At 72.2% G+C, this 40,411-nt stretch carries 40 protein-coding genes and 1 pseudogene; 22 read left to right on the plus strand and 19 right to left on the minus strand.

What is annotated here, in order from left to right; all coding sequences use genetic code 11:
- On the plus strand, positions 1 to 894 hold an 894-nt coding region (locus ACLBWX_RS20080; RefSeq protein ID WP_447678180.1), incomplete at its 5' end, for a methyl-accepting chemotaxis protein.
- Positions 895 to 997: 103 nt separating this feature from the next.
- Here ACLBWX_RS20080 and ureG read toward each other — a convergent pair.
- The 5 genes from ureG to ACLBWX_RS20105 form a co-directional block, all read right to left on the minus strand.
- Positions 998 to 1,645, minus strand: coding sequence for an urease accessory protein UreG (gene ureG, locus ACLBWX_RS20085; RefSeq protein WP_447678755.1), 648 nt, complete (start codon positions 1,643 to 1,645; stop codon positions 998 to 1,000).
- A gap of 23 nt (positions 1,646 to 1,668) precedes the next feature.
- Positions 1,669 to 2,343, minus strand: coding sequence for an urease accessory protein UreF (locus ACLBWX_RS20090; RefSeq protein WP_447678787.1), 675 nt, complete (start codon positions 2,341 to 2,343; stop codon positions 1,669 to 1,671).
- Entirely contained in the window at positions 2,336 to 2,845 is a 510-nt protein-coding gene (locus tag ACLBWX_RS20095) for an urease accessory protein UreE (protein ID WP_447678788.1), read from the minus strand. Before ACLBWX_RS20095 ends, ACLBWX_RS20090 begins: the two co-directional genes overlap by 8 nt.
- Positions 2,846 to 3,007: 162 nt before the next feature.
- Positions 3,008 to 4,735 (minus strand): urease subunit alpha, encoded by a 1,728-nt coding sequence (gene ureC / locus ACLBWX_RS20100; RefSeq protein WP_447678756.1) that lies wholly within the window; start codon positions 4,733 to 4,735, stop codon positions 3,008 to 3,010.
- 4 nt (positions 4,736 to 4,739) lie between these two features.
- Positions 4,740 to 5,360 (minus strand): urease subunit gamma, encoded by a 621-nt coding sequence (locus tag ACLBWX_RS20105; RefSeq protein ID WP_447678757.1) that lies wholly within the window; start codon positions 5,358 to 5,360, stop codon positions 4,740 to 4,742.
- A gap of 224 nt (positions 5,361 to 5,584) precedes the next feature.
- Between ACLBWX_RS20105 and puuE the strand changes: the two are divergent.
- The 7 genes and pseudogenes from puuE to ACLBWX_RS20140 form a co-directional block, all read left to right on the plus strand.
- Positions 5,585 to 6,475: pseudogene (gene puuE / locus ACLBWX_RS20110) on the plus strand (allantoinase PuuE); the annotation flags it as partial.
- Positions 6,476 to 6,493: 18 nt separating this feature from the next.
- Positions 6,494 to 7,144, plus strand: a complete 651-nt coding sequence (gene rutR, locus ACLBWX_RS20115) for an HTH-type transcriptional regulator RutR (RefSeq protein ID WP_447678758.1) — start codon at positions 6,494 to 6,496, stop codon at positions 7,142 to 7,144.
- Between the two features lie 252 nt (positions 7,145 to 7,396).
- Positions 7,397 to 8,509: a pyrimidine utilization protein A gene (gene rutA / locus ACLBWX_RS20120; RefSeq protein ID WP_447678759.1), complete on the plus strand. Its 1,113-nt coding sequence runs from the start codon at positions 7,397 to 7,399 to the stop codon at positions 8,507 to 8,509.
- Positions 8,509 to 9,261, plus strand: a complete 753-nt coding sequence (gene rutB, locus ACLBWX_RS20125) for a pyrimidine utilization protein B (protein WP_447678789.1) — start codon at positions 8,509 to 8,511, stop codon at positions 9,259 to 9,261. Before rutA ends, rutB begins: the two co-directional genes overlap by 1 nt.
- A gap of 232 nt (positions 9,262 to 9,493) precedes the next feature.
- A complete protein-coding gene (rutC, locus tag ACLBWX_RS20130) occupies positions 9,494 to 9,883 on the plus strand; it encodes a pyrimidine utilization protein C (RefSeq protein WP_447678760.1) in 390 nt (129 codons plus the stop codon).
- Between the two features lie 9 nt (positions 9,884 to 9,892).
- Entirely contained in the window at positions 9,893 to 10,672 is a 780-nt protein-coding gene (gene rutD / locus ACLBWX_RS20135) for a pyrimidine utilization protein D (RefSeq protein ID WP_447678761.1), read from the plus strand.
- 92 nt (positions 10,673 to 10,764) lie between these two features.
- Entirely contained in the window at positions 10,765 to 11,244 is a 480-nt protein-coding gene (locus ACLBWX_RS20140) for a flavin reductase (RefSeq protein ID WP_447678790.1), read from the plus strand.
- A gap of 44 nt (positions 11,245 to 11,288) precedes the next feature.
- On the opposite strand, the gene ACLBWX_RS20145 is transcribed toward ACLBWX_RS20140, so the two are convergent.
- From ACLBWX_RS20145 to ACLBWX_RS20155, 3 genes are all read right to left on the minus strand, one after another.
- Positions 11,289 to 11,540: a hypothetical protein gene (locus ACLBWX_RS20145; protein ID WP_447678762.1), complete on the minus strand. Its 252-nt coding sequence runs from the start codon at positions 11,538 to 11,540 to the stop codon at positions 11,289 to 11,291.
- Between the two features lie 364 nt (positions 11,541 to 11,904).
- On the minus strand, positions 11,905 to 12,747 hold the full coding sequence (pucL, locus tag ACLBWX_RS20150; protein ID WP_447678763.1) for a factor-independent urate hydroxylase: 843 nt from the start codon (positions 12,745 to 12,747) through the stop codon (positions 11,905 to 11,907).
- A gap of 34 nt (positions 12,748 to 12,781) precedes the next feature.
- Entirely contained in the window at positions 12,782 to 14,086 is a 1,305-nt protein-coding gene (locus ACLBWX_RS20155; protein WP_447678791.1) for a nucleobase:cation symporter-2 family protein, read from the minus strand.
- Positions 14,087 to 14,375: 289 nt separating this feature from the next.
- On the opposite strand from ACLBWX_RS20155, the gene ACLBWX_RS20160 reads away from it, so the two are divergent.
- Complete coding sequence (locus ACLBWX_RS20160; protein ID WP_447678764.1) at positions 14,376 to 16,340, plus strand: alpha/beta hydrolase domain-containing protein; 1,965 nt, start codon at positions 14,376 to 14,378, stop codon at positions 16,338 to 16,340.
- Here ACLBWX_RS20160 and ACLBWX_RS20165 read toward each other — a convergent pair.
- A complete protein-coding gene (locus tag ACLBWX_RS20165; protein ID WP_447678765.1) occupies positions 16,331 to 16,747 on the minus strand; it encodes a hypothetical protein in 417 nt (138 codons plus the stop codon). The two genes, ACLBWX_RS20160 and ACLBWX_RS20165, sit on opposite strands and share 10 nt — an antisense overlap.
- A 167-nt stretch (positions 16,748 to 16,914) precedes the next feature.
- On the opposite strand from ACLBWX_RS20165, the gene uraD reads away from it, so the two are divergent.
- The 3 genes from uraD (at position 16,915) to ACLBWX_RS20180 (ending at position 18,438) form a co-directional block, all read left to right on the plus strand.
- Positions 16,915 to 17,796, plus strand: a complete 882-nt coding sequence (uraD, locus tag ACLBWX_RS20170; RefSeq protein WP_447678766.1) for a 2-oxo-4-hydroxy-4-carboxy-5-ureidoimidazoline decarboxylase — start codon at positions 16,915 to 16,917, stop codon at positions 17,794 to 17,796.
- A 131-nt stretch (positions 17,797 to 17,927) separates the two neighbouring features.
- Entirely contained in the window at positions 17,928 to 18,146 is a 219-nt protein-coding gene (locus ACLBWX_RS20175) for a hypothetical protein (protein ID WP_447678767.1), read from the plus strand.
- 40 nt (positions 18,147 to 18,186) lie between these two features.
- The gene (locus tag ACLBWX_RS20180; protein ID WP_447678768.1) at positions 18,187 to 18,438 is read left to right on the plus strand and encodes a hypothetical protein; all 252 of its coding nucleotides are present in this window, start codon (positions 18,187 to 18,189) and stop codon (positions 18,436 to 18,438) included.
- A gap of 3 nt (positions 18,439 to 18,441) precedes the next feature.
- Here the strand turns inward: ACLBWX_RS20180 and xdhC are convergent, their stop codons facing one another.
- The 9 genes from xdhC to ACLBWX_RS20225 form a co-directional block, all read right to left on the minus strand.
- Entirely contained in the window at positions 18,442 to 19,236 is a 795-nt protein-coding gene (gene xdhC, locus ACLBWX_RS20185; RefSeq protein WP_447678769.1) for a xanthine dehydrogenase accessory protein XdhC, read from the minus strand.
- 20 nt (positions 19,237 to 19,256) lie between these two features.
- Positions 19,257 to 21,617 (minus strand): xanthine dehydrogenase molybdopterin binding subunit, encoded by a 2,361-nt coding sequence (gene xdhB, locus ACLBWX_RS20190; RefSeq protein ID WP_447678770.1) that lies wholly within the window; start codon positions 21,615 to 21,617, stop codon positions 19,257 to 19,259.
- Positions 21,610 to 23,106 carry a xanthine dehydrogenase small subunit gene (xdhA, locus tag ACLBWX_RS20195; protein ID WP_447678771.1) on the minus strand — a complete coding sequence of 499 codons (1,497 nt, stop codon included), beginning with the start codon at positions 23,104 to 23,106 and terminating at the stop codon, positions 21,610 to 21,612. The genes xdhB and xdhA overlap by 8 nt, the downstream gene beginning before the upstream one ends.
- Positions 23,107 to 23,241: 135 nt before the next feature.
- Positions 23,242 to 24,318, minus strand: a complete 1,077-nt coding sequence (locus tag ACLBWX_RS20200) for a BMP family ABC transporter substrate-binding protein (RefSeq protein WP_447678772.1) — start codon at positions 24,316 to 24,318, stop codon at positions 23,242 to 23,244.
- Between the two features lie 32 nt (positions 24,319 to 24,350).
- On the minus strand, positions 24,351 to 25,292 hold the full coding sequence (locus ACLBWX_RS20205) for an ABC transporter permease (protein ID WP_447678773.1): 942 nt from the start codon (positions 25,290 to 25,292) through the stop codon (positions 24,351 to 24,353).
- Positions 25,289 to 26,365, minus strand: a complete 1,077-nt coding sequence (locus ACLBWX_RS20210) for an ABC transporter permease (RefSeq protein ID WP_447678774.1) — start codon at positions 26,363 to 26,365, stop codon at positions 25,289 to 25,291. The genes ACLBWX_RS20205 and ACLBWX_RS20210 overlap by 4 nt, the downstream gene beginning before the upstream one ends.
- Positions 26,355 to 27,956 (minus strand): ABC transporter ATP-binding protein, encoded by a 1,602-nt coding sequence (locus ACLBWX_RS20215; RefSeq protein WP_447678775.1) that lies wholly within the window; start codon positions 27,954 to 27,956, stop codon positions 26,355 to 26,357. The genes ACLBWX_RS20210 and ACLBWX_RS20215 overlap by 11 nt, the downstream gene beginning before the upstream one ends.
- 1 nt (position 27,957) lies before the next feature.
- Positions 27,958 to 29,319 carry an 8-oxoguanine deaminase gene (locus ACLBWX_RS20220; protein WP_447678776.1) on the minus strand — a complete coding sequence of 454 codons (1,362 nt, stop codon included), beginning with the start codon at positions 29,317 to 29,319 and terminating at the stop codon, positions 27,958 to 27,960.
- An 89-nt stretch (positions 29,320 to 29,408) separates the two neighbouring features.
- Complete coding sequence (locus ACLBWX_RS20225; protein ID WP_447678777.1) at positions 29,409 to 30,410, minus strand: hypothetical protein; 1,002 nt, start codon at positions 30,408 to 30,410, stop codon at positions 29,409 to 29,411.
- A 355-nt stretch (positions 30,411 to 30,765) separates the two neighbouring features.
- Here ACLBWX_RS20225 and ACLBWX_RS20230 point away from each other — a divergent pair, with 355 nt between their 5' ends.
- The 6 genes from ACLBWX_RS20230 to hpxZ all read left to right on the plus strand — a co-directional run bounded on the left by ACLBWX_RS20230 (position 30,766) and on the right by hpxZ (position 36,111).
- The gene (locus ACLBWX_RS20230; protein WP_447678778.1) at positions 30,766 to 31,506 is read left to right on the plus strand and encodes a GntR family transcriptional regulator; all 741 of its coding nucleotides are present in this window, start codon (positions 30,766 to 30,768) and stop codon (positions 31,504 to 31,506) included.
- Between the two features lie 164 nt (positions 31,507 to 31,670).
- Positions 31,671 to 32,345, plus strand: coding sequence for a cysteine hydrolase family protein (locus ACLBWX_RS20235; protein ID WP_447678779.1), 675 nt, complete (start codon positions 31,671 to 31,673; stop codon positions 32,343 to 32,345).
- A gap of 74 nt (positions 32,346 to 32,419) precedes the next feature.
- The gene (locus ACLBWX_RS20240; RefSeq protein WP_447678780.1) at positions 32,420 to 34,036 is read left to right on the plus strand and encodes a regulator; all 1,617 of its coding nucleotides are present in this window, start codon (positions 32,420 to 32,422) and stop codon (positions 34,034 to 34,036) included.
- Between the two features lie 61 nt (positions 34,037 to 34,097).
- Positions 34,098 to 34,298, plus strand: coding sequence for an AtzG-like protein (locus tag ACLBWX_RS20245; protein WP_447678781.1), 201 nt, complete (start codon positions 34,098 to 34,100; stop codon positions 34,296 to 34,298).
- A complete protein-coding gene (locus ACLBWX_RS20250) occupies positions 34,295 to 35,719 on the plus strand; it encodes an AtzE family amidohydrolase (RefSeq protein WP_447678782.1) in 1,425 nt (474 codons plus the stop codon). Before ACLBWX_RS20245 ends, ACLBWX_RS20250 begins: the two co-directional genes overlap by 4 nt.
- An 11-nt stretch (positions 35,720 to 35,730) precedes the next feature.
- Positions 35,731 to 36,111 carry an oxalurate catabolism protein HpxZ gene (gene hpxZ, locus ACLBWX_RS20255; protein WP_447678783.1) on the plus strand — a complete coding sequence of 127 codons (381 nt, stop codon included), beginning with the start codon at positions 35,731 to 35,733 and terminating at the stop codon, positions 36,109 to 36,111.
- A gap of 18 nt (positions 36,112 to 36,129) precedes the next feature.
- On the opposite strand, the gene ACLBWX_RS20260 is transcribed toward hpxZ, so the two are convergent.
- Complete coding sequence (locus tag ACLBWX_RS20260) at positions 36,130 to 36,699, minus strand: hypothetical protein (protein WP_447678784.1); 570 nt, start codon at positions 36,697 to 36,699, stop codon at positions 36,130 to 36,132.
- A 239-nt stretch (positions 36,700 to 36,938) separates the two neighbouring features.
- Between ACLBWX_RS20260 and rfbC the strand changes: the two genes are divergently transcribed.
- From rfbC to rfbA, 4 genes are all read left to right on the plus strand, one after another.
- Positions 36,939 to 37,493, plus strand: coding sequence for a dTDP-4-dehydrorhamnose 3,5-epimerase (gene rfbC, locus ACLBWX_RS20265; protein ID WP_447678785.1), 555 nt, complete (start codon positions 36,939 to 36,941; stop codon positions 37,491 to 37,493).
- Positions 37,494 to 37,623: 130 nt separating this feature from the next.
- Positions 37,624 to 38,688 carry a dTDP-glucose 4,6-dehydratase gene (gene rfbB, locus ACLBWX_RS20270; RefSeq protein WP_447678178.1) on the plus strand — a complete coding sequence of 355 codons (1,065 nt, stop codon included), beginning with the start codon at positions 37,624 to 37,626 and terminating at the stop codon, positions 38,686 to 38,688.
- 5 nt (positions 38,689 to 38,693) lie between these two features.
- Complete coding sequence (rfbD, locus tag ACLBWX_RS20275; protein ID WP_447678177.1) at positions 38,694 to 39,629, plus strand: dTDP-4-dehydrorhamnose reductase; 936 nt, start codon at positions 38,694 to 38,696, stop codon at positions 39,627 to 39,629.
- Positions 39,626 to 40,411 (plus strand): glucose-1-phosphate thymidylyltransferase RfbA (gene rfbA, locus ACLBWX_RS20280; RefSeq protein WP_447678786.1); only part of this gene is annotated, 786 nt, incomplete at its 3' end. The genes rfbD and rfbA, both read left to right, overlap by 4 nt.

Here is a 40,411-nt window from a genome sequence, read left to right on the forward strand (position 1 = left end):
CTCGAGGAGGAGACGGTTCTGGCGCGGTCCGGGGCGGAGGCGCAGCGCAAGGCGGCGATGCGGGCGATGGCCGAGAGCTTCGAGGGGGCGGTGGGCGGCATCATCAGCATGGTGACGAGCTCGGCCACCGAGCTGCAGGCCACCGCCCAGAGCATGGCCGGCACCGCCACCCAGACGGCCAACCAGTCCACCAGCGTGGCCGCGGCCGCCGACGAGGCGGCCTGCAACGTCAACACCGTGGCGGCGGCGGCCGAGGAGCTCGGCTCCTCGGTGCAGGAGATCGGCCGCCAGGTCAGCAACTCGGCCGCCATGGCCCAGACCGCCGTGGCCGAGGCCGCCCAGACCGCCACCTTCGTGCAGACCCTCAACACGGCGGTGGCGCGCATCGGCGACGTGGTGACGATGATCACCTCGATCGCGGGCCAGACCAACCTGCTGGCGCTGAACGCCACCATCGAGGCGGCGCGGGCCGGCGAGGCGGGGCGGGGCTTCGCGGTGGTGGCGGCCGAGGTCAAGGAGCTGGCCAACCAGACGGCGCGGGCCACCGAGGAGATCGGCGGGCAGATCGCCCAGATCCAGGGCTCGACGGGCCAGGCGGTGGAGGCGATCGGCGGGATCGCGGCGCGCATCCGCGAGATCAGCGGCGTGGCCACCTCGATCTCGGCGGCGGTGGAGGAGCAGGGGGCGGCGACCCAGGAGATCGTGCGCAACGTGGCCCAGGCGGCGCAGGGCACGGGGGCGGTGACGACCAACATCGCGGGCGTGGCCGGCGCGGCCGAGGAGACGGGCGCGGCCGCCGCCCAGGTGCTGGGCGCCGCCTCCGAGCTGTCGCGCCAGTCCGAGCATCTCAGCGCCGAGGTCCAGCGCTTCCTCGCCACCGTACGCGCCGCCTGAGAGCGGCCCCCGGCCACCGTACGCGCCGCCTGAAAAGCGCCGCCCGGGGCCACACGCCGCTCGGCACAGGAAGGACCCGGAGCGATCCGGGCCCTTCGGCGTCTCAGGCCCGGCGAACGGGCTGGTCCAGGCCGCCGGCCTCGACCACGAAGCGCGCGATGGCATCCGCCCCGTGGCCGTCGCGAAGCGACGAGAACACGTAGGGCCGGGCGCCGCGCATGCGCTTCGTGTCCGCCTCCATGACGCCGAGATCCGCGCCCACGAAGGGGGCGAGGTCGGTCTTGTTGACGATGAGCAGATCCGAGCGGGTGATGCCGGGGCCGCCCTTCCGGGGGATCTTCTCGCCCCCCGCCACGTCGATGACGTAGAGGGTGATGTCGGCGAGCTCCGGCGAGAAGGTCGCCGCGAGGTTGTCGCCGCCGGACTCGATCAGGATCAGGTCGAGCTTCGGGAAGCGCCGGCGCATCTCGGCCACCGCCGCGAGATTGATCGAGGCGTCCTCGCGGATCGCCGTGTGCGGGCAGCCGCCGGTCTCGACGCCCATGATCCGTTCCTCCGGCAGGGCGCCGGCCACGGTGAGCAGGCGGGCATCCTCCTTGGTGTAGATGTCGTTGGTGATCGCGCAGATCTCGTAGGTGTCGCGGAAGCGCTTGCAGAGCTGCTCCATCAGCGCGGTCTTGCCGGAGCCGACCGGGCCGCCGATGCCGACGCGGAGCGGGCCGTTGGGAGAGGTGCCGTTGGCGGAGATCATGGCAGGGTCCTCAAGAGGGGGCCTCAGGAGCGGAAGATCCGGGAATACTGGGTCTCGTGCCGGAACGAGCCGAGGTCGAGATTCAGGGTGGCGCTGCCGAGATCGTCGAGGGTCAGGCCCGGAATCGTGCCGGCGAGCGCCGTCACCCGCGGCGTCAGGGCGGCGATGACCCGGGTGCCCGCGCTCTGGCCGATGGGCGCGCAGCGCAGGGCCGCCGAAACGAGGTTCTGCAGGAAGGCGAGGCCGAAGCCGGCGAGCACCGGGGCCGGCGCCATGCGGTGGGCGCCCGCCGCGAGGCCGACGGCGACGGGATAGGCCACCGCGCCGTCGAGGCTGGCCGCGAGGGAGTCGAGGCCGGGCGTGCTCCAGGCCGCCGCGGTGGCGTCGAGGAAGCTGCGGCCCTGCTGGCTCGTCTCCAGGTGGAGTTCGCGCGACGGGGCCAGCGCCAGGGCGAGCTCGTTGACCTCGGCCAGCGCCCGCGCATCCCCGGCGAGCGACACCGCGTGGGCCTGGGCCAGGAGGATCAGGTCGTTGCGGCCCGAGCCGTGTTCGAGCACGTCGGCCAGCCAGTCCGTCAGGGAGGCCTCGTCGCCGACCTCGCCGCTCTCCACCGCGCCCTCGAGCCCGTGCGAATAGGCGTAGGCGCCCACCGGATAGCCCGGCGACAGCCACGCCATCAGGCGCAGGGCCTCAATCATGGTCGTGGTGATGCCCGTCGTGGGGGTGGTGGCCGTGGGGGTGGTGGCCGTGGTGGTGATGGCCGGCGGCCTCGCCCGCATAGGCGCCGCCCTCCGGCCGGAACGGGCGCTCCACCGCCTCGGCGCTGCCCCCTAAGCCCCGCACCATCTCGGCGAGCACGTGGTCGAAGCCGATATAGACGGCGTCGGCCCCGATCTCGGCCGGGATGTGCCGGTTGCCGATGTGCCAGATCAGGCGCTTGAGGGCGTGGTCGTCGGGCGCGCGGATCTCCAGCAGCGGCTCCGGCGCGGCCTCGACCCAGACGAGGCGCCCGTCCTGCAGCACCAGGGCGTCGCCGTCGTCGAGCACGGTGGGCTCCGGCAGATCGAGCAGGAACGCCAGCCCGCCGGCGGTGCGCATCGCCAGGCGCCGGCGGTGCCGGTCGCCGTGGTCGAGCACGATGCGGTCGACGATCTCGCCGGACAGGGCATCGCGGCGCAGGACCCTCGTGGCGCGGATCAGGGCCGGGGCATGGGCGTTCGGCGGCGTCTCGCGCGGTGCGGCGGCGGCCTGAGAGGTCGGGTTCGAGGGGGCCAGGGTCGCAATCCTCGTCCAAGATGGGCGCCCCGGGACAGGGGCCGGTTTCTACGAACGTGCGCTCCCCCGCGGCGGAGCCGCACCGGCTCAGAACAGGAAGTACCGCTGCGCCATCGGCAGCACCTCGGCGGGCTCGCAGACCAGGAGTTCCCCGTCGGCGCGGACATCGTAGGTCTCGGGGTCGACCTCGATGGTCGGGGTGGCGTCGTTGAGGATCATGCTCTTCTTCGAGATGCCGCCGCGCACGTTCTCCACGGCGACGAGGCGCTTCTGGAGCCCGAGGCGCTCGCCGAGGCCGTCCTCGATCGCCGCCTTCGACACGAAGGTCAGGGCGGTGGCGAAGGGCACGCGGCCGAAGGACCCGAACATCGGGCGGTAATGCACCGGCTGCGGCGTCGGGATCGAGGCGTTGGGATCGCCCATCGGGGCCGTCGCGATGGCGCCGCCCTTGATCACGAGGTCGGGCTTCACCCCGAAGAAGGCCGGCGTCCAGAGCACGAGGTCGGCGAGCTTGCCCGGCTCCACCGAGCCGACATGCGCCGAGACGCCGTGCGCGATGGCCGGGTTGATGGTGTATTTCGCCACGTAGCGGCGGGCGCGCAGGTTGTCGTTCCCGCTCGTGTCTCCCGGCAGCGCGCCCCGCTGGCGCTTCATCTTGTCCGCCGTCTGCCAGGTGCGGATGACGACTTCGCCGACCCGGCCCATGGCCTGGCTGTCCGAGGACATCATCGAGAGGGCGCCGATGTCGTGCAGGATGTCCTCGGCCGCGATGGTCTCGCGGCGGATGCGGCTCTCGGCGAAGGCGAGGTCCTCGGGGATGGCCGGGTCGAGGTGGTGGCACACCATCAGCATGTCGAGATGCTCGTCGATGGTGTTCTTCGTATAGGGCCGCGTCGGGTTGGTGGACGAGGGCAGCACGTTGGCGAGCCCCGCGACCTTCATGATGTCGGGGGCGTGGCCGCCGCCCGCCCCCTCCGTGTGGAAGGCGTGGATGGTCCGTCCCGCAAACGCCCGGATCGTATCCTCGACGAAGCCCGACTCGTTGAGGGTGTCGGAGTGGATCATCACCTGCACGTCGTGGAGGTCGGCGACCGTGAGGCAGGTGTCGATGGCGGCGGGCGTTGTGCCCCAATCCTCGTGCAGCTTGAGGGCGCAGGCGCCAGCGCGGATCATCTCGACGAGGCTCTCGGGCCGCGCGGCGTTGCCCTTGCCCGCGAAGGCGAGGTTCATCGGAAACGCCTCCGCCGCCTCGATCATCCGGGCGAGATGCCAGGGGCCAGGGGTGCAGGTGGTGGCGAAGGTGCCGTGCGCCGGGCCGGTGCCGCCGCCGAGCATCGTGGTGATCCCTGAGCACAGGGCCTCGTCGATCTGCTGCGGGCAGATGTAGTGGATGTGGCTGTCGAAGCCGCCGGCCGTGAGGATCTTGCCTTCGCCGGCGATCACCTCGGTGCCGGGGCCGACCACGATGTCGACGCCCGGCTGGATGTCCGGATTCCCGGCCTTGCCGAGCCTGGCGATCCGGCCCTTCACGAGGCCGACGTCGCACTTCACCACCCCCCAATGGTCGAGGACCACCGCGTTGGTGATGACGGTGTCGACCGCGCCGTCCTGGTTGGTGACCTGGGACTGGCCCATGCCGTCGCGGATGACCTTGCCGCCGCCGAACTTCACCTCCTCGCCGTAGGTGGTGTGGTCGCGCTCGATCTCGATCTCCAGCGACGTGTCGGCGAGCCGGATGCGGTCGCCGGTGGTGGGTCCGAACATGTCGGCATAGGCGGCGCGGGGCAGGGCGGCGCGGGGGGGCAGGGTGGCCATGGTGTCAGAGCGCTCCCATCACGTCGCCGCGGAACCCGTACACGGTCCGGTTCCCGCCGAGCGGCACCAGCACGACCTCGCGGGTCACGCCGGGCTCGAAGCGCACCGCCGTGCCGGGGGCGATGTCGAGGCGCTGGCCCCGGGCCTTCTCGCGCTCGAAGGTCAGGCCCGGATTGACCTCGTAGAAGTGGTAGTGCGAGCCGACCTGGATCGGCCGGTCGCCGACGTTGGACACGCTCAACAGGGTGCGGGGGGCACCCTCGTTGAAGACGATCTCGCCGGGCAGCGTGGTCACGGTGCCCGGCACCTCGGCCGAGGCCGCGCCCCGGATCGGGTGGTGCACGGTGACGAGCTTGGTGCCGTCCGGAAAGGTCGCCTCGACCTGGATGTCGTGGATCATCTCGGGAATGCCGTCCATGCACTGCGCGGCGGTGAGCACGTGCCCGCCGGCCTGCATCAGGTCCGAGACCGAGCGCCCGTCGCGGGCGCCCTCGACCACGAAGTCGCTGATCAGCGCCACCGCCTCGGGATAGTTCAGCTTCACGCCGCGGCCGAGCCGGTTGCGGGCCACCTGCGCGGCCATGGCGAGGAGGAGCTTGTCCTTTTCGCGTGGGGTCAGGAGCACGGGGGAACCTCGGGGCTTGGGCGCGGACGTCTCTGACGCGGACGTCTCGGGCCCGAGAAGGCAAGGACCGTGCGCGGCGGGGCCGCGCCTCGGCGACGCGGCGCGCATGGATGCATCCCTGGCGAGCGAGCGCAAGCGCCCGGCGGCCCGCCCGCCGGTTGACAGGACGCGGCTCCCCGGCCGAACAGCGGGACCGTCCCTCACCCGCAGCCAAGGGCCGGCCGTTGACCTATCCCCGCGACCTCGTCGGCTACGGCCGCACCCCACCGCATCCGCGCTGGCCGGATGGCGCGCGCATCGCGGTGCAGATCGTGCTGAACTACGAGGAGGGCGGGGAGAACTGCATCCTGCACGGGGATGCGGCCTCCGAGGCCTTCCTGTCGGAGCTCGTCGGGGCGCAGCCCTGGCCGGGCCAGCGCCACATGAGCCTGGAATCCCTGTTCGAGTACGGCGCGCGCGCCGGGTTCTGGCGGCTCTGGCGGCTGTTTCGCGCGCGCAACATCCCGGTGACCGCCTTCGCGGTCGCCACGGCGCTCGCCCGCCACCCGGACGTCGCCGCGGCGATGCGCGAGGCCGATTGGGAGATCGCCTGCCACGGCCTCAAGTGGATCGACTACCGCGACTTCACCCGCGCCGAGGAGAAGGCGCACATGGACGAGGCGATCCGCATCCACACCGCGCTCACGGGCGAACGGCCGCGCGGCTGGTACACCGGGCGTTCCTCGCCCCACACCCTCGACCTCGGGATCGAGGCCGGGATGACGTATCTCGCCGATTCCTACGCCGACGACCTGCCGTACTGGATCGACGAGCCCAGCGGCCGGGGCCTCGTGGTGCCCTACACGCTGGACGCCAACGACATGAAATGCGCCGCGATCCAGGGCTTCAACACCGGCGAGCATGTCTTCACCTACCTGCGCGACACCTTCGACGCGCTCTACGCAGAGGGCGCGGAGGCGCCCAAGATGATGTCGGTGGGCCTGCATTGCCGTCTCATCGGCCGGCCGGGGCGGATCGGCGCCCTGGTCCGCTTCCTCGATCACATCGCAGCCCACGACCACGTCTGGGTCGCCCGCCGCATCGATATCGCCGAGCACTGGATCCGGCACCACCCGCCGGCCTGAGGCTCCGCCATGAGAGAGATCCGCACGGACGCCGTCCCACCTCCCGCCCGCCGCCGCCGCAAGGACGGCGAGGCGCGGCGGGAAGCCATCCTCGATGCCGGGCTCGCCGTCTTCTCGAGCCTCGGGCTGCACGGGGCCAGCGTCGAGGGCATCGCCGAGCGCGCCGGCCTCTCGAAGACCAACCTGCTCTACTACTTCCCCTCGAAGGAGGCGCTCTACGTGGCGGTGCTGCGCCGGGTGCTCGCGGTCTGGCTCGATCCGCTCCAGTCCCTCGATGCCGGCAGCGAGCCGGCCGCGGCCTTCCGGGGCTACATCCGCGCCAAGCTCACCCTGTCGCGGGACGCGCCCCAGGCCTCGCGGTTGTTCTGCCTGGAGATCGTCCAGGGCGCGCCCCTGCTGCGGCCCGAACTCGAGGGCCCCCTGCGCGACCTCGTCGCGGCCAAGGCCGCGATCATCCGGGGCTGGAGCGCGGCCGGCCGGATCGGCCCGCACGACCCCCATCACCTGATCTTCTCGATCTGGGCGATCACCCAGCACTATGCCGATTTCGCCGTGCAGGTGGATGCCGTGACCGGGCGCGGCCTCGACGACCCGGACTTCTTCGAAGGCGTGGTCGCCAGCACCCAGGCCCTGATCCTGGCCGGCCTCGGCCTGCGCTGACCCCGAAACTCCGCCCCCGGCCTGGGCAGGGAGCGCCCAAACGGCCGGCAGACCGCAGAGATTTTCGGCAAGCGGCCGAAAACCGCCCGGGAGAGTTTGACCGTTCGGTCCGAATAGGCTTGGATCGAAGCGGCCGGGGGCGATTCACAGTCTCCGCACCGTGTTCGACCCTCCCTGGACTTGAACGGTCCGGGTCACGCTTTCTCAAAGTCTTGTCTTTATCCGGGTCAGGCCCGTGCGAGCGAGGTTGCCATGAATGTCGGCGTCTTCATCCCGATCGGAAACAACGGCTGGCTCCTGTCGGAGAACGCACCGCAGTACAAGCCGAGCTTCGAGCTGAACAAGCAGGTGGTCCTGAAGGCCGAGGGCTACGGCCTCGACTTCGCCCTGTCGATGATCAAGCTGCGGGGCTTCGGCGGCAAGACCGAGTTCTGGGATCACAACCTCGAATCCTTCACGCTGATGGCGGGCCTGGCGGCCGTCACCAGCCGGATCAAGCTGTTCGCCACGGCCGCCACCCTGTGCATGCCCCCCGCCATCACGGCGCGGATGGCCGCCACCATCGATTCGATCTCGAACGGGCGCTTCGGCCTTAACCTCGTCACCGGCTGGCAGCGGCCGGAATATTCGCAGATGGGCCTCTGGCCGGGGGACGAGTACTTCTCCCGCCGGTACGAATATCTCGGCGAGTACGCCCAGGTGCTGCGCGACCTCTGGGAAACGGGGACTTGCGACCGCAAGGGCGAGTTCTTCCAGATGGACGATTGCCGCCTGAGCCCGCGCCCGCAAGCCGAGATGAAGATCATCTGCGCCGGGCAATCGACCGCCGGCATGGCGTTCACGGCCCAGTACGCCGACTATAATTTCTGCTTCGGCAAGGGGGTCAACACCCCGACCGCCTTCGCGCCGACGGTGGAGCGCCTGGAGGCCGCCAAGGCGGTCACGGGGCGCGACGTCTCCTCCTACGTGCTGTTCATGATCATCGCCGACGAGACCGACGAGGCGGCGCGGGCCACCTGGGAGCACTACAAGGCCGGCGCCGACCAGGAGGCGATCGCCTGGCTCGGGGTCCAGGGCGCCGCCGACACCAAGTCTGGCTCCGACACCAACGTGCGCCAGATGGTCGACCCGACCTCGGCGGTGAACATCAACATGGGAACGCTGGTGGGCTCCTACGCCGAGGTGGCGCGGATGCTCGACGAGGTCGCGACCGTGCCGGGCACGGAGGGCGTGCTCCTGGTGTTCGACGACTTCCTGGAGGGCCTCGACGCCTACGGCACCCGCATCCAGCCTCTGATGACGAGCCGCGCGCACATCCAAGCCGGGGCCGAAGCGGGGGCCGAGCCGATGGCGAAGGTGGCATGATGGACGGCCCCACCCAGCCCGCCGGCTATACCGATCCGCAGGGGCGCCAGGGCGGCATCACCCTGGCGGCCCGGCCCGAGCCCATCGCCTTCGACGCGGGCGCCACCGCGCTGATCGTCGTCGACATGCAGAACGCCTACACCACGAAAGGGGGCTACCTCGATCTCGCCGGCTTCGACGTCTCCGGCACGGAGCCGGTGGTGGCGCAGATCGCCCGGGCGGTCGGCGCGGCGCGGGCGGCCGGCATCCGGATCGTCTGGTTCCAGAACGGCTGGGATCCGGACTACGTCGAGGCCGGCGGGCCGGGCTCGCCGAACTGGCACAAGTCCAACGCCCTCAAGACCATGCGCGCCCGGCCCGGCATGAACGAGCGCCTGCTCGCCAGGGGCACCTGGGACTACGCCCTGGTGGACGCCCTCGCGCCCGAGCCCGGCGACATCGTGCTGGGCAAGCCGCGCTACAGCGGCTTCTACAACACCCAGCTCGACAGCCTGCTGCGCGCGGCCGGCATCCGCACCCTGGTCTTCACCGGCATCGCCACCAACGTCTGCGTGGAATCGACCCTGCGCGACGGCTTCTTCCTCGAATATTTCGGCATCGTGCTGGCCGACGCCACGCATCAGGCCGGCCCGCCGGCCCTGCAGACGGGGGCGCTCGCCAACATCGAGACCTTCTTCGGCTGGGTCTCGGACGTCGCCGCCTTCGAGGCGGCGCTGGGGCCGGACCTTCGACGAACGGAGGCCGCGGAATAAGGGGCCGCCCCTTGCCAGGATGTCCGAGTCGCACAGCGCGGCCGCATCGCGCATGTCCTCCCCCTCTGCGGGGCAGGAACCCGCCCGTGGACGAGGCTCGCCCGGACGGCCGAGACAGACGTGTGCGGCAGCGAGCCATCAGCGGCATGGGTGCCCGGTCGCGCATCCCGCCACCCCTCAGCCCGGCCCATGTCCAGGCCGATCGAGTCGCCCCCCAGGAGCACCGAAAAGAATGCCCAAATCCGTGATCGTCCCGCCCGGCACCGGCAAGCCGCTGGCGCCCTACGTGCCCGGCACCCTCGCGGACGGCGTGCTCTACGTCTCGGGCACGCTGCCCCTCGATGCGGACGCGAACGTCGTCCATGTGGGCGACGCCGCCGCGCAGACCCGGCACGTGCTGGAGACGATCAAGGGCGTGGTCACCGCCGCGGGCGGCACCATGGACGACGTCACCTTCAACCACGTCTTCCTCAAGGACTGGGCCGACTACGCCGCCATCAACGAGGTCTATGCCACGTATTTCCCCGGCGAGAAGCCGGCGCGCTACTGCATCCAGTGCGGGCTGGTGAAGCCCGACGCCCTGGTGGAGATCGCCTCCGTGGCGCATGTGGGCAGGGCCTGAGGCTTCCCGATGGGCAGCGCGATCCACCATGCCGTGCACGGCACCGGCGACCGCACGGTGCTGCTGTCGCCGGGTCTCGGCGGCTCGGCCGCCTACTTCGCGCCGCAGATGACGGCGCTGACCGAGCGGTTCCGCGTCGTCACCTACGACCATCGCGGCACCGGCCGCTCCGGCGGCCCCCTCGAACCCGGCCACGACATCGCCGCCATGGCCCGCGACGCCCTCGCGGTGATGGAGGCCTGCGGCGTCGCCCGCTGCGACGTCGTCGGGCACGCCCTCGGCGGGCTGATCGGCCTCGAACTCGCCCGCACCCATCCGGAGCGCGTCGGCCGCCTCGCGGTGGTCAATGGCTGGGCCAAGGCGGATACCGCGACGAAGCGCTGCTTTGCCGCCCGCAAGGTGCTGCTGGCGGCGAGCCCCGAGGCCTATGTCCGCGCCCAGGCGATCTTCCTCTATCCGGCGCCGTGGCTCTCGCGGAACGCGGCCCGCGTGGCCGAGGACGAGGCGCAGGCCCTGGCGCATTTCCCCGGCCGCGAGACCGTGCTGGCCCGGATCGCCGCCCTCGAGGCCTTCGACCTGACGGCGGATCTCGAGGGGATCGGGCACGAGACCCTGGTGATGGCAGCGGAAGACGACGTCCTGGTGCCCTATCTGTGCTCGGAGGACCTTGCGCGCGGCCTGCCGAACGCGCACCTCGACCGGGTCCCCAGCGGCGGCCACGCGCACAGCGTCACCCGCGCCGATGCCTTCAACCGGACGCTCGTGGCGTTCCTCGACCGACAGGAGTGATCACCGTGAGCCAGACGAGGCCGAGCGAGGCGGCGCCCCCATCCGTCGAGGCCGACGCCTTTGCCGTCGAGGCGAGCGCCTTCCGCGGCGCCATGGCGCGCGTGGCCAGTGCGGTCCATCTCGTTACCACGGACGGCGCGGGCGGGCGGGCGGGGTTCACTGCCTCGGCGGTGTGCAGCGTGAGCGACGGGCCGCCGACGCTGCTGGTCTGCATCAACCGGTCGTCCTCCGCCTACGCGGCGATCAGTGCCAACGAAGGCCTCTGCGTCAACACCCTGGCGCACGACCAGTCGGGCGTCGCCGCCGCCTTCGGCGGCCGCACGCCGATGGCGGCGCGCTTCGAAGCCGGCAGCTGGACCACCCTCGTCACCGGCGCGCCGGCCCTTCTCGGGGCGTTGACGGCCTTCGATTGCCGCATCGTCGGCCGTCACCCGGTGGGCACCCACGACGTGCTCTACTGCGAGGTCGTGGGCCTCGCCGAGCCGGGCGACGGGCCCGGGCTCGTCTACGCCGACCGGGGCTACCACACGGTGCCGCTCGGCGCGGCGGCCCCGCGCGAGGCCGCCGCCTGAGGGCGGGTTCGCCGCAGCGGTCCGACTGCGCCGAGGCGCGAGGCCTACCAGCGGTCGCCGCGGCGAGCGCGGACCGAACCGGTGCCGGTCTCGTCCCGGTAGCCCTGGGAAACGGCGGCCCGAGCGCGGCCGTCGCGCAATTCGTCGACATTGCGGGCGGCCGCCTGGCCTGCGAGGCCCCCCGGCGCCACGGCGGCGGGGATGCCGGCGGGGGCATTGTAGCTCTGGGCGAGGGCGCCCGAGGCGGACAGGCCGACGGCGACGGCGAGGGCGGCGGTGAGATGGCGATGGATCATGGCGGTCATCCTGGATCGAACGGGTGCCGTGGAGACGCGAAGCACACCCGTCGAGTTCCTAGAATTTGTGCATGTCTGCCGAATGAAACAACAGCAAATGCTTTCCGACTGTGCAATTGAAGTGCGGTTGCGGCGGCAATAGTCCGGCCGACAGCGACACGCAGAGCAAGCGCGATACAATTTCGCTCGTCCGATCAGTGGCTTGTGCAAATGCCTCTTATTCCCGCAGCCCGCGCGGCGCACTGGCACGATCCTGGGGCGGCAGGTGCGGCACGGCACAGGCGCCGCCCTCCGGGCGGTCCGCCGGGCGCGCGCAGGGACACCGGGACCGAAGCGCTTTCCCCGGTCTCCGGACGGTCGCCCGTCAGCCGGCGCGGCCGATGGTGGCCTCGATCTGGCCGTGGGGCTCGTCGGTGGGCAGGAAGACCTGTCCGCCATGGGCGATGCCGAAGGGCGCGAGATTCATCGGGATGTAGTGCTTGTTGGGCATCGCGAACTGGATCTCGGCGATGTCGGGACGGGCCGCCAGCACCGCCTCGCCCATCCGGTACATGCTGTCCTGGACGCCGGCGCTGTAGGTGGTGGCGAAGACCGTGATCAGCGTGTCGAGGATGCCCGCGTTGGCCGCCACCGGGTCCTCCGGCGGCGCGGTCCAGGTCCAGGTCGCGTCCATGCTGGTGGCACAGATGCGGTCGTCGGTGTCCGGCAGGGTGCGGAAGGCGTCCTCGACGAAGTCGGACCAGCCGGATTCGGTGGTCTTCATCAGGGTGTAGCCCCGCAGGCCCGATTGCAGCACCGACCCGTCCCGGTCGGCCACCAGCCGGACGAAGGGTTGGCCGTTGCCGTCGAGGGTGAAGGCGTGGGGGTGCGGCGCGCCGTCGACCACCCGGCGCAGCCAGCGCGTCTCCAGGGCCTCGATGGTGACGGCGGCGACCTGCGGGTAGCGCTCCAGGAACAGGGCGGCGACGTGTCCGACGAAGGCTTCGGTCTCGGCCTCGACGTACTGGGCCGCGGTGACGTTGACGATGTTCTTGATGCTGTCCGTCGCGATGACCTGCCGGTTGTCCGCCGCCGTCCAGGCCGCGCCGAAATCGCCCTCCAGCAGCACCGTGAGGGTGAGTTCGCGCACCGCGTGGCGGGCGCTGGCCCGGGCGAGCCGGAGCACCCGCACGCGGCCCTTGCCGTAGCGTGCCTTGGTCAGCGCCATGATGGGTCTCCTCCGGTGATGGGATGCGAGGATCTCACGCCTCGGCGGCGTGGGCGAGGCGGGCCGCCTCGGCCCGGGCGCCCGCCCGGCTGCCGAGCCCGTTGAAGAACAGGTTCAGGATCACCGCCGACAGGGCGGCGAGGAGGATGCCGGATTCCAGCAGCGGATGCAGCACGTCGGGCATCTGCTTGAAGAAGGCGGGCGCCACCAGGGGGATCAGCCCGAAGCCCACCGACACCGCGACGACGAACAGGTTGTTGCGGTTGCCGGCGAAATCCACCGCACCGAGGATGCGCGTGCCCGTGGCCGCCACCATGCCGAACATGACGAGCCCGGCCCCGCCGAGGACGCATGGCGGCACCGCCTCCACCAGGGCGGCGAGCTTCGGGATCAGGCCGAGGACCAGCATCACCAGGCCGCCGATCACCGTGACCCAGCGCGAGCGCACGCCGGTGACGCCGACGAGGCCGATGTTCTGCGAGAACGAAGTGTACGGGAAGGTGTTGAACACGCCGCCGAGCATCGTGCCGAGGCCGTCGGCCCGCAGGCCGCGGATCAGACGCTTCTCGTCCACGGTCTCGCCGGTGATCTCGGCGAGCGCCAGGAACATGCCGGTGGACTCGATCATCACCACCACCATGACGAGGCAGAGGGTGAGGCTGGCCACGAGGTCGAATTTCGGCACCCCGAAGGCGAGGGGGCGCACCAGTTCGAACCACGGCGCGGCCGCCACCCGCGACAGGTCGACGAGGCCGAAGGCGCCCGCCGCCGCCATGCCGACCACGATGCCGATGAGCACCGAGGCCGAGGCGACGAAGCCGCGGGCGTACCGGGTCAGGGCGAGGATGACGAGGAGGACGAACAGCGCGAGGCCGAGGTAGAGCAGGGCGCCGTATTGCGGGTTGCCGACCCCGCCCGCGGCCCAGTTCACCCCGACCCGCATCAGCGAGATGCCGATGACCAGGATGACGGTGCCGGTGACCACCGGCGGGAACAGGGGCAGCAGGCGCCCCACGAGGGGCGCGGCGAGGAGGGCGAACAGGCCGGCGACGATGACCGCGCCGTAGATGCCGGCGAGCCCGAGGGCGGGGTTGGTGCCCATGGCGATCATGGGCGTCACCGCCGCGAAGGTCACGCCCATCATCACCGGCATGCGGATGCCGATGCCGGGCAGGCCCCAGCTCTGGATCAGGGTGGCGAGGCCGCAGGCGAACAGGTCGGCGCTCACCAGCATCGCCACCTGCTCGGGCGGAAGCTTGAGGGCGCGCCCGACGATGAGCGGCACCGCGACGGCCCCGGCATACATCACCAGGACGTGCTGGAGGCCGAGCAGACCCATGGCCACCGGCGGCACCCGCGCGGCCGGCGCGGACGGGAGGGTCTGAGCCGGGATGGTCTGAGCCGGGATGGTCTGAGCAGAGCCGTGATCCACGCGTCGGTCTCCCGTCCCGCGAGCCCGATGGGGCCGACGCTCCCGAGGTCCGCAAGCCACGTGCCATCCCGGGCCGCCGACCAGAGGGGCCGCGGGCGTCGTTCAAGGGGCCGCGGGCGCCCTCGACCGCGCAGCGGTGCGGTGTAAGATCCGGCGCAACAGCGCGGCTTGACGCTGGTCGGGCGAGGACAGGGACATGATCAGGATCACCGCTCTCGGGGGAGCGCTCCTCTGCGCGGGCCTCGGCCAGCCGGCCCTGGCCCGGGTCACCGCCCTCGAGATCCGGACCGTCGAGCCCTTCGCCGACGGGCAGAGCTTCGGCGAGGCCGGCGCCTACGAGCGGGTGATCGGCGTCGCCCGCGGGGAGCTCGACCCGGCCGACCCGCGCAACGCCGGCATCGTCGACCTCATCCGGGCGCCCCGGAACGCGCGCGGGTTCGTGGAATACAGCACCGATGTCTTCATGCTCCGGCCGAAGGATCCGGCCCGCGCCAGCGGCACGCTGCTCTACGAGGTGCTCAACCGCGGCCGGAAGTTCCTCTTCAACTGGGTCCTCGACGCGCCGCCCCAGGCGGCCCAGGCGGTGAACGATCCGCGCACCGCCCAGGATGCGGGCACCGCCCTGGTCCTGCGCCGGGGCGACACCGTGGTCTGGTCGGGCTGGGAGGCGGAGGCGCTGCGCCAGCAGGGCGGCATGGCGATCGACGTGCCGGTGGCGACCCGGGGCGGGATGCCCATCGTCGAGACCGTGCGCGACGAACTCGTGAGCGCCACCCGGGGGCCGCCCGAGGCGCCCTTCTTCCTCACCTTCAAGGCGGCGAACACCGACAAGACGGGCGCCCGCCTCACCGTTCGCCGCCGGGAGGCGGACACGCCGCGCCCCGTCCCGGACGACGCCTGGACCTTCGCCGGGCCCGGCGAACTGCGCCTCCTGCCCGCCACCGTCAAGCCGGAGCCCGGCACGCTCTACACCCTGACCTACCCGGCGGCGAACCCGAAGGTGCTCGGCATCGGGTTCGCCGCCACCCGGGACGTCGTCGCCCATCTGCGCGGGCCGGCCTCGCCGGGGAACCCGGCGGGCGGCGCGATCCGCCGCGCGGTGGCGCTGGGCATCTCCCAGAGCGGGCGCTTCCTGCGGGACTACGTCCACCAGGGCTTCAACCAGGACGAAGACGGGCGGCGCGTCTTCGACGGGATGCTGCTGCACATCTCCGGCATCGGCGGCGTCTACCTGAACGCCCGCTTCGGCCAGCCCTCGCGCACCAACACCCAGCACGAGGACCACCTCTATCCTGAGAACGCCTTCCCGTTCTCGGCCGCGCCCCAGCACGATCCGGTGACGGGCCGGACCGGCTCGCTGCTGCGCGGGGACGGGTTCGACCCGCTGCTGATGGAGGTCAACACCAGCACCGAGTACTGGCAGAAGGGGGCCTCGCTCCTCACCACCGATCCCCTGGGTCGAAGCGACGCCGCCTTGCCGGAGACCGCCCGGGCCTATCTCGTCTCCAGCGGGTTTCACTACGGGCGCGCCGGGCTGAGCGCGGCCCGCGGGCCGTGTCTGCATCCGCGCAACACGCTCAGCCCGGCCCCGGTCCTGCGCGCCCTCCTGGTCGCCCTGGAGGAATGGGTCTCCCGCGGGGTCGCGCCGCCGCCGAGCCGCGTGCCGAATCTCGCCGACGGGACGCTGGTGGCGGGCGCGGAGACGGGCTTCCCCTACATTCCGGGCCTGCGCCTGCCGGATGCCCCGAACGCGATCACCCGCTTCGCGAGCGCGGTCGATCCCCATCCGGAGAGCGGTCCGCAGTACCGGCCCCTGGTGCCGAAGGTCGATGCCGACGGCCACGACATCGCCGGCATCCGCCTGCCCGACGTCGCCGCGCCGCTCGCGACCCAGACCGGGTGGAACCTCTATGCCGAGCCCTTCCCGGCGGGCGAGCTCTGCGACCGCGAGGGCAGCCGCCTGCCCCTGGCCGAGACCCGGGCCGAGCGCGAGGCGAAGGGCGACCCGCGCCGCTCACTGGCCGAGCGCTACCCGGACCGGGGCGACCGCACGGCGGCGTTCGCCCGTGCGGCGGACGGCCTCGTGGCGGAGCGGCTGCTCCTGCAGGAGGACGCGGAGCGTCTCGTCGCCGCGGTCCGCGCGGCGGAGGCTCAGCCCTGATCCGATGCGCGGGGCGCCCCCTTCTGATCCGATGCGCGGGGCGCCCCCTTGCGCAGGTCGTCGTAGAGGCGCTGGACCTCCTGGATCGTCGCGGAACCCCGGCTCCAGTTCGTCTCGCGGACATTGGTCTCGGTGAAGGCGCTGTGCGAGCTGCCGCCGAAGCCGTTGAAGACCGTCTCGACGCCGTCGACCCGGTAGTCGATGCGGTAGGACGGGGTGAGGCCCGCTCCTTTGCCCGATCCTCTGCCCTTGCCCGTGACCCCGATCCGCACCAGGGCGTCGCCGTGCCGCTTCTGGCAGAAGCGCATGTTCCCGAGGAGCCGGCGCAGGTACTCCTCGGGCTCGGCCAGATCGCCCGCGACCTGGATCAGCGTCGCGTCGGGCGGTAGATGCGTCTTACGGATCATGGCGGGTCTTGCTGCCTGTCGGGTGCCCATCGGCCGGGCGGGATGATCGCCGCCCAGACCACATTTTCGCGCGTCTGGCGATCCATGCGCGGCGGGAGGCCGGCGGCCCGGTGGCCCGTTGCCTGCTATGCCCGACCGGCCGCCGGCCCCGCGCAGGAAGGATCACGATGCCGACCCTCGACGACCTGAACCAGGCCCCGCGCGACGATGTCGTCGCCGCCCTCGGGGCGGTGTTCGAACACGCGCCCTGGGTCGCCGAGGCGGTCGCCGCGCAGCGGCCGTTCCCCACGGTCGAAGCCCTGCTCGCCGCGATGCGGGGGGCGGTGGAGGCGGCCCCCGAGGCGGCGCGCCACGCGCTCCTCACCAACCACCCGGAGCTCGCCGGACGCGCCGCCCGCGCCGGGACCATCGCCCCCGATTCCCTGGCGGAGCAGGCCGGCGCCGGTCTCGACCGGCTGTCGGAGGCGGCGTACGAGCGGTTCGCGGCCCTGAACGCGGCGTATGGCCGGACCTTCGGGTTTCCCTTCATCCTCTGCATCAAGCGTCACGGCCGCGCCTCGCTGCTGCGAACCTTCCAGGCGCGCCTCGCCGCCGATCCGGAAACGGAGCGCCGGACCGCCCTGTCCGAGGTGTTCCGCATCGCCGCCCTCCGCCTCTGCGCCCTGGTGAGCGGGCCGGGCGCGCCGCGCGTCGCGGGCCGGATCTCCACCCACGTCCTCGACACCGTCGCGGGCCGGCCGGCGCCGGGCGTCCCGGTGGAACTCCACGAATGGGTGTCCGACACCGAGACCGCCCTGGTGGCCCGCACCGTGACCAATGCCGACGGGCGCACCGACGCGCCGCTGATCGGCGGCCGCCCGGTGCCGATCGCCCCCTACGAGTTGCGCTTCCGCATCGGCGATCACTTCCGCGCCACCTGTCCGGGCCTGCCCGAGCCGCCCTTCCTCGACGTCGTGACGCTCCGCTTCGGCGTCGCCGATCCGGAGGGGCATTACCACGTGCCGCTGGTGGCGAGTCCGTGGAGCTACCAGACCTATCGCGGCAGTTGAGCGCCGTCGGCTCCCGGATCGTCCGCGTCCCTCCGATCCCGCAAAACCCTGCGATTCCAGCCGGCTCCGGCATGTCCTTTGCGTGCAATCTGATCGAAGGCCCGTCGGGCGACACGCGGGAAGGGCAGGCTTTGATCCATCGGTTTTCGATCCGGAGCCCGATCGGGCGCGGTCTCGCCGCCGCGCTGCTCACCATCGGGTTCCTGGCGCTTGCCCCGGCCGCCCGCGCCCAGGGCACGCTGATCGCGCCGGGCGGCCAGCCCCGGGTCACCGCCCCGGGAGGCCTGCGCGGCCGGGCCGCCCTTCGCCAGCGGCACAAGGCTCGACCCAGGACGAGGCTCCACCGCTGAATCGTCCCCGCCCCGCCTGTCCTCCGGAGACAAGACCCGCATGACCCGTGTCCTCAGCCTTCTCGTTCTCTCCCTCGGCCTTGCCGGCCCGGTCCTGGCCCAGAGCTTCGGCGCGCCAGCCGGCATGGAGGGCGCCACCGCACCGGGCGGGACCGAGGGCCGGGCCGGGCCACGCAACGAGGCGGAGGCGATCCGCAGCGGCGAAGCGATCCCGGTCCCGCCCACGGCCGGCGGCGTCCCGGCCGAGGACATGCCCGCGCGCGGCACCGAGGCCCCGCCCGCGCGCCCCTGACGCTCAGGGCGCGAAGGCGGCGATGAGTTCGGCCGCCACCAGGGCGGCGATCACGGCGGGGCGCTTGTCGCGCACCCGGTGCCCGCCGATCGGGCAGACGAGGCGGGCCAGCGCCGCTTCGTCGAGGCCCATCGCCCGGAAGGCCGAGAGGAACGTCGCCCGCTTCGTGGCGGACCCGATCAGGCCGAGATACGCGAAGGCGTTCGCTTCGAGCAGGCCGGCGCAGACCAGGCTGTCGAGGGTGTGGCTGTGGGTCACCACCACATGGGCGGCCCCCGGCGGCGCCGATTCCGCCACGGCGCTGACGGAGCCGACGACGCGCGCGACGCGCGTCCCCGAGACCCGCGCGATCTCCTCGGGGCGCTCGTCGACGATCCGCGTGCGGAACGGCAGCGGGTCGAGGGCGAGGGCCAGGGCGCGGCCCACATGGCCGGCGCCGTAGATCGTCACCAGGGGTGCCTGCGCCGCGGCCCGGGCCTCCCGGGCCTGCAGGGCGGCGAGCGTATCGGCACCGGCCCGGCGGATCGCGAGGGTCACGTGCCCGCCGCAGCACTGACCGGTCTCGGGCCCGAGGGGCATGCGCAGGGAGGCCTCGCCCTCCTGCGCCGCCAGGAGTTCCCGGGCACGGGCGATGCTCGCCCACTCGTAGGTCCCGCCCCCGATGGTTCCGGCGACGCGGTCCGGCATCACCAGCATGGCGGTGCCGGCCTCCCGGGGCGTCGAGCCCCGCGCCTCCGAGAGCGCGACGAGGGCCACCGGCTCGCCCATCGCGAGGGCGGTCGCCAGAACCTCCGACAAGGCCTCCGAGGGGCCGGAACTCACGGCTGCGCGGATGGCGCGGGTTCGGCCAGCGCCCGCATCCGGTCGACGGCGTCGAGGACGCGCTCGGGCGTCGCGGGAGCGTCGAGGCGGGGACAGTGCCGATGGCCGGCGACGCTCGCCACCGCGTCCGACAGGGCGTGCAGGCCGGCGATGCCGAGCATCAGGGGCGGCTCGCCCACCGCCTTCGAGCGGTAGATCGTCTCCTCGCGGTTCTCGTTCTCGTAGAGCGCCACGTTGAAGATGCGCGGGCGGTCGCCGCAGGCCGGGATCTTGTAGGTGGAGGGCGCGTGGGTGCGTAAGGCGCCCTTGCCGTCCCACCACAATTCCTCGGTGGTGAGCCAGCCGAGCCCCTGGATGAAGCCGCCCTCGATCTGGCCCCTGTCCACGGCCGGATTCAGGGAGCGGCCGCAATCGTGGAGGATGTCGGCCCGCTCGATCCGGTACTCGCCCGTCAGCGTGTCCACCGCCGCCTGCACGCAGGCCGCCCCATAGGCGAAATAGTAGAACGGGTGCCCACGGCCCGCGTCCCGGTCCCAGTGGATGGTGGGCGTCTTGTAGAAGCCGGTGGCCGAGAGCTGCACGCGGGCGAGGTAGGCCTTGTGGATCAGTTCGCCCCAGGCGATCTCCTGGTTCCCCACCCGGACCCGGTTGGGCAGGAACAGCACCGTCTCGGGCTGCACGCTCCAGGCTTCCGCCGCGAAGGCGACGAGGCGGCCCTTCAGGGTCTGGGCGGCGGCGCGGGCCGCCATGCCGTTGAGGTCGGCCCCCGAGGAGGCGGCGGTGGCCGAGGTGTTGGGCACCTTGCCGGTGGTCGTCGCGGTGATGCGGACGCGGTCGGCGTCGATCTGGAACTCCTCGGCCACCACCTGCGCCACCTTGACGTAGAGCCCCTGGCCCATCTCGGTGCCGCCGTGGTTCAGGCCGACCGAGCCGTCGTTGTAGATGTGCACCAGCGCGCCGGCCTGGTTGTAGGCGGTGGAGGTGAAGGAGATGCCGAACTTCACGGGGGTCAGGGCGATGCCGCGCTTGATCACCGGGCTCGTCGCGTTGGCCGCGTGCAGGGCGGCGCGCCGGCCGGCATAGTCGCAATCCGCTTCGAGTTTGCCCACCAGGTCCCGGATGCAATTGTCGGCGATGGTCTGGTGGTAGGGGGTGACGTTGTCGGTCTCGGTCCCATAGAAATTGCGCTTGCGCACCTCGAGCGGGTCGAGGCCACAGGCATAGGCCACCTCCTCGATCACCCGCTCGGCCGCCACCATGCCCTGGGGTCCGCCGAAGCCCCGGAAGGCGGTGTTGGACTGGGTATGGGTGCGGTAGGGCCGCGAGGTCAGGTGCACCGCCGGGTAATGGTAGCAATTGTCGGCGTGGAACAGCGCCCGGTCGGTGACCGGTCCCGACAGGTCGGCGGCCCAGCCGCAGCGGGCGGCGAGTTGCATGTCGACGGCCAGGATCCGTCCGTCCGCGTCGTGGCCCACGAGGTAGTCGACCTCGAAGTCGTGGCGCTTGCCGGTGATGACCATGTCGTCGTCGCGGTCGGGCCGGATCTTGGCGGCGCGGCCGGTCTTCTTGGCGACCAGCGCGGCGACGCAGGCGAACAGGTTCGACTGGCTCTCCTTGCCGCCGAAGCCGCCGCCCATCCGGCGGACCTCGGCCGTCACGGCGGAATTCACCGTGCCGAGCACCTTGGCGACGAGGGCCTGGGCCTCGGACGGGTGCTGGGTCGAGGTGTGGACCGTGACCTCGTCGTCCTCGCCCGGGATCGCGAGGGCGATCTGGCCCTCGAGGTAGAAGTGCTCCTGGCCCCCGATGGCCATGCGGCCGCGGACGATGCCGGGGGCCTGCGCCAGCACCGCGTCGGAATCGCCGCGCGTCAGGGTCATGGGCGGCCAGACGAGGTGTCCGTCGGCCCGCGCCTCACGATAGGTGAGGACGGGGACGAGGTCCTCGTAGGTGATGCTCGCCAGGCGCGCGGCGCGCCGCGCCGCATCGCGGGTGAGGGCCGCCACGGCGAAAATCGGCTGTCCGAGATAGGACACCGTGTCCTCGGCGAGCATCGGCTCGTCGTCCCGGTGCGAGGCGGAGATCTCGTTGACGCCGGGCACGTCGGCGGCGGTGAACACCGCCACCACGCCCTCCGCTGCGCGCACGGGGGAAAGGTCCACCGAGACGAGGCGGGCATGGGCGCGCTCGCTCAGCCCCAGGCAGACGTGGAGCAGGCCGGCCGGCTCGGCCGCGTCGTCGATATAGACCGCCGATCCGCTGACGTGGCGCGCCGCGCTGTCGTGGATGCGTGGGGTGTGGGCCCCGCCCGCGATCCGGTCGTCCGCCTTGAGGGCAGGGGGCGCGAGATCACGCATGGGCCAGGGCTCCCACGGGAGCCAGACGGGTCTCCGGCGCACGCGGCGAGGCCTCGTGGATCAGGCGCTCGATGAGGTTGCCGGCGACCCGGAGGCGATAGGCGGCCGAGGCCCGCATGTCGGTGAGCGGAGTGAAGTCCCGGGCCAGCGCCGCCTTGAAGGCGGGGACCGATGCGGGGTCGAGGGGCCGGCCCACCAGGGCGGCCTCGGCCTGCGCGGCCCGCTTCGGGGTTCCCGCCATGCCCCCGTAGGCGATGCACGCCTCTGCAACGAGGCCGCCGTCGAGGGTCAGGCGGAAGGCGCCGAGCACGGCGGAGATGTCCTCGTCGAAGCGCTTCGAGATCTTGTAGACCGAAAGGCGCGCCCCCCGCGGCAGCGCCGGGATGGTGACGCCGGTGACGATCTCGCCGGCGGCCCGGTCCTGCCGACCATAGGCGACGAAGAAGTCTTCGAGCGGCAGGTCCCGGGGACCGCTCCGGCTCGCGAGGTGGAGCGTGGCGCCCAGCGCGATCAGGGCGGGCGCCGCGTCGCCGATGGGCGAGCCGTTGGCGATGTTGCCCCCGAGCGTGCCGGCATTGCGGGTCTGGGCCGCGCCGTGGCGCCGGAACAGCTCGCCGAGATCCGGGTGCCGGTCGGCGAGGGCGGCGCCCGCCGCCGCCAGGGTGACGCCCGCGCCGATGCGCAGGCCCTGCGGGGTTTCCGCGATGGTCGCGAGGTCGCGCACCCGCCCGAGCCAGATCACCGGGTCGAGGACCCGCAGGCCCTTGGTCACCCAGAGGGCGACGTCGGTGGCGCCGGCCACGATCGTCGCCTCCGGATGCACGGTCACGAGGTCCACGAGGGCGCGGGTGGTGGCCGGCGCCAGGAAGCGGCCCTTCGGCCCGGAGACCGCCACGGTCTCGTCGTCGCGAAGGGCCAGCAGCCGGGCGAGGGTGTCGTCGTGGGCGGCGTCGAAGGCGTCCGCCTCGGGCGCGGCCAGCGCCCGCTCGGCGGCGCGCACGATGGGGGCATAGCCGGTGCAGCGGCAGAGGTTGCCGGCGAGCGCGTCGTCGATGGGGCTCGGCGAGACCCAGACCTCACCGGCCGCCGCGGGCGGGTCCTTGGTCAGGGCGAAGAGCGACATCACGAAGCCCGGCGTGCAGAAGCCGCATTGCGAGCCGTGCTCCTCCACCATCAGGCGCTGCACCGGATGCAGGGTCCCGTCGGCCGCGCGCAGGTGCTCCACGGTCAGGAGCTGGCAGCCGTCGAGCATGCCGAGGAACGTGATGCAGGCATCGACGGTGCGGTAGCGCAGGCGCTCGGCGCCGGCCGGGCCTTCGGGACGCACCACGACCACCGTGCAGGCGCCGCAATCGCCCTCGTTGCAGCCCTCCTTGGTGCCGATCAACCGCTCGGACCCGCGCAGCCAGTCGAGCACGGTCAGGGTCGGGTCGCAGGCCTCGATCGTGCGCGCCTCGTGACCGAGGAGGAAACGGATGGCGTGTCTCATGCGGCCTCTCATGGTGGAACGCGGATCCCTCCCTCCGATGCGGGAGAGGGGAGCACCGGGTCCGGGGACGTCGCCCCTTGCCCGGTCGCTCCGCGACCACGCTCCCCCGCGAAGGGGGGAGGGGTCTCGATCCGCCTATTGCGGCAGCTTGTCGTCGATGCCCTTCACGTACCAGTTCATGCCCAGGATCATCGGATCGGGCGCGTTCTCGCCCGCCTTCACCACCTCGGTGCCGTCCTGCTTGAACACGGGGCCGTGGAACGGATGGAGCGTGCCGTCCGCGATCGCCTTCTTGCTGGCCTCGGCCTTGGCCTTGACGTCGTCGGGCATGTTGGCGAAGGGCGCCAGCACGACCATGCCGTCCTTGATGCCGCCCCAGGTGTCGTGGCTCTTCCAGGTGCCGTCGAGGACGGCCTTGGCCTCCTGGATGACGTAGCCGTCCCAGTCGTCGACGATCGAGGTCAGCTGGGCCTTCGGGGCGAAGCGCATCTGGTCGGAGGATTGTCCGAAGGCGAGCTTGCCCTGCTTCTGCGCCTCCTGCAACGGCGCGGCGGAATCGGTGTGCTGCGACAGGATGTCGGCGCCCTGGGCCAGCAGGGCCTTCGCGGCCTCGGCCTCCTTGCCCGGGTCGAACCAGGTGTTCACCCAGACGATCTTGAGCTTGATGTTGGGGTTCACGGACTGCGCGCCCAGCATGAAGGCGTTGATGCCGCTCACCACCTCGGGGATCGGGAACGAGGCGATGTAGCCCAGCGTGCCGGTCTTCGAGAGCCGGCCCGCGATCTCGCCGCAGATGTAGCGGCCCTCGTAGAACCGGGCCGAGTAGGTCGAGACGTTCGCCGCGCGCTTGTAGCCGGTGGCGTGCTCGAACTTCAGCTTGGGGAATTTCTTGGCGACCTTCAGGGTCGGCTCCATGAAGCCGAACGAGGTGGTGAAGATCAGGCCGTGGCCGGAGCGGGCGAGGCTCTCGATCGAGCGCTCGCTGTCGGCCTCGGGCACGTTCTCGAGGAAGCTGGTCTCGACCCGGTCGCCGAGCGCCGCCGCCAGCGCCTTGCGGCTCTGGTCGTGCTGGAACGAGTAGCCGTAATCGGCCACCGGGCCGACATAGACGAAGCCGACCTTCAGCTTCTCGCCGGGCTTCTTCTCCTGCGCCTGCGCTCCACCGATCCCGAGGACGAGAACGGCCAACAGGGCCCCCTGCACAATCCGCATCGATCCGATGTCCTTAAAGGTGTGACGCACGCCTAGCGGTGCGGGGTGAAGACCCGGCCGAGGGCCGCCGGGGCGAGGGAGCCGCCCTGCCGCCTGCCGAGGGAGAGCAAGACCAGGGCCAGGATGGTGGCGAGGTAGGGCAGGGCGGAGAGCGCCTGTCCCGGCAGGCCGAGACCGGCGGCCTGGGCATGGAGCTGGAGCACGGTGGCGCCGCCGAAGAGCATCGCGCCGGCCAGCACCCGCGGCGGGCGCCAGGAGGCGAAGACCACGAGGGCGAGGGCGATCCAGCCGCGCCCGGCCGTCATGGCGGGCGCCCAGAACGGGGTGTAGGCCAGGGACAGGTAGGCCCCTGCGAGACCCGCGCAGGCGCCCCCGAACAGCACGGCGAGGAAGCGCGCCTTGCGGACCTTGAGCCCGAGGGCGTGGGTCGCGGTGTGGTCGTCGCCGATGGCCCGGAGGATCAGGCCGGCGCGGGTCCGCCACAGGAACCACCACACGCCCGCCACCAGCGCGAAGGCGAGGTAGACGAAGCCGTCCTGCCCGAAGAGCAGGCGGCCGATGCCGGGCAGGTCGGTGAGGCCCGGAATCGCCAGCTGCGGCGCCGGCTCCCGCTTCAGGCCCACGTAGGCGGCGCCGACGAGACCCGAGAGCCCGAGACCGAGGATCGTCATGGCGAGGCCGGAGGCGACCTGGTTGGCGCTGAGCACCACCGTCAGGATGCCGAACAGGGCCGAGAGGGCGAGGCCCGCACCGGCGCCGGCGGCGGCGCCCGCCAGCGTCGAGCCGGTCTCCACCGCCACCGCGAAGCCGGTGGCCGCGCCCAAGACCATCATGCCCTCGACGCCGAGATTGAGCACGCCCGCGCGCTCGGCGACGAGTTCGCCGAGCGCCGCGATCATCAGCGGCGTGGCGGCGGCGACGATGGTGACGAGCACCATCTGGACGATGTCGAGGCTCACGCCGTGGAAGGTCATGCGGTCGCTCCCGGCACGAGGCGGACCCGATAGCGCGACAGGGCGTCGGCCCCGAGCACCAGGGCGAGCAGCAGGCCCTGGAAGGCCCGGGTCAGGTCGAGGGGCAGCTTCAGGTCGATCTGCGCGCCCTCGCCGCCGATGGTGGTCAGCGCGATGACGAGGGCCGCCACAAGGATCCCCACCGGGGAGAGCCGGCCGAGGAAGGCCACGATGATGGCGGTGAAGCCGTAGCCCGGCGAGATCGAGGGCTGGAGCTGGCCGATCTTGCCCGCCACCTCGGCGATCCCGGCGAGCCCCGCCGCCCCTCCCGAAACCGCGAAGACCGCCAGCGTCAGGCGGGCGTCGCTGAAGCCGGCGAAGCGCGCCGCGCGGGGACTGGCGCCCACCACCCGCACGGTGAAGCCGAACAGGGTGCGGGAAAGGACCAGGGTGGCGAGGACGATGGCGGCGAGCGCGATCGCCACGCCGGCATGCAGGGTGTCGCCTTCCATCAGGTAGGGCAGGCGGGCGGCGTCATCGAAGGTGACGCTCTGGGGGAAGTTGAAGCCGGCCGGATCGCGTAAGGGACCGCGTGCCATGTAGTCGAGCAGCAGTTCGGCCACGTAGACCAGCATCAGGCTGGTGAGGATCTCGGAGACCCCGAGACGGACCTTGAGCAGGGCCGGGATCAGCCCGTAGAGCAGGCCCGCGAGGGTGCCGACGATGAGCATCAGGGGCAGCACCCAGAGGGTGTTGCCGGCAGCCCCGTGGGTGGCGACGCCGATCCAGCCGCCGAACAGGCCGCCGACCACGAACTGGCCCTCGGCGCCGATATTCCAGATGTTGGCGCGAAAGCAGAAGGCGAGGCCGGTGGCGATGAGGGCGAGGGGCGCCGCCTTCAGGGCCACCTCCTGCAGGGACCAGACCTCGCTCAGGGGGGCCACGAAGTAGGTGACGAAGGCGGCGGCCGGGGAGCGGCCCATGGCGGCGACCACGAGGCCCCCGACCACCAGGGCGGCGGCGAAGGCCAGGATGGGCGAGAGCGCGTCCATCAGGGCCGAGCGGTTGGTCCGCGGCGTCAGGTCAATGCGCATGGGTCGGCTCCCGGGCGAGGTCCGGGGGGATCGCCGCCGGCACGGCCGCGGGCGCGGGCGCCGCCCCGCCCATGAGCAGGCCCAGGGTCTCGCGGGTGGTCTCGGCCGCCGGCACCGCCGGCGACAGGGCGCCGTCGTGCAGCACGGCGATGCGCCCGGCGATCTCGAACAATTCGTCGAGGTCCTGGCTGATCACCAGGACGGCGGCGCCGCGCCCGGCCAGATCGAGGAGCGCCTGCCGGATATGGGCGGCGGCCAGCGCATCGACCCCCCAGGTCGGCTGGTTGACCACGAGGATGCCGGGCTCGGCCAGGATCTCGCGGCCCATCAGGTATTTCTGCAGGTTGCCGCCCGACAGGGTGCCGGCGGCGGGGTCGGGTCCGGCCTTGCGCACGTCGAAGGCGCCGATCACGGCCTGGGCCAGGGCCTTCGCGGCGGCGCGGCGCAGGAACCCGAAGCGGCTCAGGCCGGCCGTCGCATGGCGCGACAGGATGGCGTTGTCGGACAGGCTCAGGGTCGGGGCCGCGCCGTGGCCGTTGCGCTCCTCCGGCACGAAGCCCGCTCCGCCCCGCCGCCGGGCCGTGATGCCGCGGCGCCCGGACGCGACGCCGTCGAACCGCACCATCCCGGCCTCGGGCGCCAGGGCCTCGCCCGAGAGCGCGTCGAACAGTTCGGCCTGGCCGTTCCCGGCGATGCCCGCGATGCCCACGATCTCGCCGCCGCGCACGGTGAGCGAGACGCCGTCGAGAGCGGTGCCGTGCAGGCCGGGGGCGGGGAGGGCGAGCCCGGACAGGACCAGGCGCGCGGGCCCGGCCGGCATCCCCGAGGGCGGCGTCACCTCGCCCACCTGCGCGCCCACCATCATGGCGGCCATCGAGCGCGCGGTCTCGGCGCGCGGGTCGCAGGTGCCCACCACCCGGCCGCCGCGCAGGATGGTGGCGCGCGCGCAGAGCCGGCGCACCTCGTCGAGGCGATGCGAGATGTAGAGGAGCGCCCGACCCTCGTCCCGCAGGCGCTCCAGCACGGTGAACAGCAGCTCCGCCTCGCCCGGCGTCAGCACCGAGGTCGGCTCGTCGAGGATCAGGAGCTTGGGGTCCTGCAGCAGGCAGCGGATGATCTCGATGCGCTGGCGCTCGCCGGCCGACAGCGACCAGACCGGACGGTCGGGATCGAGATGCAGGCCGTAGGTGGCGCCGACCGCGCCGATGCGCGCCTTCAGGGTCCCGCCGCTCAGGGCCGGGGGCATCACCAGGGCGATGTTCTCGGCGACGGTGAGATTCTCGCACAGGGAGAAGTGCTGGAACACCATGCCGATGCCGAGCGCCCGGGCCGCTTCCGGATTGGCCAGACGCACCGCGTCGCCGCGATGGGTGACCACCCCCTCGGTGGGCTCCAGGAGCCCGTACAGGATCTTCATCAGGGTCGACTTGCCGGCCCCGTTCTCGCCGAGCAGCGCGTGGATCTCCCCGGCCCGGATCTCCAGGTCGACCCCGTCATTGGCCGTGAAGTCGCCGAAGCGCTTGACGATGCCGTAGGCGCCGAACAGGGGAGTCGGCCCCTCCGTCCGGACAGGGGGCGCGACGGGCGCCACCCTAGAGCGTCCCGAACAGCGTGTGGGCGAGGCGGGTATGGGCCTCGCGCAAGTGCCCGGTCTCGATCCCCAGGGGCTGGCCGTCGACCACGCGCCAGGCGCCCGCCACCATCACCCGGTCGGCCCGGTGGGCGCCGCAGAGCACCAGGGCGGCCAGCGGATCGTGCGCGCCGGAGAAGCGCAGTTCGTCGAGGGTGAACAGGGCGAGGTCCGCCTCCCGGCCCTCCGCGATCCGGCCGATGTCGCTGCGCCCGAGGCAGGCGGCGGAGCCCTCCGTCGCCCAGCGCAGGGCGTCGAGATGGGTCACGGCCTCGGCCCCGTAGGTCAGGCGGTTGATCATCAGGGCGTGGCGCACGCCCTCCATGAGGTTCGAACTGTCGTTGGAGGCCGAACCGTCGACGCCGAGGCCGACGGGGCTGCCCGCCGCCTCCAGTTCGCAGGTCCGGCACTGGCCCGAGGCCAGGGTCATGTTCGAGGTCGGGCAGTGGCAGACGCCCACGCCGGCGGCACCGAGGCGCCTCACCTCGGCATCGTCGAAGTGGATGCCGTGGGCGAGCCAGGTGCGCGGCCCCATCCAGCCGACCTCCTCCAGATAGTCCACCGGGCGCTGGCCGAACATCGCGACGCAGTAGCGGTCCTCGTCGAGCGTCTCGCCGAGATGGGTGTGCAGGCGGCAATCGTGGGCGTCCGCCAGCGCCGCGCTCTCGCGCATCAGGCGCTTCGTCACGTTGAAGGGCGAGCAGGGGGCGAGCCCGATCTGCACCATCGCGCCGGGCTTCGGGTCGTGGAACAGGCGCAGGACCCGCTCGCTGTCGGCCAGGATGGTGTCGTCGTCCTGCGTCAGGCATTCGGGGGGCAGGCCGCCGTCGCGCTCGGACAGGCTCATGGAGCCGCGGGTGACGAAGGCGCGGATGCCGAGCGGCCCGGCCTCCTCCACCTGGATGTCGACGGAGGATTCGAGGCCCTTGGGGAAGAGGTAGTGGTGGTCGCCCGCCGTGGTGCAGCCGGAGAGCAGGAGCTCGGTATAGGCCAGCCGCGTCGCCAGCCGGAACGCCTCCGGGGTGATCCGGTCCCAGACGGTGTAGAGCGCCTTCAGCCAGGGGAAGAGGGGCTTGTTGATCGCCACCGGATGGGCGCGGGTCAGCGTCTGGAAGAAGTGGTGGTGCGTGTTGACGAGGCCCGGGATGACCACGTGGCGCGCGGCATCGAAGGTCTCGTCCACCGGGGCGGCGGGCGCCGCGCCCGTCCGCACCCGCTCGACGATGCGGGTGCCCTCGACGACGATGCCGCCGCCGGAATCCTCGGCCAGGATCGCCAGGGGGTTGCGGATCCAGAGGCGCTTCGATGGGCTGGCTTCGACCATTCTGTCCGTCTTCTCCTCAAGGTCCGCGCGCGCCGGCGCAGACATCCTGCATGGCGAGCGCGGATCGGTCGACGCGCGGCGCCCGGCTCCTACAGGACGTGGAAGGCGACACCGGCCAGGAAGCTCTTCTCCTCGGTGCCCTTGAAGTTGAAGCGCTCGATGTTGCCGAACTTGTTGTGCCAGTACTGGAACCCGACGAACACATCGACCCGGTTCGGCTGATCGTAGATCAGCTTGCCCAGGTCGAGAACCAGGTTGGTGCGCGACAGGAACTCCAGGCCCGTCTTCGGATTGAAGGCGAACGCCCCCGGATCGCGCACGCCCCGCCCCTTGGGCAGGACGATGTTGTTGAAGCCCGCGATGCTCAGGGGCAGGCCCGTGAAGGTCAGCGGGAAGTTGTAGACGATCTCGAACTCCGGCACGACGTCGAAGCTGACGTCGCGGTTGGGCGCCACGTTGAATCCGTTGCGGTTCCACTCCTTGTAGGCGTGCACCGAGGCGTTGAGGAAGCCCGCCGGCACGTCGAAGGCGAAGTTCAGGCCGCCCACCACGTCGCGCTTCTTGGAGCCGAAGGCGTCGTTCTGCGCGTTGGCGTCGAAGCCGAAGGCGAGGGACACGTCCTTGACGATCCCGGGCACCACGAAGGCCTTGGTGCCGGTGAGGGCGTTCAGGCTCAGGGTGCCGCGGTAGAGGCCGTAGGCCTCGGTGTTCCCGTAATCGTAGAAGGTCGGCACGCCGAAGCCGTCGGTGACGCCGGCGGGAAACTGGGCGCCCGACTTCAGGATGTCGAGGGAGAAGAAGTTCGTCCCGTAGGCCCACGCATCGGCGTGGGAGATGTTGAGGATGTGCTTGGGGGCGTCCTGATTGCGGAAGCTGCCGTCGGCCCGCTGGACCTGGCTGCCCGGGTTGGCCGCGGGAAACTGGTAGCGGTAGCTGACCTGGGTGTCGGAGAACAGGAAGAACCCGGAGGGGACCTCGGCGGGCGCCGCCGGAGCCTTCTCGGTCTTCAGATCGGCACCGATGGCCGGCGCGAGGGCGGAGAGGCACAGGGCCGCGGCCGCCATGGGCAGAGCGAACTTCGTGATGGTCATGTCGTCCCCCGGAGGCTTGCTCGCCCGTCGGATGTGCACCGCAGCAACCGGTATGCCAGCACGCGGGGCATCCGGGCATCGGCGCGCGAAGGCGACAAATCTGCAACAGCCGCGTCGGCCGAGCCCGGGACGGGACGGCCTTCCGCCCGGAATCCGATCCGACCCGCCTCCTGTGGCGACCTCGCCGAGCGGGCCTCCCCGTTCCGGGGCCAGAGCCGCCGGAACCACGCGGGACGGGGCCGAATCCCCGCATCCGCCGGCGCGGCGCCCTGGGTCTTTGGCGAAACCCGCACTAGGATGCGTCCACGACCTCCGGCTTGCCTCGTGGCCGTGCAGGCGAGTCCATCGAGAGCCCGTGCCCGCGTCCCAAACCCGTGCCGAACGCCTGGCGGACGAGATCGCCGGCGACATCCTCGCAGGAACCCTCGCGCCGGGCGTCCATCTCGACGAGCAGGTCCTCGCCAAGCGCTTCGGCGTCTCGCGCACGCCGGTGCGCGACGCCCTGCGCCTGCTCAGCGGGACCGGATTGATCGACCTTCGCCCCCGCATCGGCGCCACGGTGCGGACGATCACGCCCGACGAGCTCGACATGCTCTTCATCGCCATGGGCGAGGTCGAGGCGACCTGCGCGCGCCTCGCCACCCTGAGCATGACCCCCGCCGAGCGGGCCGCCCTGCAGAACCTGCACGAGGCGATGGGCCGCCTCGCCGAGGCCGGTGACCGGGAGGGCTACGCCGACGCGAACCAGACGTTTCACGGCGCCCTCTACACGGGAGCGCACAACAGCGTGGTGGAGGAGATCGCGATCTCCCTCCGGCAGCGCCTCACGCCCTATCGGCGGGCGCAGTTCCGGGCGCCCGGGCGCCTGCACCGCTCGCATGCGGAGCACGGCGCCGTCGTCCGCGCCGTGCTGTCGCGGGATGCGTCCGCGGCGAATGCCGCCATGCTGATCCACATGAGCATCGTCGAGGACGCGTTCGAGGCCGTGGACGCGGTCCCGGCCCAGGACCGTGCGACGGCCCGCGAGGCCCCGGGCCGGCGAAAGCGCGCGGCCATCGAACCGGCCGGCCTGCGCCTGGAGCGGCTGCGCCGCTGACCGCGCCGTTGAATGTCGCAGCCTGCCGGACAACGAGGCAGGATCGGGCATAATTTGGGCGTGTCGCGCGGCATCCGTGCATACATGATCGGGGCAGATTCGCGGTCGGGCGCAGCCTCTGCACGCCCGTCGCTGGGAACGACCCTCCGACCCGGTGCCCCGGCATGTCCCACATCCTCGCGGCCGAACCCGCCCCCCTGGCCCTCGATCCCGCGACCACCGCGCTGGTGATCATCGACATGCAGCGCGACTTCCTGGAGCCGGGCGGATTCGGCGAGACCCTGGGCAACGACGTGTCGCTGCTCCAGGCGGCCGTGCCGCCGATCCGCGCCGTCCTCGCCGCCGCGCGCCGGGCCGGGATTCTCATCGTGCATACACGGGAGGGCCACAAGCCGGACCTCTCCGATGCGCCGCCGGCCAAGCTGGAGCGGGGCGAGCCCTCCGCGCGGATCGGCGCGCCGGGTCCGATGGGCCGCATCCTGATCCGGGGCGAACCGGGCCACGGCATCGTCCCCGAGCTGGCGCCGATGCGGGGCGAAGTGGTCATCGACAAGCCGGGGAAGGGCGCCTTCTACGCCACCGATCTCGGAGCGGTCCTCGCCGCCCGCGGAATCAGCACCCTGCTGGTCTGCGGGGTCACCACCGAGGTCTGCGTCCACACGACGATCCGCGAGGGCAACGACCGCGGCTATCGCTGCGTGGCGATCGGGGACGGGTGCGCCTCGTACTTTCCCGAATTCCACCGGGTCGGCCTCGCGATGATCGCCGCGCAGGGCGGCATCTTCGGCTGGGTCGCCGACTCGTCGGTGGTGATCGCGGTCCTCGGCGCCGGGCGCTGAGCGCGGGTCCGACGCCCGACCGAAACCACGTCCAGGCACGCGGGAGCGGCACACCAGCAGGAAGGACCAGGGTCATGGCGGCGGACACACACGGGACGGGGCCGGCGACATCCGGAATCGGCGGGGGCTTCCGTCCGGGGCTCTGGGTGCCGGGCGACTGGAACGCCTTCTTCGGCTTCGGCACCAACATCCTCGTCAACCTCCTGGTGCTCACCGGCCTCCTGCGCTTCGTGCTCGGCATGCCCGACGCGATCACCTTCGGGCGCATCCTGCCGGCCATCGGACTGATGCTGTGCCTCTCCACCGCCTATTACGGCTGGCTCGCCTACCGGCTCGCCAAGGCGACCGGGCGCGACGACGTCTGCGCGCTGCCGTCGGGCATCAGCGTGCCGCACATGTTCATCGTGGTCTTCGTGATCATGCTGCCGATCAAGCTCGCCACCGGCGATCCGCTGAAGGCCTGGGAGGCGGGCCTCGCCTGGGTCTTCATCCAGAGCTTCATCCTGATGATCGGCGGATTCGCCGCCCCGGTGATCCGGCGGATCACCCCGCGGGCGGCGCTGCTCGGCACGCTGGCCGGCGTCTCCGTCACCTTCATCGCCATGCGCCCGGCCCTCGAACTCATCACCACCCCGGTGATCGGCGTCGTGGCCTTCGCGATCATCCTGCTCGCCTGGTTCGGGGGCCTGCGCTACCCGGGCCGCCTGCCGGCGGGCCTCGTGGCGATCCTGTTCGGGATGGTGGTGGCCTGGGGGGCCAAGCTGTTCGGCCTCGACCTGGGCGGCGTCAGCGGCCCCGGCCTCGCGGCGGCGCTCCAGGGCGTCGGCTTCTCGGTGCCGCTGCCCGCCGTCGGTCACGTCTTCTCGGGCTTCGACTTCATCGGGATCATCCTCGTGACCGCGATCCCGTTCGGCATCTACGACCTCGTGGAGGCCATGGACAACGTCGAGAGCGCCGAGGTGGCGGGCGACCCCTATCCCACCACCCGGGTGCTCACCGCCGACGGCGTCGTCAGCCTGATCGGCTGCCTGATGGGCAACCCCTTCATCAATGCGGTCTATATCGGCCATCCCGGCTGGAAGGCGATGGGCGGGCGCATCGGCTATTCCTTCGCCACCGGGGCGGTGGTCCTGCTCCTGTGCTGGCTCAACCTGGTCTCGCTCCTCTCCAGCCTCGTGCCCGTGGTCGCGATCGCCCCGATCCTGCTCTACATCGGCATGCTCATCGGCGCGCAGGCCTTCCAGGAGACGCCCCATTCCCACGCGCCGGCCATCGTGCTCGCCTTCGCGCCGCATCTCGCCGCCTGGGCCAAGACCCTGATCGACGGGGCGCTGGGCGCGGCCGGCACCAGCGCGGCGGCGGTGGGCCTCGCCAAGCTGGGGCAGGCGGGCGTGCTCTACGAGGGCCTGGGCGTCCTCGGCGAGGGCGCGATCCTGGGGGGACTGATCCTCGGCGCCATCGCGGTGTTCATCATCGAGCGCGACTTCGCCAAGGCGGCCGCCTTCGCCCTCGCCGGAGCGGCGCTGACCTTCTTCGGCTTCATGCACGGCCCCGCCGTCGGCATCGCGGTGACGCCCGGCCTGGCGCTTGCGTACGCGATGGTGGCGGCCCTGCTCTACGCCGCGGCGCGCTCCACGGCGGCCGCACCGGCACGGCCGCCCTCGACTCACGCCGCCGTGGCGGCAGAATAGACGCCGCTCCGCGTGGCCGGGATTCCGGCCGCGCGGGGGGGAACACCTCGGGAGGACGCTCATGTCGGAGCCCAACGACCCGCCGCCCGGCGGCCTCGACGCCTATATCGACGCGGCGGCCGGGCTGCTCGCCATTCCCCTCGATCCGGCCTGGATCGGCGCCATCGGCAGCAACCTCGCCGTCCTGCGCGCCGCGGCCGCCACCGTGGCCGCGTTTCCCCTGCCCGACGAGGCGGACGCCGCCCCGGTCTACGAAGCATGAGCGGATCCGACACGATGCCGGACCCGCGTCCCGATCCGAGCACGCTGACGGCCGAGGCGCTGGCGACGGCGTTTCGCGACGGAACCACGACCGCCGCCGCGAACGTCGCCGCGACCCTGGCGCGCATCGCGCGGGTCGACGGCGCGGTGAACGCCTTCACGGACGTGCTGGCGGAGCGCGCGCAGGCCCGTGCCGCGGCCGTGGACGCGGCCCAGGCACGCGGCGAGCCCGCGGGGCCACTGGCCGGCGTGCCCTTCGCGGTCAAGAACCTGTTCGACATCGCCGGCCTGCCGACCCGGGCCGGCTCGAAGATCAACCGCGACCGGGCCCCGGCGGCCCGCGACGGCGCCCTGGTGCGCCGGATGGAGGCGGCGGGCGCGATCCTGGTCGGCGGCCTCAACATGGGCGAATACGCCTACGACTTCACCGGCGAGAACGTCCATGACGGACCGACCCGCAATCCGCACGACCTCGGGCACATGTCCGGGGGCTCGTCCGGGGGCTCGGGGGGCGCCATCGGGGCCGGTCTGGTGCCGATCGCGCTGGGCTCCGACACCAACGGCTCGATCCGGGTGCCCTCCGCCTTCTGCGGCTGCTTCGGCCTCAAGCCCACCTACGGGCGCCTGACGCGGGCGGGCAGCTTCCCCTTCGTCGGCAGCCTCGACCATCTCGGCCCCATGGCCCGCAGCGTCACGGACCTCGCTCTCAGCTACGACGCCATGCAGGGGCCGGACCCGGAGGATGCCGTGGCCTCGACGCGGGCGGCCGAGCCGGTCCTGCCCGGCCTCGCCGAGGGCCTCGGCGGCCTGCGCGTCGCGGTGGCGGGCGGCTACTTCGCGCGCGGCGGAGACGCCGAGGCCTTCGCGGCGGTGGCCGCCGTCGCCCGCGCCCTCGGCGCCGCGCGCAGCGTCGAGATCCCGGAGGCGGCCCGCGCCCGGGCGGCGGCCTATCTCATCACGGCGGCGGAAGGGGCGGCCCTCCATCTCGACCGCCTGCGAAGCCGGGGTCACGCGTTCGATCCGGCCGTGCGCGACCGGCTGATCGCCGGGGCCATGATCCCCGCCCCGCTGGTCGAGCGCGCGCAGCGCTTCCGCCGCTGGTACCGGTCCGCCGTGCACGACCTGTTCCGCGAGGTCGACGTGATCCTGGCACCCGCCACCCCGTGCCGTGCGCCCCGCTCGGGGCAGACCACCTTCGTCCTCGACGGGGTGACCCTGCCGGTGCGGGCCAATATCGGCGTGTTCACCCAGCCGATCTCCTTCATCGGCCTGCCGGTGGTGGCGGTGCCGGTGCGCCTCGACGACGGCCTGCCCCTCGGCGTCCAGGTCATCGCGGCGCCCTGGCGCGAGGACCACGCCCTGCGGGTGGCCCACCAGCTGGAGCGGGACGGTGTGGTCCGGGCCTCCGTGGCGAACCTGTGAGCGAGGCCGCGATGATCATCGACGATCCGGCCGTGAAGGCCGAGGTGGAGGCCGCCTTCGCGGCCTACGAGGCGGCCCTGGTGGGCAACGACGTGCCGACCCTGGAGGCCCTGTTCCACGACGATCCGCGGACGATCCGCTACGGCGGAGGTGAGAACCTCTATGGGATGGACGCGATCCGGGCCTTCCGCCGGGCGCGCTCGCCCGAGGGCCTGGCCCGCGAGCTCCGGGACACGGTCATCACCACGTACGGTGCCGATACCGGGATCGCCATGACGCTGTTCACCCGGCCCGGCGCGCCGGGCCGGATCGGGCGCCAGAGCCAGACTTGGATCCGCTTTCCCGAAGGCTGGAAGGTGGTCGCCGCCCATGTGAGCGTCATCGAGGGCTGATCCGGCGGTCCCGGCGGATCAGGCGCCGTCGAGCGCCTTGGACAGGCGGCGCACGCGCCCCCCGCGCTTCTCGTAGGCGAAGAGCGCAGAGAGGCTCTGTCCGTCGGGCGCGGATGCGTCGCCCGGGGTGCCTTCCCCGTCGGCGTCCGGCAGCGGGGCCTCCGCCCCGGACGGGGCCGTGACGCGGGGGAGCAGGCGCAGGCCGGCCCGCCGCACCACCTCCCGGTCCCGCTCGATCCGGGCCGCCGTCTCGGCGTCGGTCCGAACCAGCGCGGAGGCGCCGTCCCGGAACCGGAGCTCGACGGACCAGGCCGGCTGCGCGTCGCCGCCGAGGACGTCGAGGCCGGCCTGCGCGATGGCGGCGGCGAGGCCCAGCGGGTTCGGCAGAGGGCCGGTGGCCGCCAGGGCCTCCCGCAGGCCCCGCGCGATGCCGCTGCGCCGCGGCGTCTCCCGCTCAGGCGGCGCGACGACCAGGTCCTCCAGGTCCTCGACCCCCCGCAGGCTTCCGTCGGGCAACCCGAAGACGCCGAATTCGTACGATCCCGGCCCAGGGCCGAACGTTCCGGCGGTGATCTGAATGGCGATCATCGGTACTTTCCGTCCGGGCCGATCCCGATGCCCGGGGGTTGAGAGGTCCATCAACGTCGAACCCCGTCAGGTGTCGCGAGGTCCTGTGTCGGAAACAGGGCCGCGCGCCCGGGATCGCATCGACGCCCTGCCACCGTGGAGATGGGATCGACGTCGAACAGCCACCTCCGACGCTTGACAGCGCGGGATCGAGCCCTGCCAAGGACGGATCAGGTTCACGCTTTCGAGGTTTACCCGGCATGCAGGTGATCGAGACGGAGATTCCGGCGGTGCGGCGGGTGGTGCCCGCGCGCTTCGGCGACGAACGCGGCTGGTTCTCGGAGACCTACCGGGCCGACATCCTGTCGCGCGCCGGCATCGCGGACGTGTTCGTCCAGGACAACCAGTCCTTCTCCGCCCCGCGCGGCACCGTGCGCGGCCTGCACTTCCAGCGCGCCCCCATGGCCCAGGCCAAGCTGATCCGGGTGCTCTCCGGCGCCATCCTGGACGTCGCCGTCGACCTGCGCCGCGCCTCGCCCACTTTCGGCCGGCACGTGGCCGTGCGCCTCGATGCGCAAGGCGGCGAGCAGCTCTACATCCCGGTCGGCTTCGGGCACGGCTTCTGCACCCTGGAACCCGACACCATGGTGGCCTACAAGGTCGCCGGCGGGGTCTACAGCCCCGAGCACGACGGCGGCCTGCTCTGGAACGATCCGGCGCTCGCCATCGCCTGGCCGGTGAGCGAGGCCGAGGCCCAGCTCTCGGCCAAGGACCGGGTCGCCCCGCGCCTGGCCGATCTTCCGCCGCTTTTCTGAAGCTCCTGCGGCGGACGATTCTTGCGGCGGACGATTCTTGCGGCGAACGGCCCGGCCGGCGCCGGTCCCGCCGCATCACCCCATCGCCGGATCGTCCATCGATCCGGCCTCACGAGAGACCCGTCATCCCATGCGCATCTTGGTCACCGGCGGCTGCGGCTTCATCGGATCGGCGCTCGTGCTGCACCTGGTGCAGGATCTGGGGCACGAAGTGGCGACCCTCGACGCGCTCACCTACGCAGCCAACCCGATCTCGCTCCAGCCGCTGGCGGACGACCCGCGCCACCGCCTGGTGGAGGCCGACATCTGCGATCCGGGAGCCGTGCACGCCCTCTACGCCGACTTCCGGCCCGAGGCGGTGATGCACCTGGCCGCCGAGAGCCACGTCGACCGCTCGATCACCGATCCGGGCGCCTTCATCCGCACCAACGTGGTCGGCACCCAGGTCCTGCTCGACGGGGCGCGCAGCCACTGGGAGACGCTGGCGGGACCCGAAAAGGCGGCCTTCCGCTTCCTGCACGTCTCCACGGACGAGGTCTACGGCTCGCTGCCGCCCGACGGCTTCTTCACCGAGGCGAGCCGCTACGACCCGCGCTCGCCCTACTCGGCCTCGAAGGCCGCCTCCGACCATCTCGCCCGCGCCTGGCACGAGACCTACGGCCTGCCCGTCCTGGTCACCAACTGCTCGAACAACTACGGCCCGCGCCACTTCCCCGAGAAGCTCATCCCGCTGATGATCCTCAACGCGCTGGAGGGCAAGCCGCTGCCCGTCTACGGCGACGGCCTGAACGAGCGCGACTGGATCCACGTGGAGGACCATGCCCGCGGCCTCGTGGCCGTGCTGGAGCGGGGCCGGGTCGGCGAGACCTACCTGCTCGGCGGGCGCGCGGTGCGCAACAACCTCGGCGTGGTCCAGGCGCTCTGCGCCGCCTTCGACCGCCTGCGCCCGGAGCAGGCCCCCCACGCGCGGCTGATCACCTATGTCGCCGACCGGCCCGGCCACGACCGGCGCTACGCCATCGACCCCGCCAAGGCCGAGGCCGAGCTCGGCTGGCACCCGACCCAGGACTTCGAGCGCGCCCTGGAGGAGACCGTGCGCTGGTATCTCGCCAACGAGGCCTGGTGGCGCCCGATCCGCGAGGGCCGCTACACCGGCGAGCGCCTCGGCCTGGGCACCGCCCCGAAGGCGGGGTGAGCCCGATGGCAGCCTCCGAGAACGCCGCACCGCGCGACATCCTGATCCTCGGCGGGGCCGGCCAGGTCGGCACCGAGCTGCAGGCGCCGGCGCTCTGGGACGCGGGCACGCGCCTGCACGCCCCGAGCCGCACGGCCCTCGACGTCACCGACGCCGCCGCGATCGCGGCGGCTCTCGGCGCGCGCCCCTACGCGGCGGTGGTCAACGCGGCCGCCTACACCGCGGTCGACCGGGCCGAGAGCGAGATCGCCGCGGCCTGGAGCCTGAACGCGGTGGCACCGGCACTGCTCGCCGCGGCCACCGCAGAGGCCGGCATCCCGCTCGTGCACGTTTCCACCGACTACATCTTCGACGGACGGACCGAGGCCCCCTGCACCCCCGACACGCCGGTCGACCCGCAGAGCGTCTACGGCGCCAGCAAGGCGGCCGGCGAGATCGCGGTGCGCAGCGCCAACCCGCGCCACGCCATCATCCGCACCGCCTGGATGATGAGCCCGCACCGGGGCAACTTCGTCAAGACGATGCTGCGCCTGGCGAACGAGCGCGAGCGCCTGAGCGTGGTCGACGACCAGCACGGCAGCCCGACCAGCGCGGGCGACCTCGCCGCCGGCCTGGCCCAGATCGCCCAGGCGCTGGCCCGCGACCCCGGCGCGCCCACCGGCACGCACCACTTCGTCAATGCGGGCGCCACCACCTGGTGCGGCTTTGCCCGCGCCATCGTGGCGGGCGCGGCCCGGCGCGGCGCCCGCGCGGTGCCGGTGGACGCCATTCCCACCAGCGCCTTCCCGACCCCGGCCCGCCGGCCGGCCTATTCGGTGCTCTCGACGGCGAGCCTCACGGCCGCCTACGGCCTGAGGCCGCGGCCTTGGGAACAGGCCCTGGACGACATCCTCGACCGGCTGGTCGGCCCCGAACGGACAACGACGGAGACACAGGCATGAAGGGGATCGTTCTGGCCGGCGGCACGGGCACGCGCCTGCACCCGGCCACCCTGTCGATCAACAAGCAGCTGCTGCCGGTCTACGACAAGCCGATGATCTACTACCCGGTCTCGGTGCTGATGCTGGCGGGCATCCGCGAGATCCTGATCATCTCCAGCCCCGAGCACCTCGACAACTACAAGCGCCTGTTCGGCACCGGCGAGCAGTTCGGGCTGTCCTTCAGCTACGCGCTCCAGCCCCGGCCGGAGGGGCTGGCCCAGGCCTTCCTGATCGGGCGCGAGTTCGTCGGCGACGACAGCGTCGCCCTGGTTCTGGGCGACAACCTGTTCTTCGGCTCGGGGATGCGCGAGATGCTGGCCCAGGCCCGCGCCCGCGAGACCGGCGCCACGGTGTTCGCCTACCACGTCGACGACCCCTCGGCCTACGGCGTGGTCACCCTCGGCCCCGACGGACGCCCCTTACGCCTCGTCGAGAAGCCGGTGACGCCCGAGAGCCCCTGGGCGGTGACGGGCCTGTACTTCTACGACAACCAGGTCCTCGACATCGCCGCCGGCGTGACGCCCTCGGCCCGGGGCGAGCTCGAGATCACCAGCGTCAACGAGGCCTATCTCGCGCGCGGGCAACTGCACGTGGAGCGCATGAGCCGCGGCTATGCCTGGCTCGACACGGGCACGCATGACAGCCTGCTGGAGGCGGCCGAGTTCGTGCGCACGCTCCAGCACCGCCAGGGCCTGCAGGTGGCCTGCCTGGAGGAGATCGCCTACCTGCAGGGCTTCATCGGC

The organism is Methylobacterium sp. M6A4_1b (genome assembly GCF_053345175.1).

Coding starts and splice junctions, on each gene's coding strand:
- xdhA (WP_447678771.1), bottom strand. CDS start 23,106: ATGAGACACGCCATCCGTTTCCTCCTCGGTCACGAGGCGCGCACGATC.
- ACLBWX_RS20160 (WP_447678764.1), top strand. CDS start 14,376: ATGATCAGGATCACCGCTCTCGGGGGAGCGCTCCTCTGCGCGGGCCTC.
- ACLBWX_RS20140 (WP_447678790.1), top strand. CDS start 10,765: ATGGCGCGCGTGGCCAGTGCGGTCCATCTCGTTACCACGGACGGCGCG.
- ACLBWX_RS20240 (WP_447678780.1), top strand. CDS start 32,420: ATGGCGGCGGACACACACGGGACGGGGCCGGCGACATCCGGAATCGGC.
- ACLBWX_RS20165 (WP_447678765.1), bottom strand. CDS start 16,747: ATGATCCGTAAGACGCATCTACCGCCCGACGCGACGCTGATCCAGGTC.
- xdhB (WP_447678770.1), bottom strand. CDS start 21,617: ATGCGTGATCTCGCGCCCCCTGCCCTCAAGGCGGACGACCGGATCGCG.
- uraD (WP_447678766.1), top strand. CDS start 16,915: ATGCCGACCCTCGACGACCTGAACCAGGCCCCGCGCGACGATGTCGTC.
- hpxZ (WP_447678783.1), top strand. CDS start 35,731: ATGATCATCGACGATCCGGCCGTGAAGGCCGAGGTGGAGGCCGCCTTC.
- rutB (WP_447678789.1), top strand. CDS start 8,509: ATGGACGGCCCCACCCAGCCCGCCGGCTATACCGATCCGCAGGGGCGC.
- ACLBWX_RS20235 (WP_447678779.1), top strand. CDS start 31,671: ATGTCCCACATCCTCGCGGCCGAACCCGCCCCCCTGGCCCTCGATCCC.
- pucL (WP_447678763.1), bottom strand. CDS start 12,747: ATGGCGCTGACCAAGGCACGCTACGGCAAGGGCCGCGTGCGGGTGCTC.
- ACLBWX_RS20180 (WP_447678768.1), top strand. CDS start 18,187: ATGACCCGTGTCCTCAGCCTTCTCGTTCTCTCCCTCGGCCTTGCCGGC.
- ACLBWX_RS20250 (WP_447678782.1), top strand. CDS start 34,295: ATGAGCGGATCCGACACGATGCCGGACCCGCGTCCCGATCCGAGCACG.
- rutD (WP_447678761.1), top strand. CDS start 9,893: ATGGGCAGCGCGATCCACCATGCCGTGCACGGCACCGGCGACCGCACG.
- ACLBWX_RS20245 (WP_447678781.1), top strand. CDS start 34,098: ATGTCGGAGCCCAACGACCCGCCGCCCGGCGGCCTCGACGCCTATATC.
- rfbB (WP_447678178.1), top strand. CDS start 37,624: ATGCGCATCTTGGTCACCGGCGGCTGCGGCTTCATCGGATCGGCGCTC.
- ACLBWX_RS20260 (WP_447678784.1), bottom strand. CDS start 36,699: ATGATCGCCATTCAGATCACCGCCGGAACGTTCGGCCCTGGGCCGGGA.
- ACLBWX_RS20145 (WP_447678762.1), bottom strand. CDS start 11,540: ATGATCCATCGCCATCTCACCGCCGCCCTCGCCGTCGCCGTCGGCCTG.
- rfbC (WP_447678785.1), top strand. CDS start 36,939: ATGCAGGTGATCGAGACGGAGATTCCGGCGGTGCGGCGGGTGGTGCCC.
- ureC (WP_447678756.1), bottom strand. CDS start 4,735: ATGGCCACCCTGCCCCCCCGCGCCGCCCTGCCCCGCGCCGCCTATGCC.
- ACLBWX_RS20200 (WP_447678772.1), bottom strand. CDS start 24,318: ATGCGGATTGTGCAGGGGGCCCTGTTGGCCGTTCTCGTCCTCGGGATC.
- ACLBWX_RS20225 (WP_447678777.1), bottom strand. CDS start 30,410: ATGACCATCACGAAGTTCGCTCTGCCCATGGCGGCCGCGGCCCTGTGC.
- rfbD (WP_447678177.1), top strand. CDS start 38,694: ATGGCAGCCTCCGAGAACGCCGCACCGCGCGACATCCTGATCCTCGGC.
- ACLBWX_RS20210 (WP_447678774.1), bottom strand. CDS start 26,365: ATGCGCATTGACCTGACGCCGCGGACCAACCGCTCGGCCCTGATGGAC.
- ACLBWX_RS20090 (WP_447678787.1), bottom strand. CDS start 2,343: ATGATTGAGGCCCTGCGCCTGATGGCGTGGCTGTCGCCGGGCTATCCG.
- ureG (WP_447678755.1), bottom strand. CDS start 1,645: ATGATCTCCGCCAACGGCACCTCTCCCAACGGCCCGCTCCGCGTCGGC.
- ACLBWX_RS20155 (WP_447678791.1), bottom strand. CDS start 14,086: ATGGGTCTGCTCGGCCTCCAGCACGTCCTGGTGATGTATGCCGGGGCC.
- ACLBWX_RS20205 (WP_447678773.1), bottom strand. CDS start 25,292: ATGACCTTCCACGGCGTGAGCCTCGACATCGTCCAGATGGTGCTCGTC.
- rutC (WP_447678760.1), top strand. CDS start 9,494: ATGCCCAAATCCGTGATCGTCCCGCCCGGCACCGGCAAGCCGCTGGCG.
- ACLBWX_RS20220 (WP_447678776.1), bottom strand. CDS start 29,319: ATGGTCGAAGCCAGCCCATCGAAGCGCCTCTGGATCCGCAACCCCCTG.
- rutA (WP_447678759.1), top strand. CDS start 7,397: ATGAATGTCGGCGTCTTCATCCCGATCGGAAACAACGGCTGGCTCCTG.
- rutR (WP_447678758.1), top strand. CDS start 6,494: ATGAGAGAGATCCGCACGGACGCCGTCCCACCTCCCGCCCGCCGCCGC.